Below are 57,671 nucleotides of genomic sequence, written 5' to 3'. Positions count from 1 at the left end.
CTGTATTGTTGTCGCCGCATTGTCCATGTAAATCATAACTTCCCCCTCCATTTCCCTAGAGCGTGTCTGAAAATTCATTGCCGCAATATCCCGCAAACTGGGACAACATCTTGCAACAAGCAATTTTCAGACACGCTCTAGAGTGCTCTACCTATCCAGTATAACCCGCAAGGCTTTAAGCGTCTAATTGAAAACCGCCATAAATTAAAACCACTATAGACAGCCTCTATAGTGGCTGTTAAAATGTATTTTATTCAATGGTCTGCCGCAAGGCTTCCCGTAAAGCATTCGTTATGGAATTTCCTTCGGATAAACTTTGCTCACCACCCGCAGAAAGTTTTCTGCCGGCGCAGACAGCTGAAAGTTTTTATTATAAACGACATTTATGTCACGCTTTCCCTCCTCCGCATCCAGAGGGAAACACAGGATACTGCCGGCGCTGATTTCGTCTTCTGCAGCAAGGCGCGATATAATGGAGATTCCAACGCCTCTGCTCACTGAACGTTTGATCGTCTCCTGATTTTCTATGCTCGCTACAATCCTGAGCGCATCTATTTGGATTCCCATCTTTTTCAGCAGCCTCTCGGCCTCCTTACGGGTACCGGAACCTTCTTCCCGCAGAATCAGAGGTTCCTCCTGGATCCACATGTTTTCCGATTCCGTTTTTATCTGCTTCTTTTCGCTGAGAAGCTTTTCCCGCAGGCGCCTGAATTTATCTGAATTCGGTGTGATAATGACCAGTTCATCCTGGTAAAACGGTATGTACCGGCAGTATTTTTTTTCCAGTACTGTTCCGGTAAATCCGATATCCGCATTTCCGTTTATTACCTGTTCCACTACCTTTGCGCTGTCCGTCTCTGCAATTTTAAAGCGTTCTCCGGGATACAGCTCACTGAATTTTGCCAGGATCTGAGGAAGCAGATACTGGGAAGGAACGCTGGATGCGGCAATATGCATGCAGTGGCTGGTCTCTTTCCTCGTCCTGTTAAATACTGTTTCAATCTCTCTCTGAAGCACAATCATCTGCTTTGCATAGCCATGCAGTTTTTTCCCATCTTCTGAAAGGCTGACCTCTTTTGTATTTCTCACAAACAGGCAGACTCCCAGTTCCTGCTCCAGCGATGAGACATGTGCGCTTACTGTGGGCTGTGTCAGGAAGAGTTGTTTTGCCGCCTTTGAAAAGCTTCCCTCCTCCGCGACCGCTGTGAATGCCTCTATTTGTTTCAGATTCATAGATTCGATATCCTTTCACTTTCTGCTCCTGTTTTCCGGGTGACCTTAATGCTGTCCATGTATTCCAGAATCGGTTTCGCACTTTTCCGGCTTGTGCCAAACATATCACGAATCTCTGCGATTGTAATTTTCCCGTCTGCTTTCAGCTTTTCCACAATCTTCTCCCGTGCCGAGTCCATATAAGAACCAAGTGTGTACATGCCATCCGCTACTTTTACGATTTCTCCGCTGTCAACCAAAAGGAGAAGGATATCCTCCACCGTGCCGGCAGGTATTTCCCCGAAACTGATATCCGTCATTCTGGCAAAATCATAACCCGCGGGTTTCAATACGCCTAAAAGCGTGCGCCGCACCTTCTCATAAACCGCATCCCTGGCCGCTTCATACGCCGGCGGCGCAAGGAATTCATCATGGCGCGACAGAATGTTCTGCGCTTCCAGATACTCGATATATTTATCAAATATATTGGGCTTTACGCGTTTCATGTAGGTACTGTGCACTTCTGCCTTCGCCATACCATAGCGGTAAGGGTTCTTCTCCACGTATTTTTCCAGGGCATTCAGAATCTTCTCTCTGTATGCACGCTCGTCCGCTGTATGCCACACGAACGTATCCTTTTTCATCGGGAAAACACAGACCAGTCCCTCCTCTGCAAGAATCTTCACGGCCTCTTCTGTCTCTTCTCTGGACAGCGCCGTGAGTTTGGCAAGCTCTGACACCGCAGCCATTGTTTCTGCGTACTCTTTCACATGCAGTTCAATTACATCTTCGGCGGAACCGGACTCCTTCTGCTTCAGGGAATCCAGAACCTCCGGGGAAAACCGTTTCTTCTTCACCGCATTTGGTTCCAGTATCACACCGCCCCCGATTGTCTCCATAGGAGAATAGAACCGCACAACAAATCTGTCCCCTCTCCGGAAGGCGACCTCCTCTTCCATTCTAAGCTGGACATATCCGCTTTCTCCCGGTCCAAGAGTCTCATCGCCCAGAAGGACAGCACGGCACAATACCTCGCTGGTACCGCTGAAAAAATGCAGCCTTGTGTTGTTTGCCAGGACACGCACGGAGGAATCCAGCATTTCCAGTTTTACATCCAGGAGCCTGGAATCTTTCATGCTTCCGGGGGGCGCAAGGACGCAGCCTCTTTGCAGTTCCTTTTTCTTCATATTGGAGATATTGATTGCCACGCGCTGGCCCGCATAGCATGTTTCCACGTCCCTGCCATGTACCTGGATATTGCGGATCTTACACTCCCGTCCATTCGGAAACATCTCGAGTTTATCTTCTTTTGAAATCGTCCCGCTGACGAGCGTACCGGTTACCACAGTACCGAAGCCGGAGAGAGAAAATACCCGGTCTACGGGCAGCCTGGGTATGGTGTGAATCTCCTTTTCCACCACCTCATCCTCGCTCAGGCGCTCAATGGTTTCAACCAGAACGGGAATCCCCGCCCCGGTTGCTGCCGACACTTTCACGACAGGAGCCCGTTCCAGAAATGTTCCCTGCAGTTCTTCCCGGATCTCTTCTTCCACCATCTCCAGCCATTCTTCGTCCACCAGGTCGCATTTATTCAGGACCAGAATACTTTTTTGGACTCCCAGCATTTCTAAAATATCCATATGCTCTCTTGTCTGGGGCATGATTCCCTCATCGGCTGCGATAACCAGAAGCACCAGATCCATCCCCACAACACCGGCAACCATATTATTTATGAACTTCTCATGGCCCGGAACGTCTATGATGCCCGCCCGGTTTCCGTTCTTTAAGTCGAACCAGGTAAACCCCAGGTCGATTGTAATTCCTCTGCGCTGTTCCTCCTCCCAGCGGTCCGTGTTCCGGCCGGTGAGCGCTTTTATCAATGTTGTTTTTCCATGGTCAATATGGCCCGCTGTTCCGATAATAATATGCTTCATAAGGGTTTCCTTCCTTTTCCAGGACATTCTGCTCCTTTAAGATTCTGGTAAGATAGTTCATGAATTTTCCATCAAATGTCCGCATATCCAGGAGGATCTTGTCATTCATGACCCGTCCCACCACTGGCACCGGCATATGTCGAAGCCTCTCTTCCAGCTCCGGTGTACTGATATCCAGGGGGCGGATTGTCACCGCAAAGCTTGGGATGCGCTCCAGCGGCAGGGAGCCGCCTCCGATCTGTGCTTCACAGCTTTCGACGCCGATTTCTGCAGTCAGTTCTGCACGTCTGAGCATTTTACAGAACTTTTTGGCATCCTTTTCCACCTCTTCCGGCTTTCGCGTGATCATAGATAAGGCCGGTATGTTGTGTACTGCTTTCTCTTCCGATAAATATTCCCGCAAAACGACTTCCAGCGCCGAGGCTGTAAATTTGTCAATCCGCAGCGCCCGCGTCAGCTGGTTCTTTTTCATCATGTCTATATATTTCTTTTTTCCAACAATGATCCCCGCCTGAGGGCCGCCCAGCAGCTTGTCTCCGCTGAAACAGACCACATCGGCCCCATTTTTCACAGAATCCTGCACCGTGGGCTCATAGGCCAGTCCGTATTTGCTTAAATCTACCAGGACACCGCTGCCCAGGTCCTCGATGACCGGGAGCTGATACTTTTCTTTCAGTGCTGCCAGTTCTGCAACGGAAACCGATTCTGTAAAACCTACGATCCTGTAGTTGCTGGTGTGCACTTTCATGAAGGCCTTTGTCTCCTCCGTGACGGCTTCCTCATAGTCACTAATATGTGTTTTGTTGGTGGTTCCGGCTTCTCTGAGGACTGCGCCGCTTTGTTCCATGACATCGGGAATTCTGAATTTGCCTCCGACCTCTACCAATTCTCCCCGGGATACGATGACTTCCCCGCCTTTTGCCAGGGAGCTTAAGATCAGCATAACCGCGGCAGCATTATTGTTAACAGCCATGGCAGCTTCTGCCCCTGTGATCCTGCATAGAAGCCTTTCAAAATGAGAATACCGTTCCCCCCTGCCGCCTTCTTCCAGGTCATATTCCAGATTGGAGTAGCCTCCTGCGATATATGTCACCTGCTTCAGATGTTCAGTGCTAAGCGGAGCACGGCCAAGGTTGGTATGCAGTATCGTTCCCGTTCCGTTTAACACGCGCGTCATGTTGGGGCGGTACATGTCCGCTGCGGTAAGTTCTATGCGCACCATAAGGCTTTCTATCTGCTGTTCGGCTTCTTCCTCGTTCTCACAGGACGCAATATAGGCGCGCAGCTTATCAAGCTCAATCCGTACGGCTTCCAGTACACCGTCATAACCATACAGTTCCGCCATTTGCTTTATAACATTGTTTTCCATCAGAACATCTACTTTTGGGATTTTCCGATATAAAAGGTTCTTATTCATAGACTGCTCCTTATGCTTTGTTTGTAGTGCCTCCCATCGTATTTACGCCGGGAGGCACTAATTTGTATTATGGCAAAAGCCTTATCAATTTTTCTTCTTTTTCCAGCACCCGTCCGATCACGGAGACTTTGGTGTCCAGTTTTGCACGCTTCAACCCATTCATAAATTCATCCGCATAACACTTTGGCAGACTAAACAAAAGGCCGCCTGATGTCTGTGGGTCGTACATGAGGTCTGTTACATATTCTTCTACGTGCACCGCGTCCACCATACTCTGACAGTGTTCACGGTTTTTATAGGCACCGGCAGGTATTAAGCCCATCTTGGCGTAATCCGCAGCCTCCTGCATGTAAGGCACCCTTTTTGCTTGAATCTCCAGCGTTACGCCGCTGGCCTTAGCCATTTCCGCACAATGTCCCAGCAGTCCGAATCCGGTGATATCCGTACAGGCATTGACCGGAAATCCCTCTGCTGCTTCCTTTGCTTTTTTATTGAGGGAAGACATCACTATGACGGCTTGTGTTTTGGCCTGTTCCGAGGCCATTTCCGCTTTTACCGCAGTATTGATGATGCCGCTTCCGATCTGTTTAGTCAGGACCAGCACATCCCCGGGCCGGCAGCCATAATTTCTGTATATCTTATCGGGATGTACAAATCCCGACACACTCAGGCCGTACTTCGGCTCATCATCCTGGACGGAGTGTCCTCCCACCAGCACGGCGCCGGCTTCCTTTACCTTATCGGCACCGCCTCTTAAGATCTCCCCGAGAATCTCCGGGTCCAGACAATTTGGAAATCCCACAATATTCAGAGCCACCTTTGGCTCTCCTCCCATCGCGTATACATCGCTGAGGGAATTGGCTGCTGCAATCTGCCCGAAGGTATACGGATCATCCACAACCGGGGTAAAGAAGTCAACGGTCTGAATCATAGCAATATCATCCGTAACCTTGTAAATCGCAGCATCATCTGACGTTTCAATCCCAACCATGAGATTCTCATCCTGGAATTTTGGCAGCTTACCCAGAACCTGGGCAAGGGTCTCAGGACCTATTTTAGCCGCTCACCCGGCTGTCTTTGCCATCTGGGTAAGGCGCACATCTTTCCCTTTGTTCATGCCATCTTCCTCCTTTCCTGGAGCGTGTCTGAAAATTGCTTGTTGCAAGATGTTGTCCCAGTTTGCGGGGTATTTACTGCCAAATACAGGAAGCGTAGTGGGCTACGCCCTCTGGATTTGGCAGTAAATAGACCGTGAAGTGGGGCAGCATCTTGCGGCAATGAATTTTCAGACACACTCTAGTATTGCGCACTCTCAGAAACTCTATTTTTTAGGGACGGATCACTTTTTGCGCTCCATTCATGGTCTCTACAATCGTGTACATATTGGTCACGCTTCCTACCTGAAGCTTTTCCTTCAGCCCGTAATAATCCAGGCATGTACCGCATGTCATAATCTGTACGCCCTGGGCTTCCATTGCTTTCAAATCCTCCAGGGAATCAGAACCTTCCGCAGTAAGCCTGGCTCCTCCATTGTAGAAAAGGATTGTCCGGGGCAGTTCCTCGAGCTGTGACACGGCAAAAATAAAGCCTTTCATCAACACTTCTCCCAATTCATCATTTCCCTCTCCCATCCGGTCTGAAGATACTACAACTATTGTACCGCCACTGCTGTCCGTGCAGCACACGGCCTCTTTCTGCTGTTCCTGCTTCTCATACTGTTCCTGCTGCAAAACACCGCCTTCCTTTTTAATGGCAATCCGATATTCTTTTTCTCCGGTTTTTTCCCAACTTACCCCGGCTCCGGAACTGGATGCCAGCTTTGTTACATTCTGGACGGCAATTTCATTATCTACCAATACCTCAAGAACTCCAGGGCCTTCCAGTTCCTGGAGAGCCTTCTTCGTCTTTATGACAGGGATGGGGCAGGCGTCTCCTATTGCATTAACCGTTATCATAATAGTGTCTCCTTTCGAAATCAGTGCAAAGGGGTCTGACCCCTTTGAAGTTATTTATAGATATATTCTATCACTGACTTGGCTTTGAGTAAACAATATTTATTGTCAACATCTGTTTGTTTGTCCCGATGCTACTATGTTGTCGAACGATCTGTTGTAACCGTTCAGACAGGTCTGTGCATTTACTGCACAGACCGTACGAAAACATGATGATTGCAGGCATCGCATCCTGTCTCCGCTTTGCTCCGGTCCGTGTTAAACGTACGCCGCCGGCGCACAGCCCCCTTCGCCGCAGGCGAATTTCAATGGGCTGGATGCGTAACAGTTCAGGCCTGTCTGAACTGTTGCGATCTGTTTCTGTTATGATAATAATATCCGAAAATCCATGTTGATAATTTTATGCATTTATGAGATGATATGTGTAGTTTTCCGCTTGTTTTGGAATTTTAAACAGGCAGTTTCCGAAAGAAAGGATAAGATAAAAATCATGTGGATTGCAGATAACTGGAAAGATTATGAGGTCATAGATTGTTCCATGGGAGAAAAGCTGGAGCGCTGGGGGGATTATTTTTTAATTCGCCCGGATCCCCAGGTCATCTGGGACACGCCTAAGACACAGAAGGGCTGGAAGAAACCAAACGGGCACTATCACCGCAGTAAAAAGGGCGGCGGGGAATGGGAATTCTTTGATCTGCCCCATCAGTGGCAGATTCATTACGGGGAACTTACTTTTAACCTGAAACCTTTTAATTTTAAGCACACAGGGCTATTCCCGGAACAGGCCGTGAACTGGGACTGGTTCTCCGATAAGATAAGAAACGCAGGCCGGACAGTAAAGGTGCTGAATCTTTTTGCTTACACGGGCGGCGCTACGCTGGCAGCAGCGGCAGCCGGCGCACAGGTTACCCATGTGGATGCCTCCAAAGGCATGGTTGGCTGGGCAAAGGAAAATGCGGCATCCTCCGGACTGGGCGAAGCTCCGATCCGCTGGCTCGTGGACGACTGTGTGAAGTTCGTGGAAAGGGAAATCCGCCGCGGCAATACTTACGATGCCATTATCATGGACCCTCCCTCCTATGGAAGAGGTCCCAAAGGGGAGGTATGGAAGATTGAGGATATGATCCATCCGCTGATCAGGCTCTGCACCCAGATCCTGTCAAAGGATGCGGTATTCTTCCTGGTTAATTCCTATACCACCGGACTGGCCCCGGCCGTCCTGACATATATGATCTCCACCGAGCTCAAAGCCTGGAACGGAACCGTAGACTCCCAGGAAATCGGGCTTCCTGTAAGCTCAAACGGGCTGGTGCTGCCCTGCGGCGCATCGGGACGCTGGGAAAGAACGTAAACCCCTTGAATAGATTTTCAGGGCTTGTGCCCCATCTGTACAAGTAAAGAATACTGACATATAAGTCAGCCCGCCGGAACCGGACGTTCTGGCGGGCTGCTGTTCTTCGTGAATCTTCCCTGCATATGCATTCATAGGTGAAATGATTACTGCACTGTAATTGCACCCAATATCTGCCCAATGGGTGCGGATATGTTTAGCTCAGCCCGGACGGCCTTTGCAGTCTCTGACTTATTAATTACAACCAGATGCCTTCCACGGAAATAATCGATGAATCCCGCGGCCGGATAAACTACCAACGAGGTTCCTCCAATAATAAGGGTATCTGCCTCGGTAATTGCACCTACCGCCCCCTGGATTGTCCTGGAATCCAGACCTTCCTCGTACAGCACCACATCCGGTTTGACGATACCTCCGCATTCACAGCGCGGTATACCGTCGGAGTTCTTGACAAACTGCGCATCGTAAAAACGCCCGCACTTCATGCAGTAGTTCCTGTGGATGCTGCCGTGGAGTTCGAAGACAGTCCGGCTGCCGGCAGCCTGATGAAGGCCGTCAATATTCTGTGTGATCACAGCCTTCAGCTTTCCCGCCTGTTCCAGCTCTGCCAGTTTGAGATGCGCAGGGTTGGGCAGCGCATCTAATATCATCATTTTTTCCTTGTAAAAGTCGTAAAATGTTTCTGTATACTCCATAAAAAAGCTGTGGCTTACTACCTGTTCCGGAGAGTATTTGTATTTCTGATGGTAAATACCGTCAGCACTCCTAAAATCAGGAATATTGCTCTCTGTGGATACTCCTGCACCGCCAAAAAACACAATGTTACCGCTGTCATCTATTATTTTCTGAAGCAGTTCTATTTCCTTTTCGTACATTCTGATACCTCCTGATTCACACACCGGCTCCATTTTGCAACAGCCACGTAAACATGCATACTAACGGGCACCGCCGTCTCTGCATTCATGGGTTATGGCCGATATCGGATGCGCTATCTGTCTATCACATTTCCTTTCTCAATATGCTCCTGTACAATCGCCTGCATACATTTCCATATATCTTCCGAGGTTTCCTCTATTTTCTGATTCCGTTTATAAATCTGTGACTTTTTCACCTTATGCTCCGCCCAGCTTTTTCCGCCGGATGCATCATTGAGCAGCAGCGGCTGAAAATTATCCAGCAGATGGGCAAACTTCGCATCCGGAGTCTCATACTCCTCAAACTCCTCCCACAACCTGCGGAACTCCTGCCCCTGTTCCTCCGGAAGAAGACCGAATATCCGGTCCGCCGCTGCCGCTTCCCTGACACGTTTCGTCTCTGCCCCTGCGGAATCATACGCATAGGTATCTCCTGCATCAATCTCAACCAGATCGTGAATCAGAACCATGGTCATCACCCTGGCCGCATCTGCATCCGGCACATACTCCTGCAAAAGCACTGCCATCAGCGCAATGTGCCAGGAATGTTCCGCATCGTTTTCCTTTCTCCGGCCGTCTGCCAGGTAGGTCTGCCGGTAAATATTTTTCACCTTATCGATCTCCCTGATAAACTGAATCTGCTGCTCCAATCTTGTCATTTTTCCAACCTCTTTTCTTCTATATTCATTACATGTAATACATTAGATCTCAAGTATCTCATCCAGAGAATCCATTCCGTACTCCGCAAGCAGCTGCCTGATCCCCTCGCCGATCTCTTCTCTTGTATAATCGTTTTGGGCCAGAAAATCATCCCCGTATTCGTTCAGATGATGATAAAATCCAATTCCCATTTCCAGATAAGTTTGATCCGACTGATCCAGTTCCTGGTACAGCATATTTTCCGCCTTATTCACCGCTCCTGCATCCGCCATTCTTACCAGACGGGCAAACAGATCATCCGCTGCCGTATATTTATTTTCCTCCGGAAGCTCATACTGCGGACTTGTCTTTCGAAATATAATCCGCGCCAGGGCCGCTGTTTCCCCCTTTATCATCCTCATAATATAATCCTGTTCAAATTCCATATCAGCACCTCTTTTCCCCGCTGCTTACTCCCCCTCCTCCTGCTGTTCGGAGGCATCTGCTTCGTTTAATCTTTGTCTGTTTTTCTCCCTCTTTGATATGCCAAGCCATATTCCAATAAAGAAATATGCCGCAAAACAAATCCCGATCAATGTATTGACTAAATACCCCGTATCCGTGGGATTAAACTTCAATACAAACGTTTTTACAAGATTATCTTTTCCGCTCAGCACAGCGTCAACCCATGTATTCAGTGTCATAATTAGTATTCCTGCCAAAAGTGAAATAAACGCAGATTTAAAATACCAGTTCATTCCCTTTATCTTTGCCGTAAGAATCATCAGCCAGACTGCAGCAACCGGAAATGCCGCGATAGGAAATGCATACCGATACAACCAGTCCCCTCCTGTATAAAGGTTACACGCGTACAGAAGCAGAAATGTAAAAAGCGTAACACCGAGTGCCGGCAGAATGACTCTGTGCTTTTTTACAAGTACCGGCAGGATCGTGACTGAAAAAGCGATCCCGATTGAAAACAGGACAATGTAAAACCAGGAAAGTCTGTGCTCAATAACCAGATTGCAGATCAGGCACGTGAGTACGGCCACCCCATAAAGTGCCAGCATAATACGCAGATATAGTTTAACGGCAGGATGCCTTCCTTTTTCACTGTCTTTTTTGTTACTGCCGCTGTTCTCTGTTCTCATCTTTTTACTCCCCCGTTTTTCTGTGCTTTATATCTGATTCAAAAATATCATCAATAAATAATTCTTCAAAAACCTATCTTCTAACTGCAATTTTACCACACTCTTCCTGAGATTGCCATTAAGAATACGCAGTAGTAGGTGACAAGCTTTAGACTTGTCGGCTGGTGGGGGCGCGAAATAAAGAGAGCACCGTAAGCCTCCCAATTGCACCTATGCCGTTTTGATGTGCGGACACGAACCTAAGAAATTCTAGGAAGCCAACAGCCAAAAAAGTGGGGCACAGGCGACACATCACGAGAATTCCGATGATTTCTCGCGCTGGGTCGCCTAATTTTGTGATTCGGTGATCACAAAATTTCCCCACTTTTTCGGCTGTCGGCTTCCAAGAATTTCTAAGGTCCGCTTTAGCACTTCTAAACGGCATAGGTGCAATTGGGAGGCTTACGGTGCTCTCTTAATTTCGCTGGGTGCATCCAATCGGAGGAAGGTTGTCACCTGGGGAGGCGCTGAAACGGAGCAGCGTATTGATTCGCTTGGCGGAACATAAAATCTCCATTTGTTTACCAATGGGAAGAGTGCGGCCTGACAGAAGTATAAACAGTTACACTGTAAGTACATGAACGCCTTGTCCTTACCATGTACCGAATTTATTTCGTATCACCAAGCGAATTCATACGCTTCCCCCGTTACGCAGCGCCCCAATTGACGCGCTTTTTTACCGATTGGATGCGCCCAGCAAAATGAAGGGATAGCCGCTAGCCTCCTAAGGGCATACATGCCGTTCCGTACTGCTAAAGCAGGCCTTAGAAATTCTTAGAAGCAGACAGCCGCGAAAGTGGGGAGCTTTTATGATTCCGAATCATAAAAGCGGATGGCCCAGCGCGAGAAATCATCGGATTTCTCGTGATGTGCCATCTGTGCCCCACTTCCGCGGCTGGCTGCTTCTTAGAATTTCTTAGGTCTGCGTCCGCAATACGGAACGGCATGTATGCCCTTAGGAGGCTGGCGGCTATCCCTTCATTTTGCGCCCCCACCCAAATCCCCGGCAATTCTACAAGTCCACTTTTCCGGTAGTGTCCCCGTTGATTACGTAATATGCCGCAAATTCTTCTGGTTTCAGATAGATCTTTACGTCTTTCATATCGCCCACTTTATTCTTCAGTTCCTTAGTCCATACATCTTTCACTTTCTGAAGTACTTCTTTTTCTGAGTATTCTTTTCCTGAGAACTGAAGGAACAACTCTGTCTTTAACTCTGCTTTTTTTGTGGTTCTCTTCGCAGCAGTTGTTTTTGCTGTGGCCTTCTTAGGTGCGGCCTTCTTTGCCGCTGTTTTCTTTGGTTCTTCTGTAACAGGTTCAGGATCTTTGAGAACAGCTGCTCTTGTTTCAATGGCTTTTGTCGTATCTTTCTTTGTCTCGATCGCCTTTGCCTTTCCTGCTTTCGTCTCAATTGCCTCGGTTTTAACAGCATTTTTTTTTGCAGCCTCTGGCTTTACTGTTTCCTTCTTTTCTTCTCCCGGTACCGCTGCTTTTGTAGCCTCAGCTTTTGCAGTTGCTGTCCCGGCTGCTTCTACAGATAACTCTGCAGCCTCTTCTGCCGCTGGTTTTGTGGTTACTGGTTTCTTTGTTGTTTTCCTTGGTGCCATACTTGCTCCCTCCTGCTAAAACAATCAAGTATTTAGACTTCAACATGAACGTTTTTTTGCTACAAGGTGTATTGTACCTCATTTTTTCTCAAACGTCAAAAAAACTTTTCCATAGTCACTAAAAAGGTTACTGTTCATCCTTATACCCACGGAAAAACTTTGCAAGGCCTTCCAGAGTCTTTAACAGAATCGGAATTTCATTTTCATCCAGGCTCTGAATGACGGCATCTGTCATCTGCGTGTGAAAATCCTTATGGTGGTAAAATGCTTTTCTGCCCTTCTCTGTGAGCCTGATATAGACTACACGCCTGTCGGATTCACTTCTTTCACGTACCACGTATTTTTTGTTCACAAGGCTGTTGACGGACGTCGTAAGAGACCCGGCTGTGATGCCGAGTTTCCTGGCTACCGCGGACATGGTGCTGTCTTCCCCAAGCCCGATGGCCTCTATGATATGCATGTCATTATTGCTGATATCTTTGTACTCATCTGTTATAATTGCCTCTTCCTCTAATTCCCAAATTTCATTAAACAAATGAACCAGTATATCATTGATGGTCTCGTGTGCATTCACAGATGCTGTGCTCCTTTCTCTGTATCGCATATTACTGAGCCGTATTCACTCAAAACAAAGAATCTATAACTTCTTTTACGGTTTCCATGCGGTTCTGCCTGTATGTTTCGGCGCCGCAGAACAATAATGCTTCCTCTGCGTCTCCTCTGGCCGCCCGTATAAGACTGTCCGTGATGCAGTACGGAATCTCCGCGGGATTGCACCTGGCCAGGCATCTGTGGCATGGAGTATGCTCAATCTTCTCCCCTAGCATAACACGTTTCATAAACGGATTCAAGATTGCGCGCCCCGGCATGCCCACAGGGCTTTTCACGATTACAATGTCTTCTTTGGATGCCTTGAGATATGCCTCTTTATAACGGATATCAGCATCACACTCCTGTGTCGTCACAAATCTGGATGCAACCTGAACTCCGTCCGCTCCCAAAGCCATGACGCGCCGTACATCTTCCGCATCAAATATCCCGCCGGCTGCAATGATCGGTATTTCCATATGGTATTCTTCTGCGAAGCCTCGGACTGTCTCTATGATTTTGGTGATCTCCTCTTCATACTTCTCGGGAGAATAAAAGTCCAGTTCCTCTTTCTTAAACCCAAGGTGGCCGCCTGCCTTCGGACCTTCAATTACAACAAGGTCAGCAGTCCTGTGGTATTTTCTGCTCCAGTATTTCAGAATCACTTTAGCAGACTTTTCTGTGGATACTATGGGCGCAATCTTTACGGGGCTTCCCGCAGTCAGAGCCGGCAGTTCTGTGGGCAGGCCTGCACCGGATATGATCAGATCCGCACCGGCTTCCACGGCGGCTGCGACATGCTGCTTATAGTCCCTAAGAGCTACCATGATATTATATCCGATCAGGCCGTCAGGCGAAATAGCCCTTGCCTTTTCCATTTCTTTCCGAATGGACCGCTGATTTGCACCTGACGGGTCCGCGTCAAAGTCCGGCTCCCGAAAGCCGATCTGGGCCGTCGAAATAATGCCCATTCCTCCCTCCTTCGCAACTGTCCCCGCCAGATTTCCCAGGCTGATTCCTACCCCCATACCGCCCTGTATCAGGGGCACCCTGGCCGTCTTTTCGCCAATTTTAAGTGGACTCATATTTACATGACCTCTCTTTTCATTTACATCTTTCTGAATCGTCTGTAGCGTTTTTCGGTCAGCTCATCCCCGGAAAAAGCTGTATACTTTTCCAGGAATTTCTTCATGTGCGGTTCCAGTACGGCGCAGACTTCTTCAAGCTTCTCCTGTGTATAATGTTCCGGCTCCGGTATGACCTGTTCGATGATCTGGAGCCGCAGCAGGTCATCCGCCGTCAGCCGCATGACTTCGGCGGCCTCGCTGGCGCGTTTGCTGTCCTTCCACAAAATGCTGGCAAATCCTTCCGGGGAGAGTATGGAGTATACGGAATTTTCCAGCATCCATACCTCGTCGGCAACTGCCATTGCGAGAGCTCCGCCGCTTCCGCCCTCACCGATTACCACGGACAGAACCGGAATTTTCAGCCCGGACATTTCAAACAGGTTTCTGGCAATTGCCTCTCCCTGCCCGCGTTCTTCGGCCTCCAGGCCGCAGAATGCGCCCGGGGTATCCACAAAGCAGATGACCGGACGGCCGAATTTCTCCGCTTGTTTCATCAGGCGCAGCGCTTTTCTGTAGCCGTCGGGGGACGGCATACCGAAGTTGCGTTCTATGTTTTCCCTGGTGTTTCTTCCTTTTGCCTGTGCGATCACGGTCACCGGGCTGCCCGCAAAATATGCAATCCCGCCTGTGATTGCCTTGTCGTCCTTGTAACACCTGTCTCCGTGTAATTCTATGAAGTGATCGAATAGATTTTCAATGTAATCAGAACCCACCGGACGGTCTTTCCTTCTGGATATCTGAACACGGTCCCAGGCACTGCGCGCTTTCTTGCCCCTGCCGACCTGGATTGTGTGTTCCTTTCTCACCTTCGCCAAGCGCTCTATACAAGCATCACCGCTGTGCAGACGAAGTATCTCCGCCAATTCTGGTTTCATGTTTTCACGCGCAACGATACGGTCTATGAAACCATGTTCCAGTAGAAATTCTGAACGCTGAAATCCTTTGGGCAGCTTTTCCCCGATGGTCTGTTCAATAACACGGGGGCCGGCAAATCCGATCAGTGCGTGGGGTTCTGCCAAAATGATATCACCCAGCATCGCAAAGCTGGCAGTTACACCGCCCGTAGTCGGATCCGTCAAAACAGATATATACAGCTGCCCCGCATCGCTGTGCCGTTTCAGAGCCGCCGATGTCTTAGCCATCTGCATCAGGGATACAATCCCCTCCTGCATTCTTGCGCCGCCGGAACAGGCAAAGATAATAACGGGAAGCTTTTCCTTTGTTGCACGCTCCACTGCACGGGCGATCTTCTCGCCCACTGCCTCACCCATGCTCGCCATGAGAAACCGGCCGTCACATACGCCGACCACGGCCGGCATGCCTTCTATTTTTACCTTCCCCGTAACAATAGCTTCTTCCAGCCTTGTTTTCTCCTGAAGTGCTTTTATCTTCTCCTCATACCCATTAAAGTTCAAAGGATTTTTCGTCGTCATTTCCCTGTCCCACTCTTCGAAGGATCCTTCATCCGCCAGCATCTCTATCCTTCTGTACGCGTGGACGCGGAAGTAGCCGCGGCACTTCGGACAGATATAGAAGCCCTGCTTAACATCCTCCGCAATAATAGCCGCGCCGCATTTATTACATTTTCTGAGAAGCCCCTCCGGGACTTCTGGCCTAGACTCGTTCAGAGAAATATAACTCTTTCTGCTCGTCTTCTTAAACATATTCTGTAACTTCATAAACAGCTCCTTCATGGGGGTCACTTCATAGGGGTCTGACCCCTTTGCGAACCTTTTTCTGACAATTCTGATAATCTTGATATGCCGCTTTACATTTTTTCTATAAATTCGATGTCTATATCACCAGACTCAAAATCTGGATGGTGTAATATTTCGTACTGATAGTCTACGTTTGTGTCGATCCCCTCGATGATGATCTCTCCCAGTGCGCTGCGCATCTTGCGGATCGCCTCTTTTCGGTTTCCTGCGTGTACGATCAGTTTTGCAAGCATGGAATCATAATATGGGGTCACCGTATATCCGCTGTATATGGCAGCGTCTATACGCACGCCTTTCCCTCCCGGGAGGTACATGTCCGTAATCGTTCCTGGTGACGGGCGGAAGTTCTTCTTCGGGTTTTCCGCGTTGATACGGCATTCTATGGCGTGCCCGGTTATTTTGACATCCTCCTGAGCATAGCGCAGCTTTTCGCCGTCTGCAATGCGGATCTGCTCTTTTATTAAATCAATTCCGGTTACCCACTCTGTTACTGGGTGTTCTACCTGGATCCTTGTGTTCATCTCCATAAAATAGAAGCTCCCGCTTTTTTCCAGCAGAAATTCTATTGTACCTGCATTCGTGTAGCCCGCTGCTTTTGCGGCTTTGACTGCTGCATCCCCCATGTTTCTCCGCATTTCTTCGGTAAGAGCAATGGACGGGGATTCCTCTATCATTTTCTGGTGGTTCCTCTGTACGGAACAGTCGCGTTCACCAAGGTGGATGACGTTTCCATGTTTATCCGCAAGTATCTGGAACTCAATGTGCCGGGGATGCTGGACAAAATGCTCGATATACATGGTGCCGTCCCCAAAGGCCATTTGGGCTTCTTTCTGTGCCGTGTTGAAACTGTTCTCAAAATCTTCCGGGGTTTCCGCCACCCGCATGCCTTTTCCGCCGCCGCCAAGGGCCGCCTTGACTATGACAGGATAGTCAATCTGATCAGCCGCGGCAGCACCTGTTTTTGCATCGTAAATCGGTTCGGTGCTCCCCGGGATCACAGGTACACCGGCTGCTGTCATCGTATTTCTGGCTTCCTGTTTATTTCCCATTTTTTTAATCACTTTAGACTCTGGGCCGATAAATGTTATATTGCACTGCTCGCACAGTTCCGCAAATTTACTGTTTTCAGACAGGAAACCGAACCCCGGATGGATTGCGTCCGCACCGGATACAAGGGTCGCGCTTATGATACTTTCCATACTCAGATAGCTCTGCGCAGAAGGAGCCGGACCAATGCAGACCGACTCATCCGCCAGCTGTGTATGCAGGGCTTCCCTGTCGGCTTCAGAATAGACTGCCACTGTCTCGATTCCCATTTCGCGGCAGGCACGGATAATGCGTACTGCAATTTCTCCCCGGTTTGCAATCAATACCTTTTCAATCATAACTTGCACATCTCCTTAATTTCCAACCATGAATGTCAACTCTGCCGTTACTACAACTTTACCATCCACAGAAGCAACTGCCTGGCCTACTCCCACGGGGCCCTTCTGCTTGATAATCGTAGTCTCCAGCTTCAGCTTATCTCCCGGATATACCATACCTTTGAATTTGCATTTCTGAATGCCTCCAAAGAATGCGATTTTACCTCTGTTTTCCTCTACGCTCAATATGGCAACGGCGCCTGCCTGTGCCAATGCCTCCAGCGTCAGAACGCCGGGCATAACCGGATGTTCCGGGAAGTGGCCCTTAAAAAAGTCCTCACGGTATGTCACGCATTTATACCCAACCGCATATTTGCCGGGCTCATAGTCTTCAATATAATCCAAAAGAAGAAATGGATGTCTGTGCGGAATAATCTCCTGGATCTGTTTAATATCTAATCTGTTCACGCTTAACCTTCTTTCTTGAAAAGGGGGTCAGACCCCTCTGCAGAGGGGTCTGACCCCCTTGACCTTGATTGACTATTTTATAACAAACAACGGCTGTCCATATTCTACTGTATCGCCATTTTCTACCAGTACTTCTGCCACGGTTCCTGCATAATCGCTCTCGATGTCATTCATTAACTTCATGGCCTCTACGATTGCCAATACCTGGCCCTCTTTTACACTGTCCCCTATATTTACGAAGGGGGCGGCATCTTCTGACGGTGCCGCATAGAATGTACCGACTAAAGGTGATTTTACTATTTTGCCCTCTGCTGCCGGGGCAGATACTGTTTCCTCTCCGGCCGGATCCGGTGCCGCGGCGGCCGCCGGAGCCGGATTTGCCGGGGATGAAGCTGGCTGATTCGGGGCTGCCGGAGCCTGGATTGTTAATACAGGCTCTGGCGCGGCTTCAGCCGGAACCGTTTTTATCGTTTTTTTGAGAGAAAGCTTCACTGCGCCTTCCTCATATTTAAATTCTGTCAGCGTGGATTTTGAAACTGCATCCACTAACTGTAATATCTCGTCTATTTTCATGCTGCCTCCTTTTTGTGCGGCGCACTATGCTTCATACTTCTTAACTAATAAAGTTGCGTTATGTCCCCCAAAACCAAGGGAATTGGTCAGTACATAATTCACGTCTTTTTCTATGGGCGCACCTACTGCATAATTCAGGTCGCATTCCTCATCTGTCTCTGTGGTTCCCACCGTCTGATGGATAAAACCGTCCGTGATGCTTTTTACGCACACGACGAATTCCACACCGCCGGCCGCACCGAGGAGATGTCCTATCATGGATTTTGTAGAGTTGATGACAACGTCTTTTGCCGCATCTCCCAGCGCATATTTGATGGCCCGGGTCTCAAATAAATCGTTGTGGTGGGTGCTGGTCCCGTGGGCATTGATATAATCAATCTTTTCCGGCTCCACGCCCGCCTCTTTCATCGCTAGTTTCATCGCCATGCCGGCTCCTTCGCCGTCTTCCTGCGGCGATGTAATATGGTATGCATCTCCTGTTGAACCATAACCCACCAGCTCCGCATAGATCTCCGCGCCCCTCGCTTTTGCATGCTCCAACTCTTCGAGTACTACGATTCCCGCACCCTCGCCCAGAACGAATCCGTCCCTCTCTTTGTCGAACGGGATCGACGCCCGTTTGGGGTCTGCAGAGGTGGATAGTGCGGTCAGCCCGGAAAATCCGGCCACTCCGGTAGGGCAGATGCAGCTTTCCGTTCCACCTGCCACCATAATGTCCGCGTCGTCATACTGAATTGCACGAAAAGCGTCTCCGATACAATTTGTTCCTGAAGCACAGGCCGTCACGACATTCGTGCACTTCCCTTTCAGCCCCAGCTGTATCGACACATTTCCGGCCGCCATATTGGATATCATAAGCGGAACCATCAGCGGGTTCACCCTGCTCGGTCCCTTTTCCACAATTTTCGTATAATTCTGCTCCACTGCCTGAAGGCTTCCGATACCGGATCCCACGATTACGCCCGCCCGGTACGCATCTTCTGCCTCCATATCGATTCCCGCATCCACGAACGCCTCTTTTGCCGCCGCAACAGCATACTGGGAAAATGCTTCCATACGCTTAGCCGCCTTAAAATCCATGCGCTCTTTTGCCACGAAATCCTTTACCTCCGCCGCAATCTGTACTTTATACTCAGAAGCGTCAAACCTTGTAATAGGCCCAATGCCCACCTTCCCGCTGCGGATGCCGCTCCAGAATTCCTCTACCGTATTCCCGATCGGAGTCACTGCCCCCAGCCCGGTTACTACTACTCTTCTTTTCATACTGATCTCCTTCTACATCGCCATTCCGCCGTCCACACACAGGACCTGCCCCGTGATATAACCGGCATTTTCAGAAGCCAGAAATGCAACCGCTTCCGCAATATCCTCCGGCTCCCCGAAACTCCCCAGAGGAATCTGCGCTGCAGCCCCCTCCTTTACTTTTTCAGAAAGTTCTGCCGTCATTTCCGTATTAATAAATCCCGGCGCAACCGCATTCACCGTCACGCCTCTGGATGCCAGCTCCCTGGCAGCGGCTTTCGTAAGCCCGATTACCCCTGCTTTTGAGGCGGAGTAATTCGCCTGCCCTGCATTTCCCATCACGCCTGAAACAGAGGATAGATTGATAATCCGGCCGCTTCTCTGCTTCATCATCTGCCTGGAGGCAAAACGAATACAGTGAAACGTACCTTTCAGATTCGTATCCAGCACCGCATCAAAATCATCCTCGGACATTCTCATCAGCAGTCCGTCACGCGTAATCCCTGCATTGTTGACCAGAATGTCAATCTGGCCGAACTTTGCAATGACTTCTTTTATAAACTTCTCACAGGCGCCAAAATCGGATACGTCGCACTGCATCGTCTCTGCCTTCCCGCCAGTCTTCTCTATCTCATCTTTTACTTCGTCTGCACGCCCCGCAGAGCCATTATAATTAATCACAACCACCGCGCCCTGAGAGGCTAGTTTCAGGGCTACAACCCTTCCAATTCCTCTGGATGCACCAGTAACAACCGCTACTTTTCCTTCTAACATAATTCCTGAACCACCTTATCTACATCTTCCCACGTTCCTACATTATATACCTTTACATCTTTACTGATCTTTCTCATAAATCCAGCCAGCGTCCGGCCCGGCCCGATTTCTACAAACCGGTCAACGCCGTCCGCAATCATCGCCTCCACACTCTGCTGCCAGAGAACGGACGACGCAACCTGCTTTGCCAAAAGAGCCTTTGTCTGGCCAATATCACGAACATACGCTGCCGTTACATTTGTCACATAAGGGATCTGCATCGGATGCAGTTCAACATGCTCCAGCACCTCTGCCAGCTTCTTCCCTGCTTCCTCAAGCATAGGCGAATGGAATGGGCCGCTCACATTCAGCGGAAGCACGCGCTTTGCTCCGGCTTCTTTCAAAACCTCCGCCGCCTGATCCACGCTTTCCTTCCATCCGGTTATCACAATCTGTCCCGGACAATTATAATTTGCAACGCTGACTCCTGTCACACCTCCTAGTACCGCTTCAATATCGGATGCAGATAATCCAAGAACAGCCGCCATAGCGCCTTTTCCATCAGGAACCGCATTCTGCATAAGGATTCCCCGCTTGCGAACCGTGACAATAGCATCCTCTGCCGACATTCCGCCGGTTGCTGCTGCTGCACAGTATTCACCCAGACTTAGTCCCGCCGTCACATCGGGCTTAAGCCCCCGCTCTTCCAGTACCTTTTCCATAGCCAGGCAGACCGTAACCAGCGCCGCCTGGGTATATTCGGTCTGATCCAGCAGGTCATTTTCTTCAAAACACAGCGCTTTCATATCTATATCCAGCAATTCCGATGCCCGATCGATCAGCATCCTTGCCGTTTCACTTTGTTCATAAAAGTCTTTCCCCATACCGGCCTTCTGTGCGCCCTGTCCGGGAAATATAAATGCCGTCTTACTCATAAAACCCTTTTCCTCCAATCAGGCCGTCTGTCTCTCTCACCAGCTTTTGAATCAGTTCCGTACAAGACAACTCTTCCTTCACCATGCCCGCAATCTGGCCGGACATTACACTGCCGTTTATCACATCGCCTTCCACAACCGCCTTGCGCAGCCCGCCCAGTGTCAGCAGTTCCAGCTCCTCAAAAGAGGCTCCCTCCTGTTCCTTCTGTAGGTAGGTCTTCGTCATCTGGTTTCGCAGGGCCCGCACCGGATGCCCGGTTGAACGGCCTGTAACCCGGGAATCGATATCCCTTGCCTTAATAATGCATTTTTTATAATTTTCATGAACAACAGATTCTTTCGTAACCACAAAATGAGTCCCCATCTGCACGGCCTGCGCACCCAGCATAAATGCCGCCGCAATTCCTCTGCCGTCCGCGATGCCGCCTGCGGCAATCACCGGGATACTCACCGCATCCGCAACCTGCGGAACTAAAACCATGGTGGTATTCTCACCAATGTGCCCGCCGGCTTCCGTACCTTCCGCTACCAGAGCATCCGCCCCGCAGCGTTCCATTCGTTTAGCAAGTGCAACAGAGGCAACGACCGGAATCACCTTAACCCCCGCCTCTTTCCACATCTTCATATATTTTTCAGGAGAACCGGCGCCTGTTGTAACGACTTTAACGCCTTCCTCCACAATCACTTCTGCCACTTCGTCCGCGTAAGGACTCATCAGCATAATATTTACGCCAAAAGGCTTCGTTGTAATCTTTTTGGCTTCCCTGATCTGTTCCCGTACCCAGTCTGCCGGCGCACTCGCCGCTCCAATCAGCCCAAGTCCGCCAGCTTCTGATACGGCGGCTGCAAGATGATGTTCAGCAACCCATGCCATTCCACCCTGGATAATCGGATATTCAATTCCTAATATTTCGGTTACTTTCGTCTTCATACTAACAACCTTTCTTTCAAGTACTTATTATTTGTGCGCTTCTAAATATTTTACAACGTCTCCGACTGTAGCGATCTGCTCCAGATCCTCAGATGGAATCTCCACATCAAATTCTTCCTCAAATGCCATCACAACTTCAAACAGATCCAGAGAGTCTGCTCCAAGGTCATCCTTGAATGAAGTTGCTTCTGTAATTGTGTTGCTGTCTGCTCCCAATGAATCTGCTACGATTTCTTTTACTTTTTCTAACATAGTTTTAAATTCCTTTCATGCTCTTTTCTTTATATTTATTATTTATTTATGTAATCCGGCCTGGTACATCGTAAAATAATGAACTGACACATTGATATTCAGCCTTATATCCAGCCGGAGATTACCCGTTTCAATTACCTGTTTCTAATTCCTGTTCTATAGAAAATTACCTGATATACCGCCTCTACCATTCCAGAAAGGCCGCTCCCCAGGAAAGCCCTGCCCCGAACCCCGACAGTACCAGCCTATCGCCCTTTTTGAGCGTTCCCTTCCGGTTCAACTCATCTAATAAGATGGGAATGCTGGCCGAGGATGTATTCCCATATTCCTGCATATTCATGGGAAATTTACTGATATCCTGTTTCAGCCTTTTCGCCACAGCCTCTACGATCCTCTGGTTTGCCTGGTGAAGAACAAAATAATCCACCTCATCCGCAGTGCGCCCCGCCCCGGACAAAACCTCCAGAACTGCCTCCGGCACCTTCTTAACCGCAAATTTAAACACGGCCTGGCCGTTCATTTTCATATAAGAGTCCGTGTCCTGTTCATCAGGTAACCGGTCCTTGCGGTGCCTGCTCATACACGTTAGCGCATTTCCTTTCCCCCCGTCAGAATGGGTAACCGGCTGATAAAGGGTGCCTTCTTCAGCTCTGAGCACGGCCGCCCCAGCCCCGTCCCCAAACAAAATACAGGTGCCTCTGTCTTTCCAGTTCACCGTATTCGATAAACTTTCCGCCCCAATCACCAGGATCGTCCGGTACATCCCGGAAGCAATATAGGCCTGGGCTGTATTATACGCAAAAAGAAACCCCGTACATGCCGCATTCAAATCAAATCCGGCCGCATTGACAGCCCCCAGTTCCCGCTGCACCTCGCACGCCGTACAGGGAAGCAGAACCTCTGAAGTGAACGTCGATACCAGGATCAAATCCAGCTCCTTTGGATCCACGCCGCTGTCTTCCAGCGCTGCCCGGGACGCCTTCACAGCCATGGAAACAGTCGTGTCATCCTCAATAATATGCCGCCTCACAACACCGGTCCTCTCCCGTATCCATTCATCACTGGTATCGACCAGCCTGGCTAAATCATCGTTATCCAGAAAATGCTCCGGCACATAAGAACCTGTTCCACATATCTTTCCTATCATATTCTATCTCCATGTTTGAATTCGTAGTTTTATTTTCAGCTCAAATACTTTTATCTTAAAATACTTTGATTATCAAAGTATAATAACAAATAGCTTATTTGTCAAGAGGAATATTTGTAGGATGTAGGGAGAGCCCCCTCAGAAATTACAATGCCGAACAATCGATTAAAAGATACAGTATTAGAAATTGTTGAGAACCAGCTGGCCTCTGATGAATGCCCATTTGTAAAAGCTGCGGAAAGAGGTAAGTACTATAAATCCATTCTGGCAAATGCAGAAAACCCGGGCAGCCGGATTATTAATACTGAGGATGTGGCAGATCTGTTTGGGGTGCTGTGAGGAGGCTTTGCAATTTCACAGCACCTCCTCAAGTATCGGTGCAGGCCAATGAATCTCCTTGTCTTGAACAATGATTACAAACATCTTCCGAATTCAGAAAATTCATCTAAAATGCCTAAAGGTAAAGAATTTTAAAATAGGGGTTTACAAAGTCCGGTAGCTTATGATAAAATATCACTTGTCGAGCGGAAGTGGCGGAATGGCAGACGCGCTAGATTCAGGTTCTAGTGGGAGTTTATCCTGTGAGAGTTCAAGTCTCTTCTTCCGCATTGATTGAGAAGTGAGAAGTCTTAATTTATTAAGGCTTCTCTTTTTTTATGATATAGGAAATTCCTTTTGAATTTTCTATATCATAAAACTCTTCCGGGAGGATGCACGTATGCCAATGGACCTGCACATACTAATACGTATCTCTGTATGTTCAGCAGCAACTTGACCAAACACTACTACTAAAGGCCCATTGACGATATCTTTTGTTTTAAATATAATGAAACTATAAATTTATTGTAGCCAAAAACAGGTGAAAACAGGACATGAAAAAGGCCCAAAGCATGCATCGACATCGCTTCGCTGCGGCAGCTTCATTACTGCTTATAACAGCGGCATCTCTTTCAAATGTCCCTATTTCATCCCATACTAAGAGGAGGGAAACGATGAAAAAAATTTATGCCTTAGGAGATGTAACATGTTCACACTGCGCACAAGTGATGGAAACTAAAATGAGTGCCATTCCTGGCGTAACATCAGCAATGATTTCTTTTAAATTAAAAAAAGTAACTGTTAATATGGATGATGACAAAGAAGCAGAGGTTGAAAGCCAGGTTCTCAACTTAATAGAGAACCCTGTTTATTGTAAGACTTGTCCTAACAGATAATTCGGGCAGACCAAAGTAATTTCGTACAGTCATATAGAGAATGGCTGCGGACAGCTTACCATTCAATGTCCGCCATTCGTTGCACAGTTTGTTCATGGTTTATCAAGTATCTCCACTTGAATCGTTGTAGTTCTAAAGCCAGTACTAGATTCCGGGTGCTCCGGAATCTTCTTGAAACAGCGCTGTATCGCTCAATACTCCTTTTATGGGTTTAAGCGGCACAACGCTGTTTTAAGATTGTTTAAATAAGTCTACTACTAAAGGCCCATTGACAGCATTTTTTCTTTTCCATATAATGAAACTATAAGTATATTGTAGCCAAAAGGGTGGAAATAGGACGGAGAAAAAAGACCCCAAAGTGTACGCCGGCATAAGATATTTTCAGCTGCTTCATTGTTGTTCATGGAATCAGGCAATTCTTTCGTATGAGCCGAAAATCACCCAATCTCTAAGAGGAGGGAAAGAAATGAGAAAAGTATATACCTTAGACAACGTAACCTGTACACACTGCTCTCAAGTGACGGAAACACATATCAGCACCTTAACGGGCGTGAATAAAGCCGTAGCTTCATTCAAATTGAAGAAGATTACCGTTGATATGGACGATGACAAAGAAGAAGAGATTGAGCGTCAGATCCAAAAGATTCTTGCCGATCCATTTTACTGTAAGAATTGCCCTAACAGAGAATAACGACATGCAGCAGCGGTGTATCCCTCCATATCCCTTTACCGGGATGGATCGATACACCGCTGTTTTTGTTGATTCACCTCTCACCCTATGGAGTTGGGAGAATCCTCACTAAACTTATTGAAACCGGCTCATTCTGCCAGCTGGTTATATTTTCCCCGCGGAACATAATGTGTATGCAGCAGATCATGAGCCTTATGTCCATTCGGATCTCCCAGAAATTCTGCATATAGTTTCATCAGATCCGGATTCTCATGGGACTTGCGCAGCACCTTGCGTTCATCCTCGCTGTACAGGGCCCGCGACCTCTTTTCACGATATCCCTCCTCACTGCACCGTGGCTGGCCGCCGCCGTTGATACAGCCGCCGGGACATCCCATCACCTCGATGAAGTGATATGGCGATGCACCATCCGCAACCTCCTGCATAAGTCTGGATGCCCCTGCCAGGCCGCTGGTCACTGCAATCTTCACCGTCACGCCCTGCAGATGCGCGTATTCCGGCAGCGTTTTCCCAATGGTGATCTCCGCCGTCTTCACCTGCTCAAGACCTACAATTGGCGTTACATGCAGTTTTTCAAAAGGCAGTTCTTCCCCGGTTACTACTTCATAAACCGTACGCAGAGCGGCTTCCATTACGCCTCCGGTCACACCGAAGATATCAGCCGCGCCGGTCCCCAGCCCCATTGGAGCATCAAATTCTGCATCGGGCAGCTTTACGAAATCGATGCCTGCTTTCTTAATCATTCGCGCCAGTTCCCGTGTAGTCAGCACCGCATCTACGTCGCGTTTTCCTTCCACTTCCATCTCTGGCCGCTGAATCTCGTATTTCTTTGCCGTACAGGGCATAACCGAAACCACGAACATATCCTCGGGCTCTGTGCCCGTTTTCTCTGCATAGTAGGACTTCACTAATGCTCCCATCATGGTATGCGGGCTCTTACAGGTAGAGAGATGTCCCAGTGCCTCCGGGAACTGGTGCTCCACATGCTTGATCCAGCCCGGAGAGCAGCTTGTGATCATCGGAAGCACGGCTTCTTCGCCGGCCAGCGCCGCATTCAGGCGCCCCAGCAGCTCAGTCCCTTCCTCCAGGATCGTCAGATCCGCGGAGAATAAGGTATCGAATACGTCATCAAATCCTATATCGTGAAGGGCTGCGGCGATTTTACCTGTTACCGGAGTTCCACAGGGCAGGCCGAATTCCTCACCCAGAGCCGCACGCACGGCGGGAGCCACCTGAACCACCACCCGCTTCCTGGGATCGGCCAAGGCCTTCCATACCGGTGTCAGGCCATCTGTCTCCTTGAGTGCTCCGGTGGGACAGACGATGGTGCACTGCCCGCACATCGCACAGGATGTGGAATTAAGCGGCAGCCCCATCGCCGGGCTGACCGTAGTCTCAAATCCCCTGTTCTGCGCCTGAATTGCCCCTACCTTTTGTATTCCCGCGCAGGCAGTCACACAGCGGCGGCACAGAATGCATTTGCTGGTAACACGGGTAATGGACGGGGATATGTCCACATGCCCCTCGGACACTGCGCCTTCAAAACGGCTTTCAGACACGTCCAGCTCATATCCGAGGGCCTGCAGCTCACAGCTCTGGTTACGGCTGCAATTCAGGCAGTCCTGTGAATGATTGGACAACAGAAGTTCATACAGAACCTTCCTGGCCTCCAGAACCTTTGGAGAATGGGTTCTCACCTTCATGCCCTCTCTGGCCTTTACCATACAGGACGCCTGCAGGTTCTTCATCCCTTCCACTTCCACCACGCAGATACGGCAGGAACCGTACTGGTGGACATCTTTCATATGGCACAGGCTGGGCACGCGGATGCCGGAAGCCTCTGCCGCTTCCATGATGGTGGAGCCTTCCAATACCTCCACCGGCTTTCCATTTATTGTTAAATGTATCATATTAACCTCCTGGTCTCTGTCTTGTTATGGGTTCCCGCTGCTACCGCCTGTCGCAATGCAGACAGCGCAGGGACTCTGCCATAGCGTCCAGCTTGTGATATCCACAGTTTACTTCCCGGAAATTGCCGGTCCGTTCTTCCGGTTTCAGGCATCTGGTCGGGTAACGGTCATGGGGTTCGTTCACTTCCAGTTCGATTTCCGGAATGTCGAACTGCTGCCCCTTGTTCAATTCCCCTGTTCCGCCCAGGTACTGATCGATCTTCACGGCGGCCTGCTTGCCGTCGGCAATGGCCTGGATCACAACATTCTTGCCCCATGGGCTGACATCGCCTCCCGCAAATATGCCTTTCTCTGCAGTCTGTCTGGTATATTTATTGATCTCCAGTTTGCCGGTCTTATCCATCCCCACATTGGTCGTCCTGTAAACCTTGTGGTCCACATCCTGATTTATGGCAGTAACGACACCGTCACAATCGATGGTAAAGTTCGAACCCTGCAGCTGTTTGGTCAGCCTGCGCCCGTCGCTGCCAAATTCCGCTATACGGCGGCGGATCAGATGAACCCCAGTCACTTTGCCTTGTTCACCCACGAATTCCAGCGGGGACGCCAATGATATAATCTCAATGCCCTCTTCCCGTGCCTCTTCTACCTCTTCCCTGCCTGCAGGCATCTCCTGCTCTGTTCTGCGGTAGACTACGGTAACCTGCTCTGAGCCGAGGCGGACGGCGGTTCTCGCAACATCAATCGCCGTACTGCCCCCGCCGATAACAACAAGATGTTTCGGTACGGACAGGTCTTTCTTCAACCCAACGCGTTTCAGGAATCCGACGCCGCTTTCCACGCCTTCCAGTTCCTCGCCCGGGATATCGAGCAGACGGGAAGCCTGGGTCCCTGCCGCAATGTAAACAGCATCAGACTGGCTGCGCATATCATCAAAGCTCAAGTCTGTACCTATGCTGGTGTTCAGATGGATATGGACGCCGCTCTTTTCGATGGCATGGATCTCTTTCTCGAGAACCTGCTTAGGCAGCCGGTACTCGGGGATTCCCCAATATAAAACGCCGCCGGCCACGGATTCTGCTTCGTATATATGTACTTCATGCCCCAGGTTTGCCAGGTAATAGGCACAAGTCAGGCCAGACGGGCCGGCTCCGATGACGGATATTCTCTTTCCGGTAGACGGCAGCGGCTCCACCATCGGGATATTATAATCATCCCGAAGCGCGTAATCCCCGATAAATCTTTTTACAGAACAAATAGCAACAGGCTCATCCACCTGCGCCCTTCGGCAGTGATCCTCACACGGATGGGTGCAGACACGCCCGCACACAGCCGGGAATGGATTATCCTGCCGGATCAGACGGTAGGCATCGTCGGTCCGCCCTGCTGCCAGCAGAGAAAGGTAACCCGGAATATAAACATTTGCCGGACATGCATTTCGGCACGGTGAGGTCTGAAGTTCCGCACAGACACCTGCCGCGCAGTGTTTATCATAAATGTGGGATTCATATTCCCCGCGGAAATATTTTAAAGTGGAAAGTACCGGGTTGGGAGCTGTCTGCCCAAGGCCGCACATGGCAGTCTGTTTGATCGTCTCCGCCAGTTCCTCCAGAAGCTCCAGGTCTTCCGGACGGCCATCCCCTTCCGTTATCCCTTCCAGAAGCTCCAGCATGCGGCGGGTGCCGTTACGGCAGGGGAGACATTTGCCGCAGGATTCATCACAGATAAAATCCATGAAATACCGGGCCGTATCTACCATACACGTATCTTCGTTCATGACGACCAGACCGCCGGACCCCATGATCGCCCCAAGCTCCGCCAGGGACTCATAATCCACCGGGGTATTCAAATGCGCCCTGGTGAGGCAGCCGCCGGAAGGCCCGCCTGACTGAATGGCCTTGAACTGCTTGCCCCCTATGATACCGCCGCCAATCTTATAGATGATATCCCCCAGAATCGTGCCCATAGGAACTTCAATGATCCCGGCGTTAACGATGTCTCCTGCCAGGGCAAACACCTTCGTTCCGGCGCTCAGATCCGTACCGATTTTTCGATACCAGCTGGAGCCGTTCAGGATAATAGGCGCCACATTAGCCAGCGTCTCCACATTATTGATGATCGTCGGGCTTTCAAACAGGCCCTTTTCAAACGGGAACGGCGGTTTCTGGCTTGGCTCTCCCCTCCTGCCCTCAATAGAGGCCAATAGGGAAGTCTCTTCGCCGCACACAAATGCACCCGCCCCTATGCGGATCTCTACGTCAAAATCAAAACCGCTGCCCATGATGTTTTTGCCCAGAATACCGGCCGCCCTGGCCTGGTCGATGGCATCGCCCAGCCTCTTTACCGCGATGGGATATTCTGCGCGCACATAAATATAGCCTTTTGATGCTCCGATCGCGTATCCACCCAGCATCATACCTTCGATGACGCTGTGGGGATCCCCTTCCAGGAGGCTCCGGTCCATGAATGCCCCGGGATCCCCTTCATCCGCGTTGCAGACCATGAATTTGCGTCCGTCCGGCGACTGGGCCTTCATTCCTGCCTCCCATTTTACGCCGGTTGGGAAGCCCGCGCCTCCGCGCCCTCTCAGGCCGGAGTTTTTCACGACCGCGACCACCTCTTCCCGGCTCATGCCGCTCAATACCTTTGCAAGCGCCCCATACCCATCCCTGGATATATAGGCCGCCAGAGAAGAGAACTCCATCCTTCCGCAGTTTCTCAGGGCAATGCGGACCTGGCCCTCAAAGAAGCCGATATCTTTCATCAACGGTACATGGATCCCCATGTCGTCATCAAAGTATGTATACTCCTCGCATACCTCATCATTCATCAGATGCCTGAACACAATATGATCCACCTTTTCCGGATCCATCTCGGTATAGAATACTCCGTCAGGCTCAACCAGGATCACCGGTCCCAGAGAACAGGTTCCCATACAGCCGGTGACCAGGACCTCTATCTCGTCCTCCAGCTGATAATTGGCCAGCGACTCGTGAAGCGCGTCTTTTACTTCCTGACAGTGGGAAGAGATACAGCCCGCGCCTCCGCACACCAGAACCTGGCGTCTGTACTTTCTCCGCTGCGCCAGGTAATCTCCTTTGATCACGCGGAGATCCATCTGGTCCCTTACCACCAGGGTTTCCCTGGATGTCTCATTTATTACAGCCATAGTTTTACTCCTCCTCCTCATAGTAGCGTTGCAGTATCTGTTCCAGTTTGTCGGGGTTTACTTGTTTGTAGACCTGATCGTCTATGGACATGGCCGGCGCCAGCCCGCAGGAACCGATACAGCGAGCCACTTCAAACGTGAATATCCTGTCCTTTGTGGTCTCCCCAATCTCTACACCCAGAATCTCCCTCAGCCTCTCCACAATCTTTTTACCGCCCCTTACATAGCAGGCCGTGCCGAGACAGACACGTATGGTGTGCTTACCTCTTGGCTGGGTGGCAAAGAAGGAGTAAAATGTAACGACCCCTGACACCTCGGCCAAAGGTATATCCAGGCCGTCCGCTATGACTTCCTGCACCTCCAGCGGCAGATAGCCATAGATTCCCTGTGCCATGTGGAGAACCTGGATCAGGCTCCCTTCCTTCCCTTTGTACTCCGCTGTCAATTCCGCGATCCGCTCCAGCAGAGCTGTCTCACTGTGGGCACAGCCACAGCATCCTTGTGTGTATTCACCCATCAATTAGTGCCTCCTTTTACTTTTTTATTGTGAAAAAACATACAAAGTAAAAGCGGGAACTGCCTGAATGGCAGCTCCCGCTGATTGATTACCTGTATGTTTTTTACATCCTGAATCCTGTTTTCCTGTTTTTTTATGTATATACTGGTCCATATGATATGACTCCTCCCTGTTTCTGGCATTTTCCCCTAAAAATCAGGAACGATAAGCTTGTTATTAATTGTACAAATTCAAGCAAATTGTCTGAAAGTTTTTGTTATGGTACCGATCATATCACAACCAGTTTGTCTCTGTCAAGATGCAATCGCAAAATTCATAGTATGACAAAGAATTGACAGACAACAAAAACTGCTATCCAAAGAGGCACTCCCTATATATATCTGCCCCCATATCCGCCTCCGCCGCAGCACAGCCCGCTGCCACCGCAGCACAGATTACAGAGCAGATTTGCAATACAGAGTTTCATGCACAAATCGCTGCCGCCCGCCCCCGGATATCCATACACGCTCTGCCGCTGCTGATACCAGGAACCGCCGCCCTGCAGGCGCTGCAGCAGCATCTGGTACTGCATATTCTCCGGCTCCAGCCTTACGGCTTCCTTCGCATGTTCCAGTGCAGTGACATTGCTGCCCATCCCCGAATTTGCCGATGCGCTGTAAAAATACCACAGGGCGCTCCTGTCATGGATCCCGTTCAGGACATGGAGCGCCTCTTCATATCGGCCGGCCTGCAGGTAATTGGCCGCCGCCTTCAGGTGTATATCTGTCTCGCTGTTTCCCCCCGAACGCTGTTCCTGCCCGCCGTAGGGGCCATAGCCCCCAAAACCGCCAAAGCCGCCGAAACCTCCATATCCGCCATATCCCCCATAGCTTCCGGTATTCCCATAACCGCCTGTACCTCCGGTATATCCGTGTTCGCGTTCATCCATAATCTGCTGATAGGCCTGCTGTACTTCTTTAAACCTGGTTTCCGCCTCATCACGCATGGGGTTGTTGATATTCGCATCGGGATGGTACTTTCTGCTCAGCGTCCGGTATGCTTTTTTTATCTCTTCATCGGCTGCATCCCTTGACACACCCAACACTTTATACGGATCATTCATCGTCTTCCATTCTCCTCACCATCTCTGTCCCTAACCTTCTAAACGTAACAATTCAGACGGACCTGAACTGTTACGTTTCCTCTCTTTTTTCCGAGAGTTCTCATACCAGAAAAAGAGGCCTGCCGGCAGCACACCGGTCTGCCTCCAGCACCGCTTTTTCTCCTTATCCTGCATCCTCAATCAGCTGTTTTTAATAAAGGTCTGACTGCACTTCGGACAGCGCACCTCGATCTTTCCCTTCCCCTTTGGCACCCTGATCTTCTGTCCGCAGCCAGGGCATTTATAAATATGGTGCGTTTTTCTCTGCTTCCATATAGCTTTCTGATTCCGGAAAAAGCCGCGTATCTTACTCGTCTTTGCCAGAAATGCCTGATTCTCTGCATACCGTTTTGTCACATTCTTTGAAAACATCCGGAAATAGCAGTAGATAATCAGGACCCAGCCCAGTGCATATAAGATAAGACGGACTCTGTCTCCTCCGATTACAGAAGAGATTAACACCACCGCCAGACCCACTATAAGCAGGAACTTCGAAAATGTATCGACTCCGTATCTTCCCTGCATGAAACGTATCAGTTTTTCTTTCATGTTTTACCATCCTCACTTTTATTCCTGCGGCAGCAAGCGGAAATCAGGACTGCCTGTTTCCGGCGTCTTCCCCTGGGCCGTCCCGCTTCCCTCTGTGCTGCTGAATTGATGCCCCGCAGCCATCTGCAGGGTAATGAACTACATGTGAAATATTCTCCTCTGTTTTCTCTGAATTGTCAAGAAATGTCTTATAAAATAAATATAAAATTTACTTGCAAAGGCAACAGTTCAGACCTGCCTGAACTGCTGCGTGCAAAGTGGGCAGGCCCACTTTGTCCCTGCCCATTACTTTTCATTTAAGATATTTTTGCAGATCTCATCTGAGATCAGGTATACAATCCTGGAATCATTCAGCATGACATAGCGGTTTCCCTCACCATCTTCTTTTCCAATATAAAGCGTAAGCGTCTGTTCCTCATCGTCCTGCGTATAGACGGCCTTCACAGTGATTCCTGACGCTTCATCCAGGCCAAATCCGGCCAGGTCTTCCTCCTCCACGGAATAATCCGCGGCCTTGCTCAGGGTGACAGCTCCCAGTCCGCCGGCAGCCGTTGCAATGGCTTCTGTATCGTCATTATTTTCCGAATCATAGGTGGCCTCGCTGCCATCTCTTGTTACGACAACTTTCTTCAGATTGCCGCTTCCAATATTGGGATAGGTATCCAGCTGCGCCATGTCCTCCAGTGAATACTGCAGGTCAGATATGGAAGTGCCGCTCACCGTGTACACCTTTCCCGTATCCCCCACAGTGGCATAATAGTTATCTCCCACAGCATTTCCGTAATAAACAGCGGTCTCTTTTCCGTCTTTTCCGGTCAGCACAACCGTGTATACCGGATCTTTTAACCCATAGTCCTCCAGCGAATCCCCGTCTTTCAGCTCCCGCTCTGCCTTCAGTCTGGCAAAATCAGAGGCCATTTGTTCCGGGTAGCTCTGTGCCAGCGGGAAATCCCGGTCATCGGCATTGTACCACGTACCGTCCTCCTTTACAAAATGAAATTCTCCGCTGCCTGCATCATACTGAATGCTTGTAATTTCGTCTATATCAGTCACGTATACCGTTTCCGCTTCTGTTTTTGCTTCCTTCTTTTCTTCCTGCTTCTTATTCCACCTTTGCATCCCAAGATAGGCAATCAAAAGAACCAGCAGAAGGCAGAGCAGCAAAAGGAAGGATTTCTTCTTTTTTTTCTCCATCTTCATCCGCCCTCCTATGCTTTTCTTCTCTTAAACCATACTGCAAATCCACCGATCAGAATCAGCAGCGGGATACCGAATATTACGAGCAGGCTGAATAGTCCTGCATGCTGCACGGTATTATATTCCGTGGCAAGGCTCTTTGGTTCAATTGATATATTCTGTACGCCGTCAAAATTGCTGCTTACGGCATTCATAAATAACGTCGTATTCTCAAGCTGCGTGAAGGTATCTGTGATCTGGGAATCGATCAGGCTTCCCGCCATGATTACGGTCAATCGGCTTTCTTTCGCGCTCTCCTTAGCAGTGTCTGATGTGTCTTTGCTTTGCGTATCGTCCTCTGCTGCTTCAGTAGCTTCGTCTTTATTCTCATCCTTGGTGTCGGCACTGATCTGCTCTGTGGCAACCGCCCCCAGTGTATACGTGCCCTGCGTCTGGCTGTCTTCCGTGACCGCATAGGCGCTGTCCGTCGTTGTCATAAAAGAGCTGGAACTAATGGTATCTCTCTCGGCATCTACCAGGTTCAGGCCCCGGGTATTGGTGACAAGCACCATCTGCGAAGACATGCCTTTCGCCAGATCTCCTGACAATGTAAGCGTCGGGAATATATAGTAATAATTGCCCTGGTAACATCTCTGGGGATCGGCAATATACCCATCGGCTTCTTCCATGCCATATTCCTTCATGATGGAGGCAATATTCGGAAGCACTGAAGTGCTGGTATCTCCCAGGAGAATCATCACTTTCCCGCCTGACGAAAGGAATTGCTGCATTGCTGCTTTTTCATCGTCTGTCAAATCCGTGGCCGGCGCGTACATAAGCAGAAGATCGCAGTCTTCGGGTATGGATGCCTGCATCACCAGATTCAGTTCTTCAATCTTGTAATTATTTTTGTCCATTAACTCTGTAATTGAGTTTGATAATGTGGCCTCACCGTGCCCCGTTGTTCTGTATATTTTTTTATTTACATCACTGGTCACGTAATTCACCGCACTGGTCAGCTGGCCTTCGCCGTCGAATTCGGATTCCGATACACTGCCCGTATAATAATAGGAGGAGGTATCCATGACCACAATATCGTCAAATGAAACAGTTGTGCTCTTGCCCGTATCCGCACATTCTACCACGATCGTATTCGCGCTGGTCTCGTACTCCGTTAACGCAGACGGATGGAGTACGGGGTCAATCCACTCCACAGAAATATATTTGGACAAAGCTGCATATTTGCTTAAAAATGTTTTAATCCGGTCGTCCGCCTTGTCTTTCTCTGCCAAAACCGTAAACCTTATTTTATGGTTCAGATCCTTCAGGAGCTCCCGGCTGGTATCCGTGATCTCGTAGATCTTTGTGCTGCTGACATCGATATTCCTGTATTTCTCGGGGATCTGTCCGAATATCATATTGGCTACTATTACGATTGCGACCACGATCACGGTAATCCCCACGCTGTAGGTTCCGTTTTTTGTTCCCGCTGTATGAAATAAATTTTTTATTTTCTGCAATTTCCGGCCCTCCTAACTCCAGCGTCTTTTCTGAATTGCCTGTACTGTCAGGAAAATAAACACTACAATTACAGACAAATACAGAACTATGCCGCTGATATCTACTATGCTGTTCGACGTGATATCCGTAAAAACATTTGCAAGCGCAAGGTTTCCAAGGAACTTCGTCAGAATGTTCTCGAACAGGCTGGATTTTACAATATACGTGACTACACAGGCCGCAATCCCAATGAGTTCAATCCCTCCGCTGATAAACCAGTTGCCCGTCATCTGCTGAATATAGGCAGCTACAATGGTCAGAAGTATGATAATCCCCACAGCGCCGCTGATAGCTGAACTTGGAAGGAAAGACAGGATGCCGTCCCACAGATACAGAACGAGCAGAACCCCGAATGTGGTGATAAAGGCAATGATCTGGCTCTCTGTCAGTGAGGACAAAAACATCCCGATCGCAATATATACGCATCCGAGAAGGAAAAATACCACAATAGATATATAATCCACCTTCAGATATGCGGTTCCCTGCATTTTAATAATCAAAGGGAATAAACAAAAGATCAGGTTCGGCACTGCCAGCACGGAAACCATCGCAAGGTATTTTCCCATCACAACCTGGCGCAGGCTAACCGGCGCAGTCAAAAGCAGCTGGTCTGTCTTGTTTCTCCGCTCCTCCGAAAAGCTTTTCATTGTGATCAGCGGTATCCCTACAAGAAAAACAATCAGTACGCCGGAAAGCGTGTAGGAGAAGTAGGGGTATCCCGCATTCAGGTTGTAAGCCATAAAATAAATTCCCGCAAATGCTACAAGGAACGCTATAAAGACACATCCAATCATGGACTGAAAATAGGACTTCAGTTCTCTCTTATAAATCGCCAGCATCTGTCCCCGCCTCCTCTCTCTTTGCAGACAGCAGTTTCGAGCCTGTTTCCCCCTGTGTCAGTTCCAGGAAGATCTCCTCCAGACTTGCACGGTTCGTATTCAGCATAAGAAGAGGACAGCCTGCCCCGGCAAATGCAAAGAATACCTGTTCCCGGATATCTTTGTTGTCTTTTACTTCCAATACTGCATATGTTGTCCCGTCCGCTCTCTTTTCTGTTTTCATGCCGGTGATATCCCTGATCGGATTCAATATGTCACGCAGATTCGAAGGTTCTGTTTTCGCCAGGATCTCGACGGACTCCGCTTCATCCATCAAATGCTCCAGATTATCCGGCGTATCGCTGGCAACAAGCCTGCCCTTCGAAATGATCATAATGTAGTCGCATACCTCTCTGACCTCGGCCAGTATATGCGAACTCAGGATAACCGTATGATCCTTCGCCAGTTTCCGGATCAGCTCCCTGATCTCAATAATCTGTTTCGGATCCAGCCCCACGGTGGGCTCATCAAGTATAATAATGTCCGGAAATCCCAGCATGGCCTGGGCCAGCCCAACTCTCTGCCGGTATCCTTTTGACAGGTTGCGGATCAGCCGGCCTCTGACATCCATCAATTTTGCAAGCTTGATTACCTCTTCCACTGAGGATTCCCGTTTGTCTTTGGCGATTCCCTTCAGCTCCGCTGCAAAATCCAGATACTCCTGCACCGTCATTTCCATGTACAGCGGCGGGAGCTCCGGAAGATACCCTATGTGCTTCTTCGCTTCTTCCGGTTCCTTTAGAATGTCGTGTCCGTTAATCAGCACCTCGCCTTCCGTTGCTCCAAGGTACCCGGTCATGATATTCATGGTCGTCGATTTTCCTGCTCCGTTGGGGCCCAAAAAGCCATAGATCTTCCCTTTTTCAATCTTGAAATTCAGGTGGTCTATGGCCAGATGGTTTCCGTATTTTTTTACTAAGTTTTTTACCTCAATCAATTCCTTACCTCCCTGGTCTGATAATTTACGCCGGCTTTGGAGTGCGGCTGATGATTTATGTCCCCAGATGGCTGATCCGCTTACCGCGGATGCAAACCGGTCAGGAGCGTCCGACAAATCATCAAGCATACTCTGGATAAGACGGCCCATATGAAACAGCTGTGTGCTCCACATAAAGATAAAATTAACAGAAGGTTGTGACGGATTTGTGTTTGAAATGTGGAATTTTTGAGGTAAATTCTTACAATAGGCGTTGCTGTTCAGACCGTGCTGTGCACGCCCGCAGGGTGTGCACAGTAACCAATAGGCAAAGCAATTGCCACTCCTGTCAGATCAAGAGCGCTAACTATTTGTAATTTCAATATTGTTAAATAATGCATTTGTTTCGCTCACACACAGCCCCAAAGCACCTCCAGTATACTCATTTAGCTTTTCCTTAAACAATTCTACTCCGTCAATGTATACTTTAAGGTTCCCTTCTTTCATTTCGACACAAATGAGGTAAGTCCGCTCCGTATTAATTATAACCGCCGCCTTACCAATTTGGATTTTATCATAAAACAAGATCATCTCTTTCTTTTCAGCATCAAACACCACCCTGTATCCTATACCCATTTCATTTATTCCGAATGCCAGGCCGGCGCTTTTTCCACTCTGATAGGATGTAATCTTCAGCCTTGATTGCACCCGAAACTCATGGGATTTTTCTGTTGTTGCCACTAGTCCATCTGCAGCACAACAGCCTTCAAAGCCTTGTACTGTGTTCATCCACTTCCCATCAAAAACGTTTTCGAACAAGTCGGATTCGCTTTTCTTGTCCGGCCAGACAGAAGACAGATTGTAACAACGGCCGCTAACCAGCCTCAGCGGAGAATTGCCAGCCGCTAACCTCACCCGCAGCCTGGGATCTCCCCCAAAGAACAAGTTTGTCATAACTACCGAACCGTCCCCGGCGAACAGCTCTATCTGCGATGAATCAACCAATATATGTAATTTTAGTATCTCATCCTCAAGCTTGAACGGGGCTTTGAATCTGCCCCTGAAATGCTCTATGTGATACTGATTACAATTCGTCCGGTCAAAGATGATCTTTTCCTCTCTGCGATCATAAACAATTTTAATGAGATCCCTGCCGCTATCCCCAATCATGAGTTCCATTACAGCATGACTGCCTTTAAATGCAAGCTCACAAATGATCTCAAACTGATTCCCCTCAACAGGCAATTCCAATGTACTGTCAGGAAATATGTCACAAGGTGTAATCTCATGCCTTTGATTCCTTAATTGCCGGATTTCTTCTGCGGGCCTCTGAATGATACGGATTTCATCCTGCTTTTTTACTAATCTTAACTCTCTGACCGAGGAAAACTGCCCCTTAAAAAGAGACGTGGGTAATTCATCCCGGTAAAGCCAATTATCGGCCCAGCCGATCATTAATCTCCGGCCGTCATCCGGCAGAATGTCGTTCCAGGTTACCCCTGCATAAAAGTCTTTGCCATAATCCAGCCAGGATATTTTTTCCGGCGGACCATCATTTATAAAACTTTTTCCGTCAAACTCCCCTATAAAATACTGCATTCCCGTTCCCCCCGCAGGTGCCCCGCTATTTACACTGACCAGTAAAACCCATTTATTTTCGTCCTGGCAATTTTCGATTGGCATCCGGAACAAATCCGGACATTCCCATACTCCCTGATGCGATCCTTCCCCTGAACCAAACTCGCCTGTAAACTCCCATTCAATCAGATTGGCAGAGCGATAAAACTCAACATGGTCTCCACATGCTACTACCATAATCCAGGCATTTTTTTCTTCAAACCAAAACACCTTCGGATCACGGAAATCCTTTTTCCCCTTCGATGTTAACACCGGATTTTGCTCATACTTTATCCATGTCCGTCCCCGGTCTCTGCTATATGCCAATCCCTGGCTTTGTTGTGAATCTACATGCTCATTATAAGTAAATAATGCAGCAATCACCTTTTCTTTTCCATACTGCAGCCCACTCGTATTTTTCCAGTCAACAACAGCACTTCCTGACCATATCTGGCCAATCAGATCCGGAGCCAATGCGGCAGGAAGATGCATCCAATGCACAAGATCGCGGCTCACGGCATGCCCCCAATGAATATGATTGTTGATATTATACTGATGCATTAAATGATACTCCCCCTCATAATAAAACAGACCATTGGGGTCATTGATAACATGCGATTCAGCCGAATAGTGAAAACCCGGACGGTACAGATCTTTAAAATATTTTTTTCTTTTTAACATAACTTATTCATCCTTTTTTTAACACTTGTTTTTTTATCCCTTGACTCCGCCGGAGCTCAAGCCCTTCACAAATTGATTCTGGAACAGCACAAAAATGATAACTACCGGCGCCAGCCCTATCATTGCCCCGGCTGCCAGCAGATTATAATCGGCTCCATATGTCTGAAAAAAAGTAGAAATCGCTAATGGAATTGTATGGTAATTTTGATTTTGCAGGAAGAACACTGACTGCCCGTAATTGTTCCATATACCAACTCCCTGCATTATAACAACCGTAGCTGTGATTGGCTTTAACAATGGAAATGTCACTTTCCAAAATGCCGCAAATCTGTAACACCCGTCAATAATTGCTGCTTCCTCAATGGATTCACTCATAGAGCTGATAAACCCCTCATATAAAAATACCGAAAACGGCAGGCTTTGACATGCCAAGAGCAAAATCATTGCCCAATGTGTATTAATCCCATTAATCCTTTTCATAATGGAGTATAGCGGAACTGTATTAATGATTCCCGGAACCATCATACTGAGGATCATTACATTAAATATGATACGGTTAATCTTACTTTTACTTCTTGCCGCCGCATACCCTCCGCTGGCCGCGCAGAAAATTAAAACAACGACTGCCCCGCCGGTAATAATGAACGAATTCCGCATGGCCCGGCCCATATTGGCAGCCTTCCATGCATTGGCAAAGTTCTCAAAATTGAGTGCCCGCGGAAACCACTCTTCTGCAAAGCTGCTGCCGGCGCCGCTTAAACTCAGATAAAACATGATATAAAATGGAATCAGAAATACGATAATAATCGCTGCTATCCCCAAACCAGATGACAATTTTTTAATTACTTTCACAGGTAACCTCCCTTACATTTCTACCTCTTTTCCTTTCATCCACCTCAATGAGATGGCAACGGGAATGACTATAATAAAGAACATGATGATGGACACTGCTGTGGCATAACCGGCAAAACCGTTAAACGACTGTTTGTATATAAAGATGCTGAGCGATTCCGTCGCGTATCCCGGACCGCCCATGGTGATTGCCATAATAATATCAAATACCGCCATGGAACCAATTATATTTGTAAATATGTTAATCCGGGCTGACGGATACAGCATTGGCCATGTTATATTTTTAAACATCTGCAGGGATCCTGCACCGTCTATTTTGGCGGATTCATACAATTCTCCGGGGATTGACTGAAGGCCCGCCAGATAAATGATCATCGGCCCGCCTACAAACTGCCAAACATTCACAATGATAATCAGCCAAATGGCTTTATCCGGATCGCCCATCCACCCAAATGAATAGTCAATTCCTAACTGCTGCAAAGTTTGATCCAAAACTCCGGTTCTTGGTGACAAAATCAGCGTCCAGAGATACCCCATAATTAAGGGGCTGATTATGGACGGCATATAAACTGCGGTACGTGCCAGAACTTTCCCTTTGATCTTTGAGTCAAGTAATATTGCGAAAAGCAATCCCAGAACATTCAGCAGCAAAGGACTGATCAAGCCGAACAGCAGGGTGACTCCGATCGCATTCATGGCCCGTTCATCCGAAAAAAATCTGATGAAATTGCTAAGTCCGATGAAATTCCGTTCTTCGGAAAATCCATTCCAATCCGTCATACTCACACCTACCCCCTGAATCAGCGGCAGGACAAAAAACAGCGCAAAAAGCAATGTGGCAGGCAAAAACATAAATTTATGCATATTGGATGATATCTTACTTTTAAATATTTCCATATATATACTCCTTAACTTCATGGTATCCTGAAAAGAAGCTGCGCATGAAAAAATTCATTCCGCAGCTCCTTTCCCCCTATAATCACACTATTGTGCATCAAATGCAGTTTTCCAGGCCTTTTCATATGCGGCAGCAAATTCTTCCGGAGTATATTGTCCGGCAAAAAATTCCTGCAGCATGACTCCCGACGCATCTCCGCCAAATCCGGCCGGTTCTTTGGCAGGCCCCAGAGATGCAGCACTCTTGGATACCTCGACAGCGCTCTCAACAATCGGCCCAAGATCGGCGGACACATCCTCAAAAGCCGATGGCGCATTTCTTGTCTCTGTATAAGAAACTTGATTCTCCACGCTGAATAACCATGTTAAGAATTCCTTTGCCGCTTCCTGATTCGGTGAGTCAGCCATGATATAATACGTACTGTCAGGGCTCTGGTTAATCGCCGGTTTCACATCGGCGCTGACAGCCGGCATTGCACTAACACGAAGCTCATTTACTGCCTCCGGATTAATATCTATAATACCGCCAAGTGCAAACAGTCCCTGAAAGATAACTGCTGCCTCTCCCTTCGCAATCGCATTCATTGCGTCATCGTAAGTTGCCGTAAGTACGTTGTCATTAATCAGACCCTCTTCCTGTAAGGTTCCCAGCCAATCCATATATTTTTCTAAAGCGCCGTCTTTTTCAGAATACTTTAAAACACTTAAATCGCCTTCCAATGCTGCTTTCCCATATTCTAAATCGCCGATTTTTTGGCGTTCCACCGCCTCTGGTATGCATCCGAACAACATTCCGATTGTCCAGGCCTCTTTCCCTGAAAAATACAACGGATCCATATCCGGCCTGGCTTTCTTGACCGCCCTGAGATTATCCGTGAACTCATCCAATGTATTTGCAGGAGTTAACTTCAATTCGTCAAAAATCTTTTGATTATAGATAGCCGCAGTAATCATTGTGTTTGATGGTATATAATAATTTTTGCCGCTTTTCGTGTCTTTAGAAAGCTCTTTGATCGAAGGATCAATTCTGTCCCACCACTCACTATCAGACAAATCAAGAAACTTACCCGCATCTATCATTTGCTGCGTTGACATTGTAGTAATATCGGGAATATCATCGGCTGCAATCTTCGTCTGGAGTGCTGCCGTCCCCTCCTTTTGGAACTCATGTTCAACTTTAATGGTGTCACTTTGCTGGTTAAAGCGGTCAACTGCTTCATTGTACCAATCTACCATTTCTACATTTCCGTTAAAAAACTTTACCGTCACCTTCTCGCCGGAATCCCCGCCCGAATTGGCTTTATCAACGTCACTGTTTTTCCCGCAGCCACTGACCATCCCACAGGCTAATACAATGGCTAACACACCTGCTAAAACTTTTCTCTTCATCCTGATCCTCCTTAATATGAAAATTTCTCTTTTTTGTATACGTTAAGTATAAGCGTCAGCCGTCTTAAGAGAAATACTCAAAATCTACGATTACGGTTCGTTTTTTTCCTATTTCTATTATGTCATGAATTTTTATGGTATATTAGATACAGCTCAAAGACATGCCCGCTGATTCTAATAAATACGATCTTTCACGACATACAGGAGAGGTGATCATTTGAAAAAACTGATAAAATTATTTACAATCCGGTTGCGCAGTATCCGTTTTACTCTGACCGTAGTCGTTGCTGTTTTGATTTTAGTTTCCGTATTCTTATCATCGATGCTATCATATGCACGATATGCTAAAGACTCTGAGCGCCAATCGTCTGTTCAAACACAGCAAACACTCGAACAGCTTGCGTATAATATAAACAATTATCTGGATGAACTTTTCAGGCTGACGACATATCTCTATTATGATAACACAGTCATAAATGAATTCGAGAAAAGCAGCGGCAATGAGGTCGAGCGCTTACAAAAAAGGCGTATCATCGAGAACTATCTGGACCAGATTATGATTATGCCGCGCAAAGATGTTTTAAACGTATTTGTAATAACAGATGAGATCTATTATAGCGGCAGAATGCCCAAAAGTATTGATCATAGTATTGATTACTCCGGCTATGACTGGTATAAAGACGCGCTGCAAAACAAAAAGTCTGCTTTTATTCCCCCTCATTTAGAGCAGATTGTATCCTATCCCAAAAATACTGTTTTTTCCATAGTGAAACCACTAAAGAGTATACAAAATATTGATAAAGTAATTGGTGTTATTAAAGTTGATGCCAGTTACAGCGGTATCTCTGAAATTGCTGAAAAGGTAAAGATGGGAAACGATGGGGGCGTGTTTATCATCGATAGCCAAAAAAATCTTATTTACAGCAGCATAAAAACAGAGAAAATCGACCTGCTTTCAGATACAGCCTTAATTGCTGATAACAGCTGGACACAAAAAATAGATGGAACCGAATATTTAATGAACACTGCCAATGTTAAAAACTCTGACTGGACGATTGTATCTGTAAATTCCTTAGAAGAACTTACCGCTAACGCCAGGCAGACCCGGGACTTTACGCTATTGCTGGCAACAATAAGTTCCCTCTCAGCCATTATCGTGCTGCTTATTTTTGCCAACAGATTTCTGCAGCCTTTACTGGAAATAGTCCAGCTGATGAAGGAAGTACGTAAGGGAAATTTTCAGGTGCACTTTTTAAGTAAACGCCAGGATGAAATCGGATATTTGGGAGATTCTTTTAATTCCATGGTACAGACGATCAATGAAAACATTCAGCGAAACACTCAACTGGCAACCCAGGTATATGAAGCAAATGCACTTCACACACAGGCTCAGCTAAATGCCCTGCAAAGCCAGATTAAGCCGCATTTTTTATACAATACCCTGAACATGATCAGTATGCAGATCCAATTGGGCAAATCAGAACAGGCCGTGGATAACATCGATAAACTGCATCAGCTGCTGAGGGGCATGGCAAAATGGAACCGGGAAGTGACATTAGCGAACGAATACTCTGTGCTTGATTGCTATTTAGGGATCCAGCGCAGCCGATTTGAAGAAAGGCTGGAGTATGAACTGTCCCTCGAAAAAGAGCTTTACTACCAATATATTCTGGCTTTTATACTACAGCCGATTGTCGAAAATGCTATCATACACGGTTTAGAAAAGCAGCGGGCCAAAACCAGGATTACCGTGAACGGATTTACGGAAGGCCAATTCACTTTTTTCATTGTTGCCGATACCGGTAAAGGTATGACAGACGAACAGCTGACAGCACTAAAAGAGAAACTTGAGCAGGCTGCCAGCCGGCCGCAAAGCTACTCTGCCCCCGGAACAGACGGCCATATCGGACTGGAAAATGTAAGCAATCGTATTAAGCTGCACTATGGAAGTCAATACGGGATCCATATAAACAGCGAGCCCGATGCTGGCACCAGGGTTACGGTAAAACTGCCGCTTTTAAAAAAGGAGGCTCAGGAAAATGTATAATATCTTATTAGTAGACGATGAGAAACTTACACTGGATTTTCTTTCTGTTTCAATTCCCAGGCAAGATGCTGACTGGAATATTTCACAGACATGTTATGACGGTATTTCTGCTTTAGACTGGTTAACAAAGAATGATGCAGATCTTATTATAACTGATATTAAGATGCCCGAAATGGACGGGCTGACATTATGTCAGGAAATATTAAAAAACAGGCCCCGCCAGAAAATCATAATCCTTTCTGGTTATGACGAATTCCAGTTTGCCCAAAAAGCCATCAAATTTGGTGTAAAAGACTATTTATTAAAACCCATTTCTCTGCCGAATTTAAAAGAAACGCTAAATACCATAAAAGCCGCACTGTCTGCAGAACAGGCCGAAGAGTATATCTATCACAGCTTACTGGAACTGAACGAAGAAGGGAAGATACAAATTGTATCACGCTTTATCCAGGCGATTATCAATAACTCTTATGTCGAGACCCAATCCCTGCACCCGATGATACATCGGATGAAAATAAACCTTCTGGACGGCGCCGGAATCATTTTGCTCATAAGTATAGATGAAGATATCTTACTCTCTAACGAAATACCGGCAAGTGACATTCCTTTATACAAATATATCCTTTATCGATTGACACTTGAGCTGGCAGAAGAACATCCGGCAAATATATGGATCAGCCTGGATCACAACGAAGATGTGGTGGTGCTACTGTCAGGGGAAACATATCAATCGGCGTCTCTTCTGGCGAAAGACTTTTTACAGGAAGTCCGGAAAAATAAATTTCCAAATATGGAATTGTCGCTTTCAGCAGGCCAAAGCTCTGCATTCGAGGATATTTTAATGGTAAATGACGCTTACCAGGAGGCGGCGGCTGCATTAAACTGCCGGATATTCAGCCGCTCCAGCCAAATTTATATTTATGAAGAAACAGAGGACATCCTCATATCACGAATCCACAAAATAAACCATTACGTAAAAGCGCTCCATTCGGCAATTGTCAAAGATCAGACCGCTGACCAGCCGCTGATTATTGATTCCATAATCGCATTACTTCCTGATGATGCCCTGCAGAATAGAATTGCCGTCAGCCTCTACTTGATAAAATCTTTAAAGGCCATCCAGAACCTGTGGAACCCGGATGATATTATGTATATTTTATCCTCAATACCGCACATATCCACTGAGCCGGAGATTTCAACGAGTAAATATCTGATAAAGGTTATCGGCCTGCTTTCAGACCGGAAGTATGCAGATATAACTTTTGATACCGACGCGAACCCGGAAGCTAATATAGTCAGTAAAGCACAACAATATATACACCTGCACTATGCTGAGCCGGTCAGTCTTGCATGGATTGCCGAAGAAATCGGCGTTTCACCCAACTATCTCAGCACACTGTTCCATAATGAGATGGGGGAATCTTATATTAAATATCTGACTGGCATACGCATGAAAAATGCGGTCAACTATATGAAAAATAATCCTAATATGAAAATTTATGAGATTGCCGAAAAAGTTGGATATGTGAATGTAAAGCATTTTTCTTATGTCTTTAAGCAATATTACTCGGTCTCTCCCGGCGAGTACCAGCAAAAAAGAGGCTGGGAGAATGAAACCAACTGAGGTGGGAAGGATACTCTCCTTCCCACCTCTTCTATCACTGTTCTAATTGAACAATAACCTCATATGGCTGTAGTTTCAAAATCTGATGCTGCCTGTAATTTGATAATAAGATTCCTGACTCCTGTTTGAATAATTCACATCCGACGGTTTGGTCAGAAAAGTTTGCCATTACAGTCATGACTGTATTGTCAAGTTTTCTTTTATACGCCCATATATACTCGGATATTGGATTCAGCAATTCATATTTACCATAGACAATGACCTTATAATTCTTGCGCAGTTTGATTAATGTTTTATAATAACTCAGGATTGAATCGGGGTCATTTCGCTGTTTCTCCACATTGATATCCTGATAATCAGGATTCACTTTCATCCATGGCGCTGCCTTTGAAAATCCCGCATAGCTGCTGTTATTCCATTGCATCGGTGTTCTTGCATTATCACGTCCCAGATTAAATACACATCTAAGAAATTGATCCTCTGTCATAATTTTTTGTTCTTCAACCAGATCACGGTATGCATTTTTAGCCTCAATATCTTTATAGTCTGCAAATGATTCAAATCTGGGATTTGTCATCCCAATTTCCTGCCCCTGGTATATATAGGGCGTCCCCTGTAACATATACAGGCAGGTTGCCAGCATCTTCGCCGATTTTTCCCAGTACAACGGCGTTGATACATCCCCGAATCTAGATACAGAACGGGGCTGGTCATGGTTCTCAAAGTATAAACTGTTCCAGCCCTTGTCAGACAAGCCGTCCTGCCACTTACTCAAAACCTCTATCAAGTCTTTCAGACGATATCTGTTCTCCGTATATTTTCCAAACTGCCCGTAATCGATTGAAACATGCTCAAATTGAAACACCATATTTAGCTCAGTGCCATCGCAATTCGCGAATTTTGCTGCATCATCCACAGATGCATTCGGTGTTTCTCCAACTGTCATAATGTCGTATTTTGACAGCACTTTCTCATTCATTTCCTTCAGATATTCATGAACACGCGGGCCATTCTCGCAATATGGCGTCAAGTCACCAAAATCTCCGTATGCCCCGGTTACTTCTCCATCCGGAAAAGACGGATTTTTAGAAATCAGGCTGATGACATCCATCCGGAATCCATCTACCCCCTTATCCAGCCACCATGTCATCATTGAGTAAACCTCTTCCCGCAATAAAGGATTATCCCAATTTAAATCCGGCTGCTTTTTAGAGAATATATGCAGATAATACATATCCGTATTATCCTCATATTCCCACGCAGAATTATAAAACCAGCTTCCCCAGTTATTTGGAGCTCCTCCGTTCCTCCCCCTCTTCCAGATATAATAATCGTGATACTTGCTATCCGGCAAAGATCTGCTTTTGGTAAACCATTCGTGTTCATCCGAGGTATGATTTACGACCAAGTCCATCACGATCCGCAGGTTCCGCTTATGCGCCTCAATTAATAAGTGATCAAAATCTTCCATCGTCCCAAACTCTTTCATAATAGCATGATAGTCGCTAATGTCATAACCATTATCCGCATTGGGAGATTGATAAACCGGTGAAAGCCAGATTACATCTATACCCAGTTCTTTCAGATAATCCAGCTTCTGAATAATACCATTGATATCACCAACACCATCATTGTTGCTGTCATAAAAGCTCCTTGGGTAAATCTGATATACTACCGCCTCTTTCCACCATTGTTCTCTCATAAAACACCTCACATTTCCAATTTTAACATTGTTTTGCAGCTTGTCCGCACACCCGCCCGCAGGGCATGGATTCCGGTGTACACTTGGGGTTAAGCTGTAACGGTTCAGACAAGCCTGTACTGTTACTATAAGTTTCTTAGCTAAGGATATTTCAAGAGTTTAAACTTGTTTCTATGGCCTGTCAACAGGTTACGGACATAACCTGCTTAGTATACAAAAAGGAAAGGGATAATATATGTAATATGCACATATATTATCCCTTATCCTTCACCGAATTTCTAATAACCAACCGAACCGGCAGCAGAAGATTATGAGTCCCGGTCTCCTTTTCATTAAGTAAATCCAACAGCATCTCGAATGTTTTTTTAGCTTTTCTCGTTATATCCTGATTTATAGTTGTCAGTTTGGGGTGGGAAATACTTGAATACTGATTGTCATCATACCCCGCAATCCCAATATCATCGGGAGCTTTAACCCCCTTCCTGCCTAAATAATTAATACCTTCAACGGCTAAAATATCTGCAAGGAAAAACAGTGCTGTTCTTTTATTCTTATCAGCAAATTCAGCCAGCTCCTCCAACTGTTTCTGCCTCTTTTCGTATACGTCGCTGGCTATAATCATCGGATATGCCTTTAAACGAGAACCTTCTGCCTTTTTTATTGCCTCTTCATACCCCTGCCACCTGGTATAATCGACGCCCACATTACGGTTACCTATCACTAAAATATCTGAATATCCAAGATCCAATAAATATTTAGTCATCAGGTATCCACCCTGTTTGTCCTGTGTTCCGACATTATAAAAATTATCATCTAATATATTATATAAATCTACAGCAACTATAGGTCTCTTTATTAACGCTGCCAGCTTATTATACTCTGTGTGCGTGAAAGTAATTGCCACAAGACCGGCAATGTTCCAGGTCATCACCATCTGATAGATCTCTTCGATACTTTCCGAAGCATACAGCATCATATAGTATCCGGCTTTTCTTATCTCTCTCTCCAGTACGCCAACAAGCTGCCCGTAAAAAGGGTCCGACAAAAATGTATTCTCATAGGATTTACATGTGTGGATTACCACACCGATAATAAGAGGCTTCCCATTTATAAGCGCATTTTTATCCATTCTTTTTACATACTTTGTTTCCTTCAGCACTTTCTCAATTCGTTCGATATTTTTTTTAGAAACTTTTTTTGTCTTTCCATTTATAACATTTGATACGGTTGCAGTACTCACACCCAGCATATCCGCAATCTCTTTAATCGTAGCCATAAGAACCGCTCCTAACATTATTTATGAATAAAATATACCATATCCCCATATTTTAAACAACTCTGCTATAGCCGTGACCAGCTCGGGAGTTTGACAGATAGTTAATTATTATTCTATTTATTAGTTTGCAATTATATAATCACAGGCGCTTTGAATAAATAATAGGAATACTCAAATAATAATTTGTCACCCACTTATGGTATAATTGATGGGTAATGGGAAAATGCATTCCGCTTTTGGATGTTAATTTTTATTTTTGCGTCTGATTGATATGATCAGGACACTTGCTAATATTACCAGTAAGATTGTAGGAACGAAGTATGAATATTTGCCCTGATTGGGTTGGTTTTTGGACTGTTTGGTGGTATCGGGGGGCAGGTCTTCGTTCTCGGGAGCAGACTGTTCGGATTGGTCTGCCGGCTTTGGCTGTTGAGCTTCTCCCTTTACGGCTTCGCCATCTACGGACTGAGTATTTATATCCGTAACGGGCTGGATTTCATCGTAGACCATTGCTGCGATAAGCTGCTGCCCTTCCTGGCTGGGGTGGAGGCCGTCGCCCTGGACGAAGGCTACGATATTGGAGTTGAAAAGGTCTACGACCTGGTAGTCGAATTCTTCTGCTCTTTTTTCGATGATACTGTTCATATTCTGGATGATGTCTTCTACAACCTTATTCATGGTTCCGGGAAGCTGCATATTATAAATGGGGTTGTAGATATTGGTTACGATAATTTGAGCCGTGTCTTTTTTCTGCTGGGTTATAGTCTGCATGGCAGTGGCCCACTCTGCCTCAAAACCTCCATAGTCCCAGCTGCTTAAGGCATCTATGATCTTGAGGATCAGTAACGGATTTTTTTTGACCGCTTCCTGAAGTTCATTCAAAGCCTGAGGTGCACTCCTGAATTTGGTGTCGGAATTCAGGATTTCCTGGGCTTCTTTTTTAAATTCGTTCATAAGGTCGTTGGACCCCATTGTTACAAATATAAGATCCGATTTGTTCAGATTTCTTTTTACCGTATCCCTGGACAGAACCTTTTCATTGAGGCCCTGTGTGTCCAGGCCGTTTTTCGCGTAATTCTGATAGTCAAAATATATCGCATTTTCATCGGCAATCTGTTCGGTCACAATACGGCCGTAGCAGTCTATTTGATTGACTTTATCTGAAGAATACCCCTTTGCGATGCTGTCCCCAAGAACCGTACAGGTTATAATTTCCTCCCATGCCCTAACGGGCAGTGCCTGCTGCAGGCTGAGGATTACGGCCAGCAGCAGGGCTGATGCTGTTTTCAGGTATTTCTTCATCTGTCCCACTTCCATTTCTGTTTATTCTAATACCCACCTGGTACTGCTTCCCTGCTCTGTCTTTGTCACTGCAAGTTTCCATTCGATCTGTTCTTTTAATTCATTTACATGGGATATGATTCCCACGATTCCTTTTTCACCTGCCAGCTCCTGCAGAATCTGGATCGCCCGCTCTCTTGCCGCGTCATCCAGGGAACCGAAGCCTTCATCCACAAACATCGTCTCCAGACTGATTGCGCCTGCCGTGTTCTGTATGATGTCTGACAGTCCCAGCGCCATGGAGAGGGATGCCATGAAAGATTCGCCTCCGGACAGTGTCTTCACATCCCGGACGGAATCGTTGACAAGGTGGTAGACATCCAGATCCAGCCCGGCCTGCCCCTGGCTGCTCAGGTCTTTGATTTCCCGGCACTGCAGGATAAATTCGTTGGAGGTCATCTTGCTGAGCCGCCGGTTGGCGGCATGGATGATCTGCTTGAAATATTTTCTCTGCACATAGGTTTCAAAATCCAGCTTAATACTGCCGTTCAGGGTTCCATTGGCCGTACGGCTCAAGTTGTTGACCATCTCGTACTGCATTGTCAGACCTGCTTTTGTTTCAAAATACTGTTTCAGCTTTGCCCTGGCCTCTTTGTTTTTCTGGTTCTGGCTGTGCAGCTGAAGCCACCTGTCTTTCTGCGCTTTCTGTGAGATGAGCACCTCTTCCAGCTTTTCTTTTTCTTCCTCCAGGTCTGCAGGCTGCTTTCCCTCGCTCTGCTGGCAGAGCATTTCATACCTTGTTTTTACTTCCAGGCACTCTTTTTCATATTGGCTGAGTGCTTCGGCTTTCGCTTTGCGTCCTTCCGTCCATTCCAATGCACTGCTGTATTCTTCACGGGACGCAAATTTCTGTGCTTTTAACTCTTCCTGAAAATATTCTTCCTCTTCTTTCTGCTTCGTATTCAATTCCTGGAGCTGTTTTTCCTGGCTCTCCAGAAGTCCGCTTCTGCGCTTCATTTCTTCCATCAATTCCCGGAAATCTTTTCCCTTTTTCTGGAAATTTTTCTTCATTTCTTTTAAATCATCTTCCAGCTGTTTCAAATGTGCTCTTGCTTCATCCTCTAAAAGGGAACCTCCTGCCATGATATCTTCCGCCGCTTCCTCCAACAGTTTTCTTTCGGAGTCCAGGCGGCTTTTGGATGCCTGAAACTGTTCCTGGCAGGCGGTACGCTCCTGCTCTTTTTGATCCCGCCTTTCCTTGGCCTGCTGCACTTCTTCCTGCCCCGGAGCGCCCTTTAGTATCTCCGCCCTGTGGGGGTGTTCTGTAGAACCGCATACAGGACACGGCTGGCCTTCCTTTAGTTCCTTTGCCAGAATACCGGCCTGTTCCTCAAAAAACTGCTGGTACTTTTTCTCGTAATCCGCAGAGGCCGCCCGGCACTCCTTGAGCACACGTTCCATTTTCTTTAACTGTTTGTGATACTGTTCTTCCAGTTTCCTGATATTCGCATATCTGGGCAGAATATCTTTCAGACGGAGAATCTGTTTTTGAAAAACGGGTTCCTTTTCCTGCAGCTCTTCCTCCAGCTGCTGCAGTTCCTTTTCCTTCTCTGCCGAAACTGCCGTCTGCTCCTCCATCCAGCTTTTTGTCTGCCCCACTGTTTCTTGCAGACGCTTTGCTTCCAGGCTGGTCCGTTTATACTGTTCTTCTTTAACAAGAACTTTTTCGGCCCGCTCACCGTCTTTGATCTGACGGCTGATCTCTTTCATGCCGCTCTTTTTTTCCTCCAGCTCCTGCAGCCTCTTTTGAACCTGCTCTTTCGACCGAAACAGAATGTTGACCTCTTCCTGGCCGCGGATCGCGGCATTGAGATTCTCGGCCTGCTTCTGCAGCTGTGTATGTTCTTTCTCGGCCTCTGTCTCCATGGACTTCCCCTGCCTGCAGATTTCCTTTAATACGTCCATGACCTCCTCTGCCGGAGGAATTTTCAGCGCCGAAAGCCGCTCCCACTTAGCAGACTCAGCGCTTTTGGCATAAGTCTCCACACGCTCCATCTCACGCAGGCAGTCTTTTGTATTGTCCTCCATGCGGATATAGAGCTGTTTTGCCTCCTCCTTTAATTCTTCCTGTACCTGCCAGTACAGCCTGGTCTGAAAGATTCTGGAGAAAATCTTCTTGCGTTCTTTGGACTCTGCATGGAGCAGTCTCAGGAAATCTCCCTGAGCAATCATTGCGATCTGGGTGAACTGGTTCACATCCAGACCGATGATTTCCTCGATTTTATTATCAATGTCCTTCTTCTTTCCCTGTACCTCTCTGCCGTCCGGCATGAGCAGGCTTACCTTGGCCGTCTCTTTTACAAGACGGGGCGAGCCGTCCGCCATCCGGCGCTTTCCGATCCGCAGATATTCGGGGTTTCTTCTGACCGTATATTCTTTTCCTCTGTAGGAAAATGTATACTCTACGAAAGTATCCGTCTCTTCTGATGCATACTGGCTGCGCATCATATTGCCATCGCGCCTTCCTCCGCTGGTTTTATCGTAAAGCGCGTACGTGATGGCATCAAAAATCGTGGTCTTTCCTGCACCGGTGTCTCCGGTGATAAGAAAAAGGCCATGCTGTATTTTTGTAAAATCTATTTCTTCCACATCTGCATAAGAACCAAATGCAGACATTATCAACCTTACCGGCCTCATCTTATTCCCCCTTCACCTTCTCAAATACCTGTTCCAGAAATCCCCTCTCTTCCTGAGACAGCTCCCGGCCCTGGATTTCCTCATAAAACTCCCCAAATACAGACAGCGGATCGGTCAATTCCACCTCATCGTCGAACTCCTCCAGACGCTTCCTGGTGCGGGCATTATCCATCCGGATCTCGAGAATGTGGGGATATACTTTTTCCAGCTGTTCCTTTGGCCTGTACGGATCCACCTCATCCGTCAGCGTAATGCTGATATAGTCCTCACAGCTCCCGTTCTCCGCCTGCCCCATGATCTGCTTCATCTCTCCGCGGACCGTACGCACATCCCTGAGCGGATGCAGCGGCAGAAGCTCTACGTGCACCTCTTCCCCCTTTTTGCCGAGTTCCACCACATGAAGCGACTTCGTATCTCCTGCCTCACTGACGGAATACTTCAGAAGGGTCCCGCAGTAACGGATAAAGGGCTCTCCGGCCTGCTGTGCCCGGTGCAGGTGTCCGAGAGCCACATAATCAAACTGCAGGAGGGGCGCGATGTCAACATTGTCAATCCCGCCCACGGAAAACAGCTCCGAATCGCAGGTCTGCGGCGTTTTCCCGTTTCCCGTATAGAACTGGTGGGACAACAAAACATTGCGCTTCTCCCGGTCCGGTGCTTCCCGTTCCAAGATACGCGCGACCGCTTCGCTGTAAGTCTCCGGAATCTCTTCCTCAAAAACACCGCGGACATACCCCGGCTTTAAAAATGGGAGCAGATAAAAGTCCACATCCCCGTATTCGTCACAGAGTGTTACTTTCTTTAAATATTCATCCTTTTCCCTGGGCGCTTCACCTGCAATATATATATTCTGTCTGCCCAGAATTCGGCTGGCGTAGTCCAGCCGCTGGGCCGAATCATGGTTCCCGCTGATCAGAATAACCGCCGGTTTTTCGTCCACGTCAGCCAGTTCCGTCAGAAAATCGTCAAATAGCGAGACCGCCTCCGCCGACGGGACGGACTTGTCATAGATATCTCCGGCTATGACTATTGCATCGGGTTTCAACTCCTTCACCCTGCTGACCACCTCGTTTAATATATGTCTCTGGTCCTCCAGAAGGCTGTAGTGGTGCAATTGTTTGCCAATATGCAGATCAGATAAATGAAAAAAACGCATATGAGTCCCCTTTCTACAGCTTCAGGCCCCGGTATCGATCCAGGCATGCATATATCTCCTGTTTTCTCGGCGCTGCAAGGCACGCCACACTGGAGCCGCTTTCACACAAACTACCCAGTCCGTCTTTTTTTATCTTATTCTCCAACTCCTCCACAACCTTCTGCAGAGTCTTTCTTCCGTCTAAAAAATGTTTTTCCGCATATTTTACACAATACCCCAGAGCAGACACCTGCTCACTGTCAACGAGCTGCTCCACATAGCGCAGGTCTATGGTTTCCCGGTTAATCTGCACAGCCTCCCGGCCCATCGTCTTCATCTTTACCCTGTCATTCCCGCGAAATGCCGGATTTCCTCCCGGGCATCGTGTGAACACGGGTGCTGCTGCTTTTTCATCCGGCCCGCTGAGCATTGGAAAACTTTCGGCCTCTCTTTTCGCAAGAGCGGTGATATCTTTCGGCACATATCTGTCCATCTGGATAATGCAGTCCGCAATATGGAAATATGCCCCGGAACTTCCTGCCACGATGGCAGTTGATATTCCATACTCATCATACAATTCCCTGATCCGTTCGATAAATGGCGTGATGGGTTCCATATCTCTGTGTATCACGCGCTGCATCAGCTCATCCCGTATCATAAAATTCGTTGCGCTTGTGTCTTCATCGATCAGCAGCAGTTTTGCCCCCGCCTCCATGCTCTCTATCACATTCGCTGCCTGGGATGTACTTCCGCTGGCATCCTCTGTGTAGAATCCTCGTGTTTCCTTCTTATTGGGAAGGTCATTTATAAACATGGAAATATCTGTTTTCTTAATGCTGCGTCCATCCTCTGCGCGGATCTTCATTGCGGTGGCGTCTGTAATCACATACTCCCTGCCGTCCCCCGCAATATGGTTATAAACCCCCAGTTCCAGCGCTTTCAGGAGCGTAGACTTTCCGTGGTATCCCCCGCCCACAATCAGTGTGATTCCTCTGCGGATTCCCATTCCCGTTATTTTTCCTCTGTGAGGAAGTTCCAGCGTTACTTTCAGTTCCTCCGGTGCAGCAAAGGCAACCGCCCCTTTCATTGGCCGTGAAGAAATTCCGGATTCTCTGGGCAGAATAGCTCCGTCCGCCACAAAAGCAGCCAGTCCCAGAGCCGGCAGCTGCTCCCGGATGTACTGCTGGTCGTCCGCGAGAAATGCTGTCTGTTCAATTCTTTTTTTATCGCTTTTCTTATAATACAGAGAATTTTCCACACACTCAGGCAAAAAATCAAACAATATCTTCATTAATTCCCTGGCATTGATGGTTCTTCCGTTTGCAGGAAAACCGGCCTCAAGCCTTAGTACCAGATCCCCGGTACGAACATCAATACTGCATGCCGTACGTTCCAGTATCTCCTGTCCGCATCTGCTGACAGAGATCAGGCCGCTCTTGCCCGAACCTTTGGCTTTGAATGCATACTTTTCAACACCGCGTCCGAACTGGCGTGTCAGATAATCCTGCAGAGCAATCCGGCGGTGCTCCGTCTCAAACAGCTCTTTTGGAAACCCTGCCGCCGCACCTTTTATATGAATACTTAATTTTGAAGGGGAGGCAAATGGATCTCCCTGTACATGATCGATGGAAAGCTGATACCCGAGGAACTGATAAACACCCTTCGTATCTTTGTAGGCAGGATAACTCTTGTGGTCAATCCTGTTGAGTAAATTTTTTAGTTCTGTTGATGTCTGCATCTTAATGCACTCCTTTTCTACTTTCTTGTTCAGACGGCACACTCCCGTGAGCCTTATTCTTTTATATCCATCACTGTCCCCATGAAGACAGGAAGTTTCGCTTCACTATCAATCAGCATATAAATAAACGGCCGGTTCAAGTATACGGTTTTGCGCTCTGCGGAATCGATCATCGCAGCTTCCGTCATCAGCTCCACAGCTGTGGCTGCTCCCGCCTTCGTCCCTTGTTCATCCACCGCAATATAAGTTTTGTGCAGTACACGGTTTATATAAATATTCCCATCCGTCGATGTTCCCAACCCGCTGAAATCTGCCAGTCCGGGATCAAATGCATTCGTCATCCCCATATCTTTCAGAATCTCACTCATCTCTGTATCGTACTCATTATCAAATTTGGGGATCGCCGCATCCACCGGCACGCTCTGCGAGTTGTTCAAAAGTCTCATCAACTTTTCACCCGTTAAGGAGGAAATGTATTCGCTCACGCTTATCCCCTCTTTCGGAAGCAGGCCTGCAAACGCATATTTTCCGTCCTTATAATACTTAATCAGACCGGTTGTATTCTCATCTTCCAGATATTCGTTCTCTTCCGAATACATCAGCTCTGCAATTTGCTCACTTCCGTTTTCCGTTGTAAAAACATCCGCCATAACTTCATTTTCCTTATATATGTTCTCCCATTCGGCATCAAAAGCAATCGCATTGATCAGATACATGATCGCTTCATCCGGAATCTCATCCAGTATATCTTCTATCATACCGTCCGTTTTATCGCTGACCCAATTGTTGATGTCCTTGAGCGTGGAATTATCAAAAGGCGCCTGGTAAAGCTCCGCGTCATACCAGTCTGCGTTTGCCTGCAGAAAATCCGGATTCACGGTCAGACTCTCATCCTCTTTAAACCAGATTGAATTGGCAATATCCAGCTTGTACTTATTGCCGGAAGCCAATGCCTCTTTATAAGCATAGAGGTATGGATTCAGTTCTTCTACGCTCAGCCCCAGCACATCCTCCATCTGTGTGAGGGTCTCCCCTTCTGCCCCATTCGCGGTCATAGCAAGAGCATAGAGCACAGAAACAGGCGATATCAGCACCTCAGAGTTTTCTTGCCGGCTGGCCTCAAACAGGCGCACCGCAAAATCTGCGGCGGCAACAGCATCCTCGTCACGAAGCACGGCTTCTTTGCTGACATCATTGGCCTTTACACCTTTCATTAAGTCTGATGCCTGTACCTTTTTGCCGCAGCCGGATAAAAGAAATGCGCCTGTAAGTACTACTGCAATACAGAATGAAAACATGCGCTTTTTCATAAGGGATCTCCTTTCCTTATTGTATTGAACATGATTGTCAATTGACGGGGGCCGATTTACGCATATTGTATCATTTACAAAGACAATTGTAAAACACATCGGGGCGACTTTTTCAAGAAAATCGGGATTTAGCGACGAGCTTTAGCCTCGGCGCGGATGGGGACGCTCCATAAAGGGATAGCCGAAAACCTCCCGGAGAACATCCATGTCCTTTCAAAAACGCGGCCGCGGACCTAAGAAATTCTAGGCGGGAAACAGCCCTGAAGATGGAGCACCACTGACACATCACGAGAAATCCGATGATTTCTCGCGCTGGGTCAGTTGATTTTTGGATTCGGAATCCAAAAATCTCTCCATTTTCAGGGCTGTTTCCCACCAAGAATTTCTAAGG

General features: G+C 47.5%; 49 protein-coding genes and 1 tRNA gene (1 of these 50 running past the window's edge). 7 read left to right on the top strand and 43 right to left on the bottom strand.

All coding sequences use genetic code 11. The features are described 5' to 3' along the window. The 6 genes from ARB69_RS00255 to yedF form a co-directional block, all read right to left on the bottom strand. Positions 1-36: the 5' portion of an aminotransferase class V-fold PLP-dependent enzyme gene (locus tag ARB69_RS00255; RefSeq protein ID WP_055149891.1), read on the bottom strand. Its footprint begins 1,104 nt before the window's first position; 36 of the gene's 1,140 nt are visible here — the first part of the coding sequence; it begins with the start codon at positions 34-36; its stop codon lies off the left edge, out of view. A gap of 255 nt (positions 37-291) precedes the next feature. Further along, on the bottom strand, positions 292-1,233 hold the full coding sequence (locus ARB69_RS00250) for a selenium metabolism-associated LysR family transcriptional regulator (RefSeq protein WP_055149888.1): 942 nt from the start codon (positions 1,231-1,233) through the stop codon (positions 292-294). Further along, entirely contained in the window at positions 1,230-3,146 is a 1,917-nt protein-coding gene (gene selB, locus ARB69_RS00245) for a selenocysteine-specific translation elongation factor (RefSeq protein WP_055149885.1), read from the bottom strand. Before selB ends, ARB69_RS00250 begins: the two co-directional genes overlap by 4 nt. After that, complete coding sequence (selA, locus tag ARB69_RS00240; protein WP_055149882.1) at positions 3,109-4,563, bottom strand: L-seryl-tRNA(Sec) selenium transferase; 1,455 nt, start codon at positions 4,561-4,563, stop codon at positions 3,109-3,111. The genes selB and selA overlap by 38 nt, the downstream gene beginning before the upstream one ends. A gap of 67 nt (positions 4,564-4,630) precedes the next feature. Then, positions 4,631-5,680 carry a selenide, water dikinase SelD gene (gene selD, locus ARB69_RS00235; RefSeq protein WP_083486972.1) on the bottom strand — a complete coding sequence of 350 codons (1,050 nt, stop codon included), beginning with the start codon at positions 5,678-5,680 and terminating at the stop codon, positions 4,631-4,633. A gap of 211 nt (positions 5,681-5,891) precedes the next feature. Continuing rightward, positions 5,892-6,518 (bottom strand): sulfurtransferase-like selenium metabolism protein YedF, encoded by a 627-nt coding sequence (yedF, locus tag ARB69_RS00230; protein ID WP_050641832.1) that lies wholly within the window; start codon positions 6,516-6,518, stop codon positions 5,892-5,894. 487 nt (positions 6,519-7,005) lie between these two features. Here yedF and ARB69_RS00225 point away from each other — a divergent pair, with 487 nt between their 5' ends. Next, on the top strand, positions 7,006-7,866 hold the full coding sequence (locus ARB69_RS00225) for a class I SAM-dependent methyltransferase (protein WP_050642741.1): 861 nt from the start codon (positions 7,006-7,008) through the stop codon (positions 7,864-7,866). A 146-nt stretch (positions 7,867-8,012) separates the two neighbouring features. Here the strand turns inward: ARB69_RS00225 and ARB69_RS00220 are convergent, their stop codons facing one another. From ARB69_RS00220 to ARB69_RS00140, 17 genes are all read right to left on the bottom strand, one after another. Next, positions 8,013-8,741 carry an NAD-dependent protein deacylase gene (locus ARB69_RS00220; protein ID WP_050641833.1) on the bottom strand — a complete coding sequence of 243 codons (729 nt, stop codon included), beginning with the start codon at positions 8,739-8,741 and terminating at the stop codon, positions 8,013-8,015. Between the two features lie 113 nt (positions 8,742-8,854). Further along, the gene (locus ARB69_RS00215) at positions 8,855-9,439 is read right to left on the bottom strand and encodes an HD domain-containing protein (protein WP_050641834.1); all 585 of its coding nucleotides are present in this window, start codon (positions 9,437-9,439) and stop codon (positions 8,855-8,857) included. Positions 9,440-9,481: 42 nt separating this feature from the next. Further along, positions 9,482-9,865, bottom strand: coding sequence for a DUF6483 family protein (locus ARB69_RS00210; RefSeq protein ID WP_050641835.1), 384 nt, complete (start codon positions 9,863-9,865; stop codon positions 9,482-9,484). A 24-nt stretch (positions 9,866-9,889) separates the two neighbouring features. Further along, the gene (locus ARB69_RS00205) at positions 9,890-10,570 is read right to left on the bottom strand and encodes a DUF6320 domain-containing protein (RefSeq protein ID WP_050641836.1); all 681 of its coding nucleotides are present in this window, start codon (positions 10,568-10,570) and stop codon (positions 9,890-9,892) included. 1,051 nt (positions 10,571-11,621) lie between these two features. After that, the gene (locus ARB69_RS00200; RefSeq protein ID WP_055149879.1) at positions 11,622-12,215 is read right to left on the bottom strand and encodes a DUF6465 family protein; all 594 of its coding nucleotides are present in this window, start codon (positions 12,213-12,215) and stop codon (positions 11,622-11,624) included. 127 nt (positions 12,216-12,342) lie between these two features. Further along, positions 12,343-12,789: a MarR family winged helix-turn-helix transcriptional regulator gene (locus ARB69_RS00195; RefSeq protein ID WP_050641838.1), complete on the bottom strand. Its 447-nt coding sequence runs from the start codon at positions 12,787-12,789 to the stop codon at positions 12,343-12,345. Between the two features lie 49 nt (positions 12,790-12,838). Continuing rightward, on the bottom strand, positions 12,839-13,888 hold the full coding sequence (locus tag ARB69_RS00190; RefSeq protein ID WP_050641839.1) for an NAD(P)H-dependent flavin oxidoreductase: 1,050 nt from the start codon (positions 13,886-13,888) through the stop codon (positions 12,839-12,841). 23 nt (positions 13,889-13,911) lie between these two features. After that, positions 13,912-15,609, bottom strand: coding sequence for an acetyl-CoA carboxylase carboxyl transferase subunit (locus ARB69_RS00185; protein WP_055150099.1), 1,698 nt, complete (start codon positions 15,607-15,609; stop codon positions 13,912-13,914). A gap of 89 nt (positions 15,610-15,698) precedes the next feature. Then, the gene (locus tag ARB69_RS00180) at positions 15,699-17,033 is read right to left on the bottom strand and encodes an acetyl-CoA carboxylase biotin carboxylase subunit (protein ID WP_055149876.1); all 1,335 of its coding nucleotides are present in this window, start codon (positions 17,031-17,033) and stop codon (positions 15,699-15,701) included. A 15-nt stretch (positions 17,034-17,048) separates the two neighbouring features. Then, the gene (gene fabZ / locus ARB69_RS00175; protein WP_050641841.1) at positions 17,049-17,480 is read right to left on the bottom strand and encodes a 3-hydroxyacyl-ACP dehydratase FabZ; all 432 of its coding nucleotides are present in this window, start codon (positions 17,478-17,480) and stop codon (positions 17,049-17,051) included. 72 nt (positions 17,481-17,552) lie between these two features. Continuing rightward, positions 17,553-18,053 (bottom strand): acetyl-CoA carboxylase biotin carboxyl carrier protein, encoded by a 501-nt coding sequence (accB, locus tag ARB69_RS00170; RefSeq protein ID WP_055149873.1) that lies wholly within the window; start codon positions 18,051-18,053, stop codon positions 17,553-17,555. A 24-nt stretch (positions 18,054-18,077) separates the two neighbouring features. Continuing rightward, positions 18,078-19,316, bottom strand: a complete 1,239-nt coding sequence (fabF, locus tag ARB69_RS00165) for a beta-ketoacyl-ACP synthase II (RefSeq protein ID WP_050641843.1) — start codon at positions 19,314-19,316, stop codon at positions 18,078-18,080. Between the two features lie 12 nt (positions 19,317-19,328). Next, positions 19,329-20,069, bottom strand: coding sequence for a 3-oxoacyl-[acyl-carrier-protein] reductase (gene fabG, locus ARB69_RS00160; protein ID WP_055149870.1), 741 nt, complete (start codon positions 20,067-20,069; stop codon positions 19,329-19,331). After that, positions 20,063-20,983 carry an ACP S-malonyltransferase gene (gene fabD, locus ARB69_RS00155; protein ID WP_050641845.1) on the bottom strand — a complete coding sequence of 307 codons (921 nt, stop codon included), beginning with the start codon at positions 20,981-20,983 and terminating at the stop codon, positions 20,063-20,065. The genes fabG and fabD overlap by 7 nt, the downstream gene beginning before the upstream one ends. Next, positions 20,976-21,914 (bottom strand): enoyl-[acyl-carrier-protein] reductase FabK, encoded by a 939-nt coding sequence (fabK, locus tag ARB69_RS00150; RefSeq protein WP_050641846.1) that lies wholly within the window; start codon positions 21,912-21,914, stop codon positions 20,976-20,978. The genes fabD and fabK overlap by 8 nt, the downstream gene beginning before the upstream one ends. 27 nt (positions 21,915-21,941) lie before the next feature. Continuing rightward, entirely contained in the window at positions 21,942-22,166 is a 225-nt protein-coding gene (locus tag ARB69_RS00145; RefSeq protein WP_050641847.1) for an acyl carrier protein, read from the bottom strand. A 184-nt stretch (positions 22,167-22,350) separates the two neighbouring features. After that, on the bottom strand, positions 22,351-23,313 hold the full coding sequence (locus tag ARB69_RS00140) for a beta-ketoacyl-ACP synthase III (protein ID WP_050641848.1): 963 nt from the start codon (positions 23,311-23,313) through the stop codon (positions 22,351-22,353). A gap of 150 nt (positions 23,314-23,463) precedes the next feature. On the opposite strand from ARB69_RS00140, the gene ARB69_RS00135 reads away from it, so the two are divergent. The 4 genes from ARB69_RS00135 to ARB69_RS00120 all read left to right on the top strand — a co-directional run bounded on the left by ARB69_RS00135 (position 23,464) and on the right by ARB69_RS00120 (position 25,218). Next, complete coding sequence (locus tag ARB69_RS00135) at positions 23,464-23,652, top strand: hypothetical protein (RefSeq protein WP_055149866.1); 189 nt, start codon at positions 23,464-23,466, stop codon at positions 23,650-23,652. Between the two features lie 185 nt (positions 23,653-23,837). Then, positions 23,838-23,921 (top strand) — tRNA-Leu (locus ARB69_RS00130). Between the two features lie 384 nt (positions 23,922-24,305). Beyond that, a complete protein-coding gene (locus ARB69_RS00125; protein ID WP_025654625.1) occupies positions 24,306-24,527 on the top strand; it encodes a heavy-metal-associated domain-containing protein in 222 nt (73 codons plus the stop codon). Between the two features lie 466 nt (positions 24,528-24,993). Then, on the top strand, positions 24,994-25,218 hold the full coding sequence (locus tag ARB69_RS00120; RefSeq protein ID WP_025654624.1) for a heavy-metal-associated domain-containing protein: 225 nt from the start codon (positions 24,994-24,996) through the stop codon (positions 25,216-25,218). 128 nt (positions 25,219-25,346) lie between these two features. On the opposite strand, the gene ARB69_RS00115 is transcribed toward ARB69_RS00120, so the two are convergent. From ARB69_RS00115 to ARB69_RS00050, 13 genes are all read right to left on the bottom strand, one after another. Beyond that, positions 25,347-27,128, bottom strand: coding sequence for an NADH-dependent [FeFe] hydrogenase, group A6 (locus tag ARB69_RS00115; RefSeq protein WP_055149863.1), 1,782 nt, complete (start codon positions 27,126-27,128; stop codon positions 25,347-25,349). Between the two features lie 40 nt (positions 27,129-27,168). Beyond that, entirely contained in the window at positions 27,169-30,297 is a 3,129-nt protein-coding gene (locus tag ARB69_RS00110) for an NADH-ubiquinone oxidoreductase-F iron-sulfur binding region domain-containing protein (RefSeq protein WP_083486971.1), read from the bottom strand. A gap of 4 nt (positions 30,298-30,301) precedes the next feature. Beyond that, positions 30,302-30,814 carry a complex I 24 kDa subunit family protein gene (locus tag ARB69_RS00105; protein ID WP_025654621.1) on the bottom strand — a complete coding sequence of 171 codons (513 nt, stop codon included), beginning with the start codon at positions 30,812-30,814 and terminating at the stop codon, positions 30,302-30,304. A 370-nt stretch (positions 30,815-31,184) separates the two neighbouring features. After that, positions 31,185-31,916 carry a J domain-containing protein gene (locus tag ARB69_RS00095; RefSeq protein WP_055149860.1) on the bottom strand — a complete coding sequence of 244 codons (732 nt, stop codon included), beginning with the start codon at positions 31,914-31,916 and terminating at the stop codon, positions 31,185-31,187. 180 nt (positions 31,917-32,096) lie between these two features. Then, positions 32,097-32,504 (bottom strand): hypothetical protein, encoded by a 408-nt coding sequence (locus ARB69_RS00090; RefSeq protein ID WP_050641853.1) that lies wholly within the window; start codon positions 32,502-32,504, stop codon positions 32,097-32,099. 285 nt (positions 32,505-32,789) lie between these two features. Continuing rightward, on the bottom strand, positions 32,790-33,698 hold the full coding sequence (locus tag ARB69_RS00085) for a DUF4340 domain-containing protein (protein ID WP_055150092.1): 909 nt from the start codon (positions 33,696-33,698) through the stop codon (positions 32,790-32,792). Between the two features lie 14 nt (positions 33,699-33,712). Continuing rightward, a complete protein-coding gene (locus ARB69_RS00080; protein ID WP_055149857.1) occupies positions 33,713-35,200 on the bottom strand; it encodes a GldG family protein in 1,488 nt (495 codons plus the stop codon). 12 nt (positions 35,201-35,212) lie between these two features. Beyond that, positions 35,213-36,079, bottom strand: coding sequence for an ABC transporter permease subunit (locus tag ARB69_RS00075; protein WP_055149854.1), 867 nt, complete (start codon positions 36,077-36,079; stop codon positions 35,213-35,215). Continuing rightward, positions 36,063-37,055, bottom strand: a complete 993-nt coding sequence (locus ARB69_RS00070) for an ABC transporter ATP-binding protein (RefSeq protein WP_050642745.1) — start codon at positions 37,053-37,055, stop codon at positions 36,063-36,065. The genes ARB69_RS00075 and ARB69_RS00070 overlap by 17 nt, the downstream gene beginning before the upstream one ends. A gap of 342 nt (positions 37,056-37,397) precedes the next feature. Beyond that, positions 37,398-39,332 (bottom strand): glycoside hydrolase family 32 protein, encoded by a 1,935-nt coding sequence (locus ARB69_RS00065; protein ID WP_055149851.1) that lies wholly within the window; start codon positions 39,330-39,332, stop codon positions 37,398-37,400. Between the two features lie 33 nt (positions 39,333-39,365). Beyond that, complete coding sequence (locus ARB69_RS00060) at positions 39,366-40,184, bottom strand: carbohydrate ABC transporter permease (RefSeq protein ID WP_055149848.1); 819 nt, start codon at positions 40,182-40,184, stop codon at positions 39,366-39,368. Between the two features lie 12 nt (positions 40,185-40,196). Beyond that, positions 40,197-41,081, bottom strand: coding sequence for a carbohydrate ABC transporter permease (locus ARB69_RS00055; RefSeq protein ID WP_050641858.1), 885 nt, complete (start codon positions 41,079-41,081; stop codon positions 40,197-40,199). 87 nt (positions 41,082-41,168) lie between these two features. Then, positions 41,169-42,470, bottom strand: a complete 1,302-nt coding sequence (locus ARB69_RS00050; RefSeq protein WP_050641859.1) for an ABC transporter substrate-binding protein — start codon at positions 42,468-42,470, stop codon at positions 41,169-41,171. Between the two features lie 217 nt (positions 42,471-42,687). Here ARB69_RS00050 and ARB69_RS00045 point away from each other — a divergent pair, with 217 nt between their 5' ends. Then, positions 42,688-44,517: a sensor histidine kinase gene (locus ARB69_RS00045; RefSeq protein WP_055149845.1), complete on the top strand. Its 1,830-nt coding sequence runs from the start codon at positions 42,688-42,690 to the stop codon at positions 44,515-44,517. Continuing rightward, the gene (locus tag ARB69_RS00040; protein ID WP_055149839.1) at positions 44,510-46,141 is read left to right on the top strand and encodes a response regulator; all 1,632 of its coding nucleotides are present in this window, start codon (positions 44,510-44,512) and stop codon (positions 46,139-46,141) included. The genes ARB69_RS00045 and ARB69_RS00040 overlap by 8 nt, the downstream gene beginning before the upstream one ends. A gap of 34 nt (positions 46,142-46,175) precedes the next feature. On the opposite strand, the gene ARB69_RS00035 is transcribed toward ARB69_RS00040, so the two are convergent. From ARB69_RS00035 to ARB69_RS00005, 7 genes are all read right to left on the bottom strand, one after another. After that, complete coding sequence (locus ARB69_RS00035) at positions 46,176-47,843, bottom strand: glycoside hydrolase family 13 protein (RefSeq protein ID WP_055149836.1); 1,668 nt, start codon at positions 47,841-47,843, stop codon at positions 46,176-46,178. A gap of 253 nt (positions 47,844-48,096) precedes the next feature. Then, positions 48,097-49,119, bottom strand: a complete 1,023-nt coding sequence (locus ARB69_RS00030; protein ID WP_050641863.1) for a LacI family DNA-binding transcriptional regulator — start codon at positions 49,117-49,119, stop codon at positions 48,097-48,099. 243 nt (positions 49,120-49,362) lie between these two features. After that, the gene (locus ARB69_RS00025; RefSeq protein WP_055150089.1) at positions 49,363-50,421 is read right to left on the bottom strand and encodes an SGNH/GDSL hydrolase family protein; all 1,059 of its coding nucleotides are present in this window, start codon (positions 50,419-50,421) and stop codon (positions 49,363-49,365) included. A gap of 21 nt (positions 50,422-50,442) precedes the next feature. After that, complete coding sequence (locus tag ARB69_RS00020; protein ID WP_055149833.1) at positions 50,443-53,097, bottom strand: AAA family ATPase; 2,655 nt, start codon at positions 53,095-53,097, stop codon at positions 50,443-50,445. Position 53,098: 1 nt separating this feature from the next. Further along, positions 53,099-54,253, bottom strand: a complete 1,155-nt coding sequence (locus ARB69_RS00015) for an exonuclease SbcCD subunit D (RefSeq protein WP_055149830.1) — start codon at positions 54,251-54,253, stop codon at positions 53,099-53,101. Between the two features lie 13 nt (positions 54,254-54,266). After that, the gene (locus ARB69_RS00010; protein ID WP_055149825.1) at positions 54,267-55,970 is read right to left on the bottom strand and encodes an ABC-ATPase domain-containing protein; all 1,704 of its coding nucleotides are present in this window, start codon (positions 55,968-55,970) and stop codon (positions 54,267-54,269) included. 53 nt (positions 55,971-56,023) lie between these two features. Beyond that, on the bottom strand, positions 56,024-57,280 hold the full coding sequence (locus ARB69_RS00005; RefSeq protein ID WP_055149822.1) for a serpin family protein: 1,257 nt from the start codon (positions 57,278-57,280) through the stop codon (positions 56,024-56,026). Between the last annotated feature and the right edge of the window lie 391 nt (positions 57,281-57,671).

The sequence above is a fragment of the Faecalicatena contorta genome (assembly GCF_001404335.1).
Classification (GTDB): domain Bacteria; phylum Bacillota; class Clostridia; order Lachnospirales; family Lachnospiraceae; genus Faecalicatena; species Faecalicatena contortus_B.
The sequence above is the reverse complement of the archived record's forward strand: the minus strand, read 5'-3'. Positions and strand labels throughout refer to the sequence as shown.

Bases quoted from the DNA above. Each gene is read 5' to 3' on its own strand.
- ARB69_RS00250 (WP_055149888.1), bottom strand. From the start codon at position 1,233: ATGAATCTGAAACAAATAGAGGCATTCACAGCGGTCGCGGAGGAGGGA.
- ARB69_RS00020 (WP_055149833.1), bottom strand. From the start codon at position 53,097: ATGAGGCCGGTAAGGTTGATAATGTCTGCATTTGGTTCTTATGCAGAT.
- ARB69_RS00145 (WP_050641847.1), bottom strand. From the start codon at position 22,166: ATGTTAGAAAAAGTAAAAGAAATCGTAGCAGATTCATTGGGAGCAGAC.
- accB (WP_055149873.1), bottom strand. From the start codon at position 18,053: ATGAAAATAGACGAGATATTACAGTTAGTGGATGCAGTTTCAAAATCC.
- ARB69_RS00120 (WP_025654624.1), top strand. From the start codon at position 24,994: ATGAGAAAAGTATATACCTTAGACAACGTAACCTGTACACACTGCTCT.
- ARB69_RS00180 (WP_055149876.1), bottom strand. From the start codon at position 17,033: ATGATTGAAAAGGTATTGATTGCAAACCGGGGAGAAATTGCAGTACGC.
- ARB69_RS00025 (WP_055150089.1), bottom strand. From the start codon at position 50,421: ATGAAGAAATACCTGAAAACAGCATCAGCCCTGCTGCTGGCCGTAATC.
- ARB69_RS00140 (WP_050641848.1), bottom strand. From the start codon at position 23,313: ATGATAGGAAAGATATGTGGAACAGGTTCTTATGTGCCGGAGCATTTT.
- ARB69_RS00010 (WP_055149825.1), bottom strand. From the start codon at position 55,970: ATGCAGACATCAACAGAACTAAAAAATTTACTCAACAGGATTGACCAC.
- selA (WP_055149882.1), bottom strand. From the start codon at position 4,563: ATGAATAAGAACCTTTTATATCGGAAAATCCCAAAAGTAGATGTTCTG.
- ARB69_RS00015 (WP_055149830.1), bottom strand. From the start codon at position 54,253: ATGCGTTTTTTTCATTTATCTGATCTGCATATTGGCAAACAATTGCAC.
- ARB69_RS00055 (WP_050641858.1), bottom strand. From the start codon at position 41,081: ATGGAAATATTTAAAAGTAAGATATCATCCAATATGCATAAATTTATG.
- ARB69_RS00005 (WP_055149822.1), bottom strand. From the start codon at position 57,280: ATGAAAAAGCGCATGTTTTCATTCTGTATTGCAGTAGTACTTACAGGC.
- ARB69_RS00075 (WP_055149854.1), bottom strand. From the start codon at position 36,079: ATGCTGGCGATTTATAAGAGAGAACTGAAGTCCTATTTTCAGTCCATG.
- ARB69_RS00200 (WP_055149879.1), bottom strand. From the start codon at position 12,215: ATGGCACCAAGGAAAACAACAAAGAAACCAGTAACCACAAAACCAGCG.
- fabD (WP_050641845.1), bottom strand. From the start codon at position 20,983: ATGAGTAAGACGGCATTTATATTTCCCGGACAGGGCGCACAGAAGGCC.
- ARB69_RS00110 (WP_083486971.1), bottom strand. From the start codon at position 30,297: ATGGCTGTAATAAATGAGACATCCAGGGAAACCCTGGTGGTAAGGGAC.
- ARB69_RS00205 (WP_050641836.1), bottom strand. From the start codon at position 10,570: ATGAGAACAGAGAACAGCGGCAGTAACAAAAAAGACAGTGAAAAAGGA.
- fabK (WP_050641846.1), bottom strand. From the start codon at position 21,914: ATGAAGACGAAAGTAACCGAAATATTAGGAATTGAATATCCGATTATC.
- ARB69_RS00050 (WP_050641859.1), bottom strand. From the start codon at position 42,470: ATGAAGAGAAAAGTTTTAGCAGGTGTGTTAGCCATTGTATTAGCCTGT.
- ARB69_RS00065 (WP_055149851.1), bottom strand. From the start codon at position 39,332: ATGTTAAAAAGAAAAAAATATTTTAAAGATCTGTACCGTCCGGGTTTT.
- ARB69_RS00095 (WP_055149860.1), bottom strand. From the start codon at position 31,916: ATGAATGATCCGTATAAAGTGTTGGGTGTGTCAAGGGATGCAGCCGAT.
- ARB69_RS00210 (WP_050641835.1), bottom strand. From the start codon at position 9,865: ATGGAATTTGAACAGGATTATATTATGAGGATGATAAAGGGGGAAACA.
- ARB69_RS00125 (WP_025654625.1), top strand. From the start codon at position 24,306: ATGAAAAAAATTTATGCCTTAGGAGATGTAACATGTTCACACTGCGCA.
- ARB69_RS00135 (WP_055149866.1), top strand. From the start codon at position 23,464: ATGCCGAACAATCGATTAAAAGATACAGTATTAGAAATTGTTGAGAAC.
- ARB69_RS00115 (WP_055149863.1), bottom strand. From the start codon at position 27,128: ATGATACATTTAACAATAAATGGAAAGCCGGTGGAGGTATTGGAAGGC.
- ARB69_RS00225 (WP_050642741.1), top strand. From the start codon at position 7,006: ATGTGGATTGCAGATAACTGGAAAGATTATGAGGTCATAGATTGTTCC.
- ARB69_RS00105 (WP_025654621.1), bottom strand. From the start codon at position 30,814: ATGGGTGAATACACACAAGGATGCTGTGGCTGTGCCCACAGTGAGACA.
- ARB69_RS00085 (WP_055150092.1), bottom strand. From the start codon at position 33,698: ATGGAGAAAAAAAAGAAGAAATCCTTCCTTTTGCTGCTCTGCCTTCTG.
- ARB69_RS00220 (WP_050641833.1), bottom strand. From the start codon at position 8,741: ATGTACGAAAAGGAAATAGAACTGCTTCAGAAAATAATAGATGACAGC.
- ARB69_RS00190 (WP_050641839.1), bottom strand. From the start codon at position 13,888: ATGAGTCCACTTAAAATTGGCGAAAAGACGGCCAGGGTGCCCCTGATA.
- ARB69_RS00185 (WP_055150099.1), bottom strand. From the start codon at position 15,609: ATGAAGTTACAGAATATGTTTAAGAAGACGAGCAGAAAGAGTTATATT.
- ARB69_RS00035 (WP_055149836.1), bottom strand. From the start codon at position 47,843: ATGAGAGAACAATGGTGGAAAGAGGCGGTAGTATATCAGATTTACCCA.
- ARB69_RS00090 (WP_050641853.1), bottom strand. From the start codon at position 32,504: ATGAAAGAAAAACTGATACGTTTCATGCAGGGAAGATACGGAGTCGAT.
- fabF (WP_050641843.1), bottom strand. From the start codon at position 19,316: ATGAAAAGAAGAGTAGTAGTAACCGGGCTGGGGGCAGTGACTCCGATC.
- ARB69_RS00215 (WP_050641834.1), bottom strand. From the start codon at position 9,439: ATGACAAGATTGGAGCAGCAGATTCAGTTTATCAGGGAGATCGATAAG.
- ARB69_RS00040 (WP_055149839.1), top strand. From the start codon at position 44,510: ATGTATAATATCTTATTAGTAGACGATGAGAAACTTACACTGGATTTT.
- ARB69_RS00030 (WP_050641863.1), bottom strand. From the start codon at position 49,119: ATGGCTACGATTAAAGAGATTGCGGATATGCTGGGTGTGAGTACTGCA.
- selB (WP_055149885.1), bottom strand. From the start codon at position 3,146: ATGAAGCATATTATTATCGGAACAGCGGGCCATATTGACCATGGAAAA.
- fabG (WP_055149870.1), bottom strand. From the start codon at position 20,069: ATGTTAGAAGGAAAAGTAGCGGTTGTTACTGGTGCATCCAGAGGAATT.
- yedF (WP_050641832.1), bottom strand. From the start codon at position 6,518: ATGATAACGGTTAATGCAATAGGAGACGCCTGCCCCATCCCTGTCATA.